The sequence below is a fragment of the Erysipelothrix aquatica genome (assembly GCF_009828825.1).
GTDB classification, from domain to species: domain Bacteria; phylum Bacillota_I; class Bacilli_A; order Erysipelotrichales; family Erysipelotrichaceae; genus Erysipelothrix; species Erysipelothrix aquatica_A.
The window spans coordinates 173015-230685 of record NZ_WTTA01000003.1 but is presented as its reverse complement, the minus strand read 5'-3'; the positions used below and the strand labels follow the sequence as shown (position 1 = coordinate 230685).

The following is a 57671-nucleotide window of genomic DNA, read 5'->3' as shown; positions in this document are numbered from 1 at the left end:
TGCATCGATTGCATCTTTTAAAACCCTAAAAGATGCCCAGTATGATCTTAAATGTCTTCAGAATCGGCAATTTGCTAAGGTTGTTCCCGGTTATCGCTATGAAGGCATTACGTCAATCCTATCCGTTGTGCTTTTGGTAGGTCTTGTGTTCACAGGAATCTATGGTTTCATCAATCAGTGGACACTGGTACTCGGTTTATGGCTATTAATTGGAATGCATACTTTAGACGCAATTTATCGTATTAAATATTCAACCCAACAAACAACCTCAAAACATGCCAAATATATTGGTGTCAGTTGTATTAGTTTAATCCTCACACTAGGAATCCTGGTTGGTATTCAACCCGGTAATAATAAAGACATTCATTCACATCCAAACTACTTCGAAACGGAATCGGTCTATACTACGTTTGATGAATCGGTATTTGTGTCAAAATATACGGTACGGGAAGTACGACCGCAAGCTATGAGTTCAACTGGTTTTGACGCAGCAAAAGTTATAGTTATGCGGTTGTATGCGCCGATGGTACGACCCTTGTTGAATTATGAAATGATGCGCTATGCAACGACGTACGATTTCGAAGTTATTCAAGTATCGTCGGATGTCTATGTGCTGCATAACAACGTAATGCCAAATCAAGAAATGATGAGACTGTTAGCACTAGAGGGAATCGCTATGGAGGAAAGTTATGATTGAATTCAGAAGTATCAAATTGTCCCAGTATAAGCATTATGAAGTCTATCTTAATGAGAAAGTGCAAGAAGGTTACCATTTAAAACGCTTCACGATGTTCTTTCAACAGTTTGAACGTAGTGACGATAAGACCCTTCGCTACGAATTGATTCCGATGCCATCACGAAATTCTAAGGGTTGGGGTAATAATGAATATGCATTTCGTGAATTTATGAAAACGTTTGGTCGAACTATCGTCGGATGGATTGAACCCATTGCGATTCTCAAAACGCATGAACCGGCATTCGAACAGGTAAGTAATCTTCAAGAGTTAGAGCTTGAACCGATTAAAAAGCGCTTAAAACGGAATGCGTTTCTATATTTAGTGCTAATTGGAATGTGGTTGTTTACGATGTATACGTCGACCCAATCTAAGCAAATGACAATTACAAGTCAGGGAAGCCTTGGAACATTTCTACTCTATCCGTATTTGATTTTAACGTATTCGGTCTATACATATTCTTATTTTAAGGAGTATCAAAATTTGAAACAGGGTCGATACTCTGATTTCAAAACAAGTAAAAAATATACAAACATGATTAATTTAATTGCAACACTCATCATCTTATTCCTAATTATTAGTTGGGGTGGCATGTTTGGGAAGATAATCAGCATTAAGGGTGTCTTGTGGGTGAGCATCATTTCTCTGGTAGCTGTAGGGGTTGTGAAGATTATCAAACATACAAAAATTCATAAATACCTGAAATATCTAGCTGTTGCGGTCTCAGTATATTTGATATTCGTAGTTTCGTTTAACTTGTTGATTTTAAGTACATTGACGTCACTTGGAAGTCCACGCGAAACCAATCCAGAGCATTCGGAAAATATAGGAAGCCGTTTCGAAGAATCTGTTGTTGCCTCCGAATATCAGGTTTACGATATTCCAGAAAAACCGAGGCCAGATAGTAGATCGTATAGTGCAGTGGTCCTTCACCTGAAAACACCATGGATGCGTCCGATATTTGACTACCAAGCGCATCGTTATGCGGAATACTTCAACTATAATCTGAAGAAAGTAGATGATACGCACTATCTTCTAGAGAGTGGTGAGAATCCGACACCTGAAATTCAAGCACTTATCGATAAGAAACTTTCAATAAAATAAGCAAAGGATCTCTGAATAATTACTGTCGCGTTTTTCATTCGAATTGATAAGTAATCTTGTTGGAAATACGAACACTGAGGTAGAGGTTCGTATGTAGCGTGTAGGAATAATTGATTCTTAATAAAGGAGTTTGTAATGGTATACAGTAAATTACAAAAAAAAGAGGGCCTTTCACCGGTGCAAAGCCACATTGCTGATTATGTTTTAGAGCATACAGACCGCGTATTAACAATTTCAATGCATGAACTTGCTGAAAGTACAAATACATCAACAGCAACAATAACACGATTTTGTAAAAAACTCGGTGTTGAAGGTTACAAAGAATTTCAAATCAGTTTATTACGATCAGTGAATGTTCACATGATGATGACAGAAGAACAAATAATAATTAATGAAAAGAGTAATGAAGTGGAACTTGTGGATAGTATTGGAACACTTCAAAAAAGAGCGATAACAGCGACCCAAATACTATTGACGAAAGAGTTGGTAAGTGAAACAATCGAGGAAATAAACAAAGCAGAAAATTTATATGGCGTTGGAATTAGTGATAGCTTTATCAGTGTGCATGACTTTCAAAATAAACTTTTAAAAGTGTCGAAGTTTGTGCGGATAGCATTTCTTCAACCGGAGCAGACATTTCTTTGTGCACAGGCAACACCCAGGGATGCAGCAATCATAATATCTTATAGTGGCAAAAGTGCTGAAGTTGTGAATGCATGTCAGATTCTAAAAAAACGAGGTGCTAAAATTATCGCTATGACGTCCGATGAATCAAGTCCAGTGGGACGACTTGCAACACATATTATTCCATTGCCACCGCTACGTGAAGAAGATGAATTGGTTCGAACTGTATTCTCATATGCCGCAATTTCTTATGCCATCAATCTCATATTTGCGAGTATGTATCGTTTTGAGTACAGCAAAAATCAGGATTACATTGTTAAAGTTAAAGATGAATATCTAAACAAATAGTCGAAAATTACCGTAATTTAAGGAATAATACTTAAAAGTGCGGTAATTTTTTTCTCTTTGGGTAGATTGCGTTGTTAAGTAAGTGGTTACTTGGTACGGTTTATGTAGTTCAGAGCGAGGTTGAAATGATTATGATAAAAGATAGATTGATTCAAACATGTTTAGCGGTGATTCCAGATGAACAATCACACCATGCAATTTCTCCTGAGATTGCGATGACATCCTCTTTTTATGCAAAGAGCTACGAGGCATATGTTGCAGCGAGCAAAGATGAATTTAACAACTATGTTTACACACGTGGTTCTAATCCTACAACACATAAACTTGAAGTGCTCCTTGCAGAGCTAGAAGGTGCTAAGCGATGTAAAGTGTTTGCATCAGGAATGGGCGCAATTAGTGCTACATTGCAGTCCCATGTTATGAATGGTAGTCATATTGTTGTTGTTAATTCTATTTACTCTACGGCCATGAAGTTTATCAAAAGTCTCGAAAAATTTGGCGTGTCTCATACTGTTGTGATGTCAGTTGATACCCAAGAGATTGTAAGCGCAATTCAAGACAATACAGACGTAATCTATCTAGAAAGTCCGTCAAGTCAAAAATTTGAGATTGTTGATTTAAAAGCAATCGCTGATATCGCGAAATCAAGACAGATTACTACAATGATAGACAATACGTGGGCAACACCAATGTTCCAAAGACCTCTAGAGAGCGGGATTGATCTGATTCTTCACTCTTGTTCAAAATATATCGGTGGGCATTCTGACATTGTTGCAGGTGCAGTATTAGGAACAACTGAGGCCGTGGGTAAAGTAGAACAAAATGGTTACCTAATGATGGGATCAACATGTAGTCCTATGAATAGTTTTCTAGCAATACGTGGAATCCGGACACTCCCCATTCGTATGGAAAAACATAGCAATAACGTAAAAGAGGTTATTGATGCACTGAAGGATGACCCCCGTATTGAGAAAATATTTCATCCATACATTCAACAAGCTGAACGCAGTGAAAAGTATTTAGATGGTTATGGAAGCTTACTTGCAATTACCTTTACTGATAAAGATACTACCAAACTACAAACATTTGTTAATGCGTTAGAAACGTTTTTAATAGGTGTGAGTTGGGTGGTTATGAAAGTATGGTTCTTCCAGGATATAAATTTGATAATCTTGAGACAATGAGGGCAAGGGGATTGGATATTACCCATACCCGATTGTTTATCGGATTGTTGGAAGCACAAATGACAATTGCAGATCTCAAGCAGGCACTATCAACTGCATATGATTAAAGTATCAGAATACCATTTAAACTTAATATAGAAGGGGTGATTTAAGTGGGAAGTAAGATTAGTAATTTTATGGATAATAAGGTTCTACCGTTGGGAATCAAAATAGGTGGTCAAAGACACCTTCTCGCCATTCGCGATGGTATGGCCGCTTCAATTCCATTGATAATTGTTGGATCAATATTTTTAATTATTGGTAATCTACCAATTCCTGGATATACAGAATTTGTATCTGGAATATTCGGCCCAGATTGGGTTACGAAACTAAATTATGCTGTGGATGCTACTTTTAGTATCATGGCTTTGATTTGTGTGTTTGCAATTTCAAACAGTCTCGCAACCAAATATGCAGTTGATGGTGTTTCGGCAGGGTTCATCTCTCTAGCTGCTTTCTTGGTTGTAACACCTTTAACAGGAGATGGTGGAATTCCTCTTGGCTATTTGGGGAGTAAGGGTCTCTTTGTTGCAATCATAGTTTCATTAATTAGTACGGAAATTTTCCGAATAATGGTTCAGAAAGATATCGTTATTAAAATGCCAGAGAATGTTCCGCCTGCAGTCAGTAAGTCTTTTGTTGCCCTAATTCCGTCGATTCTAACGATTACGTTATTTTGGGTGCTGAGATTGGTAATCGAGGCAGCTGGCTTTGGAAACATGCATGAAATCATAGCGGTAATTCTTGGGAAGCCACTATCTTATCTGGGGGGTGGATATGTTGGTGGTTTAATTGCAATATTGATTACATCACTATTTTGGACAGTAGGTATTCACGGTTGGGACCTTGTCTTGAGTGTGATGCAACCAACCTACATGCTTATGCTCGATCAGAACAGAATTGCATTCCAAGCAGGCCAAGAAATTCCAAACATCATTAACTATTCATTCTTTAATGTCTTTGTTTGGATGGGAGGAAGTGGTGTCTTAATTGCAGTCGCCATCTTGCTGGTACTTCGTAGTCGCAGTAAGCAAATGAAAGAGCTAGCAAAAATTGCTGTACCTCCTACTATTTTTGGAGTAAATGAGCCGGTTATGTTTGGATTTCCTATAGTTATGAATCCAATAATGATCATTCCATATGTACTTGCACCACTTGTTGTATTCACTGTCTCATATGCAGCAATGTATTTTAAAATTGTTCCGATGACAAACGGTGTTATGGTTCCATGGACAATGCCGCCACTTATTGGAGGATACCTTGCCACAGGTAGTATCATGGGATCGATTTTACAATTATTAAATATAATCATTTCAGTCGCTATTTACTATCCGTTCTTCAAGGCTGCAGATGATAATGCTTATCGTGGAGAAAATCCCGAACAAACGATTTCTTAATAGTATTGGGCGGTGTCTAAATCTATAGACATCGCTTTTATGTTGCGTAGGATTATCAGAAACTTCTTTTAAAGCTATGTTCACCACTAAAAATGGCATAAAAAAGAGGGGTCGATGTGATAGGATAAATATACTAGTGAGGTATATTATGACAGAAAAAGAAAAAATGATTCAAGGCATGCTCTATGATGCTGGAGATCCAGAATTACAACGTGAAAATGCCTATGCTCGAGATATTGTTGTCCAAGCATCACAGATTTCAGATAACAAGACTCGAAGCGAACTGTATAAAAAGATAATAAAAACAAAAGGGTACGCAAGTTTTGGTGTGGGACTCAAATTAGACTATGGCTACAATGTAAGTGTGGGTGACAACTTCTACTGTAATTACGATTGCGTGATGTTAGATGTCTGTCCAATTACGTTTGGTGATAATTGTATGCTCGGACCTGCAGTTCAGATTTACACGGCAACCCATCCGCTTAATGCGACCGAACGTAATAGTGGACTTGAATTAGGCAAACCAATTACGTTTGGTGATAATGTTTGGATTGGTGGTGCTGCGGTTATTTATCCTGGGGTTACACTGGGGAATAATGTTGTGGTTGCTGGTGGCAGTGTTGTGACCAAGTCATTTCCGGACAATGTTCTTATTGGTGGAAATCCAGCGAAAGTACTTAAAGAACACATTTAAGCATATAAGTTGAGAAGAAAAATCATAGAATATATAATAACATGGTAAGGAGGTAGGTTATACTATGGAAAGAATTTTAGGACTACATCATGTTTCTTCAGTCGTTAAAAACGCACAAGAAAACGTTGATTTTTATGCAGGAATGCTCGGAATGCGTTTAGTTAAAAAGACACTAAACTATGATGATATTGAAGAGTACCATTTCTATTATGGAAATCATGATGGCAGTACAGGCTTATCCACCTATTTCCCAATTTCAGATTCTAAAGAAGGCGATATTGGAGATGGTCAGGTTGGATACGTTACTTATGCAGTGAATACAGGAGCACTCGACTTCTGGAAAGAAAGACTTGATCACTTCGATATTTTCAATTATACATATGAAAGATTTGGTGAGCGTTACTTAGCATTCTCAGATCGTCATGGATTGGATATTGAGTTGGTAGAAACACCGTTAGGTCCAAACAGTCAATGGGCATTCAATGGTGTACAACCAAAGACAGCGATTAAAGGTTTGTATAATGCGGCACTCTTCTCAGAAAGACCTGCACAAACGCTAGCGTTGTTTACCGATTTATTTGGATATACAATTGTGGCGGAAGATGATGAGTATTACCGCCTCCGAATCCACGAAGGATTAGGTGGATTGATTGATATCCGTAAACATACAACAACAATCGGCACCAAAGGCCACGGAACGGTTCATCATATCGCATTCGCAATTGAACGTGGAACGGAAGAAGCATGGCGTGAAAAATTACTCAGTGCTGGGTACTTCCCAACAGAGGTTAAAAATCGTAAATACTTTAATGCGATTTACTTCCGTGAGCGTGGTGGCATTCTCATTGAATTATCAACCGTTACACCGGGTGTAAGCGTTGATGAGCCTGTCGAAACACTCGGTGAAGCGTTTATCATCCCAGAACACTTTGAGGCACAACGACTCATTATCGAAAGTAAATTTATGCCAGTATTCGTTAAAGAAATTGATACGTTAGAAACATATGGTTATCGAAACCGTTACGAGTACGATATGATTACCAAACGAAATGAAATCCGTGAGTCTATTAATGCGATCAAAGCATTTGAAAAAGAACGACCATTGACAGATGATGAGCAAGAGCAACTAAAAGCACTTCGCAAAGCATTTATCAAAGTACGTTAAGATTTAGAAAGAGGACAATAATGATAGTACATGCAAAACATGATGGTTCTACCGATCGCGTTATCTTTATGCTCCATGGAACTGGTGGTAATGAGAACGATCTGGTAAACCTCGCACGATATATTGATGAAACTGCAACACTGATTGGTATCCGTGGTGCAGTAGAAGAACAAGGAATGCTTCGTTATTTTAAACGCTATGCGGATGGGAGCTTTGATTTAAAAGATCTTGCAAAACAAACGACAGCACTTTATGAAGGAATGCTCCAGCTCTTGGAGTACTATAAACTTCAGGATGCGGTAGTATCCGTTATTGGTTATTCGAATGGGTCAAATATTGCGATCAATCTCTTCAAGGAGTTTGAGACAGATTTTACCAGCGCAATGCTCTTTCACCCCTCATCCGTAAGACCGGGAGTGCCATTCAAACAACAATCGGCTCTAAATGTCTATACAACGGGTGGTAAGATTGATCCATTCATCGCATTTGATAAATTTGAAGAAGCGGTTAAAGAGTTTGAAGATGCAGGAATTCCTGTAACAACAAATGTTCAGCCCGGCGGACATCAACTCGTCGATGCGGAAGTTATTGAAGCCAAAAAATTCTACGAGGGTATCATTCAATAAATCTATCAAAAAATAGAAACAGTTTCTTGTTTCTATTTTTTTTATCTTTCGTATACACTGGAAATTTAAGAACACATTCAGACTTGCAATAGAGAAGCAAGGCCTTTGGAGTCCATAGCTTTTAGATTTTGGAGATGTAGAGCATCAATTTCGAACTATTAATGTCTGTTCATGAAAAATCTTAAAGTAAAGATTCTTAAACCAAATTGTATTGTGTGTGAAATAAAACTATAGTATGTTGATAATGTACTATAGTTTTTACCTTAAAAAATAAATCATATCCTCTATAATGATACTGTAAGCGTTTACCAATTTATTGTTTATTGAGGAGAAAATATGAAGAAAAATGAAAATACACGATTTGTAAAATCGCTTTTTCGTAGTGCCTGCATTGGGCTAACGGCAACAACACTGGCCTTCACAATGTTCGCAAGCAATATGACAATTCATGCTGCAATTACCGGAGATGGTACCGATACTGTGAATGAAAACTATGAAAATGGAAAATCACTACAACCACTCGCACCAGCGTTTCGTTTGGAAACATTATTAAAATGGTCACCCGAAACAGACCCGGATGCAAAACTTAACCGTTCAACAGTACCTTTAGAATCACGTCGATTCCAAGGTCAGCAAATCAATAAATTGGCAAATCCTGAGGCAAAAATTACATCAGCAGCAATATCAAACGCAAATCATGATCAATCACCTTCTACAGGAGGGGAAGATTTTAATATCTATGCATTTGATAACTGGCAATATCTTGATTCCATGATTTATTGGGCAAGTTCCGAAGAAGGGGTCATTGCAGTCCCTTCACCAGATATTGTTGATGCGGCCCACCGAAATGGCGTTCCTGTCTATGCAACGCTTCATTTCCCATGGGGAACTGGCCATTATGATTCACTTAAAGAACTTGAAAATATGTCTGTTCAAGATGAGGAAGGTAATTACCCTGTCGCGGATAAACTCATTGAAATCGCACAATACTTTGGTTTTGATGGCTACTTCTTTAATCAAGAATCATATGGCTCTACCGAAAAAGTAGCCCAAAGTACTCACGACATGCTTGTCTATGCTCGTCAAAAATCCCGCGAAATGGGATATCCAATTAATATTGGGTGGTATGATGCAATGGCAAACAGTGGCTCAGTATCGCACCAAGATGCAGTAAACAAATATAATGACCTTTGGTTAAGAAGAGGATCAGATAATGATTATGCAGTTGACGAGTTCTTCATGAACTTTAACTGGTCATCCTCAAAAATACAAAGCACCCATGATTATATGCGAAATACATTGGACCGTAACCCTTATGACGCATATGCCGGTTTTGAAATTCAACAAAACAGTTATAAAACGAAAATCAATACCGATGCATTGGTTGATGATAATGGTAAAGCACTAAGTTCAATCGCACTTTATGCTCCAAACTCAACTATGGGATTCGCAGCAAGTGCTGAAGAATTTAATAAACATGAACAAATTCTTTATACGGGGCCTCAAGGCGATCCAAGCTTGGCTGATGATTCAGCAGATTGGAAAGGAATGTCTCGCTTTGTGACGGACAAATCAGTCATTGAAGGGACTTCATTTGGAACGAGCTTCAATGCAGGGCATGGTAAAAAATGGTTTGTTGATGGGGCAGAGGTTCGTAACCGTACATGGAACTATCGCTCAGCTCAAGACATTATGCCAACCTGGAGATGGTGGGTTAAGGAGCAAGTTGGAACACGCTTAGCCGTGGAATATGATTTCAACGATGCCTATAACGGTGGAAACTCACTTAAATTATCAGGGAATCTAGCAGCTGGAAGCACCAATAATGTCATGCTCTATAGTACGAAATTAGATATTTCTGAAGATACTGAACTTGCGGTTACCTTAAAAGGTAACACAGCAGCAAAAGTAGAAGTTGGTGTTTCTTTTGATGAAAACTATGTCGATAATGATTTAACATACTTCCCAGTTACAAGTAATGACGCTTGGGGTACTCAGACAGTAGATCTTGGTGCACATGCAGGCAAAACAATCTATGCGGTAAGTATCAGAGTAAGTAATGCAGATACAGAGACCCTTAATTTAAACGTTGGCCAACTAACAATTGATAGTAAAAATTCTGGTAGTCTTGCTAATACTGCAAATGCGCGTGTGGATGAAACGCTTGTAAAAGATGCACGTGAAGCAAGTGCACGATTATCATGGGATGCAGTTGAAGGCACAGATGTATATGAAGTTTACCAAGTGAACAAAGATGGTAAAGAAGTCTTGTTAGGTGCGACACCAAACACAGCCTTCTACGCAGATAAGATTACGCGTACCGATGCAAATGCCAAAGCAGACGATACCACCACAATTCGTATCCGAACTCTCGATGCAAGCAACAATCGCTCCGACGGAAAAGATGTCACATTTGACTGGGGTGTTTCATTGGATGGAAGTGATGAAAATAACGAAGTTGCGCCAGTAAACGTTGCCTTGAATGCACAAGTTACAGCTGTGTCATTTGAAAACGATGCAGAACCAGCATCCAAAGCATTGGATGGAACAGCAACGGGAAATAGTAAATGGGCAGCAACCAATAAAAAATCCGGATACATGGATATTAAATTAAGTGAACCACAACGTGTTTCCAGATGGCGTGTTGAACATGCTGAATATGGTGGTGAAGCAAATAACATGAATACGGTTGATTTCTCATTGCAATATAAAGATGAAAACGGTCAATGGCAAATAGCAAAAGCAATCAAAGGAAATACCAAAGCAGTCACAGATGTGTTGTTGGATACACCAATTACAGCCCAAGAATGGAAGTTAGATGTGACTAATTCGGGAACGTCACCTTGGGGTGCGATTCGTATCTATGAATGGCAAATGTTCGACGGTGGATTCACCAAAACACCAATGGTATCACAATACCAAATTAAAGCCGATTTTGAAGGTAAAAAAGTAACGGTATCCGAAGTAGAACCTAAAGCAACAGTACGTCTATACGATGCAATTGCTGCACCTGATGCGGTCTTAACTGGTGTAGCGAATGATAAAGGTGTCGTGACGTTTGAAGATGTCGACTTTACTAAATTTGGTGAACGCATCTATGTTACAACTCAAAATGAAGGTATTGAAGAAAGTCTGAAAAATAGTATTCAAAACTATGTCAACCGTAAGTCAGAAAACATGTACATCCATGCTTATGTTGGTGAAATGGGCTTAAACACAACCTTTGATGTCATTGATGCAATGGGAAAAGTTAGAAATCTTGGTGGAACATCCGACTCAGGACTTAACACACAATTACCAGTCGGTACATATGATTTAGTCCTAACATCAATCCCAGTGGGTGTTAAATATGATGGTCTTCCTATTCCATTCACAGTCGTGGAAGGCGAAACGAACGAACTCATTATTCGCTTAAATTATTTTGACAATTATGAAGCGTTAGGTCTACGTATCTATCAAGCAGGTTCATTCAAAGAGGCAGATTACTCAGCATCGTCCTTTGCAACTTTAAAAGTAGCAATCGAAACTGCGAAAGTAGTTCATCAAAATCAAGCAATTGAAGATAATACCTATACCGATGCATTGAGTGCATTGAATGAAGCTATTGATGGCCTTGTACCAACTGTCGATAAAGCAAAACGTGACTTGGATGCTGCTATAAAAAACGCGGAAAAACTTAAAGAAAAAGATTATTCAAAAGCAACATACGCAAATCTTGTAGCATCAATTACAGATGCTAAAGCAGTGATTGCTACAGAAAATGCAACACTTGAAATGATTCAAGATGCACATACTGCACTCAATAACGCAATTGATGCATTAGAAGCGAAACCAGAATTGATTGATAAAAAAGAAGTTGTTGCACTCTTGAACACAGTGGAAGCATTGGATCAAGATCAATACAATGAAGCATCACAAGCACTTCTTGAAACATTAATTAATGATGCGAAAGCTATTATTGCGGATGATGAGGCGACACAAGAAACGGTGGACGCAATTATAGTCCGTTTACAAACTATTGAAAAACAACTGGTTAAGAAAGTGGACAAGTCACTCTTAGAATCACTGATTGCTGCAATTGGTGATATCGATGCAACGCAATATACAGAAGCGTCCTACGAAGCATTCAGCACACAACTTGCAAATGCAAGGGCTATATTAGAAAATGAAGCCGCGACTCAAGTGGAGATCAATGAAGCATATGAAGCGCTTCATAATGCCTTTACAGGCTTAGTGGACGTGAAAACACCACAAGCCGACTCGATTGCTCTTTTAAAACAGAAACTTGTCGATGCAAAAGCAATTGAGACTGATAAATATACTCAAGAGACAGTTTTAAACCTTGAAACAGCGATTGAATTTGGCGATAGTGTCGTCAATAACTTGCCAGCTGTTATCGCAGAAGATGCAACAATGTTCCGTTTAGCAGTTCGTTCAACAAGCACACAACAAGATGTCTTAGATGCAATTGAAATGTTGGATAAGGCAGTATCAGAGTTGAAAGAAAAAGATCCAGTCGATCCAGTTGATCCTGTGGATCCTGTGGATCCAACCAATCCAGTTAAACCAACGACACCGGATAAAACAACGGACAAAGATAAACTTCCGGCGACAGGCGTTGCTGATAGTAATACAATGATGGTGTCATCATTAATTGTCGGTGCCGGACTTGTTACGGTACTTGTATCAAAACGTAAACGTAAAGAAATAAAATAATTGTTTGAGACATATTACAAAAAAAGGTTCTAAGCAATTGCTGCTAGAACCTTTTTTTATGTTGATAACAATATCTAAGTAGAACGTATAGAGATGGTGTTAGGCATCATGCGTGTTGTCACGAAGGATCATAAATAAGTAAACAAGTCCTATTGTTAAAATGATGTGACCAAGTCCAGCCATTCCAGAAATTGCAGCATTCATTCCTTTGGATAACTCGGTGCCTAAAACTTGTGTGGTACCGCGTGTCAGCATCATTAAAATTGTCAGATGAAGCCCTCCGTTATAAAATCCCATAAATTTTTTGAAGTTTTTATGACGATGAATTTTGAATGTCTTTGCAAGGACTAAAACCATCAACATCATAAACATACCCAACATTAAAATATGTGTATGTAGAATGGCAAGTTGCGTTGTTCCTGTAAAGGCCATGTACTTTGTAAATTCGCGGTAAAATACACCTGCGATTAACCCTAAAGTAAGGTAAATGGTTGCTTGTCGTAAAATCTTTTTCATTTTTTCTCCTTTATACTTTCGTATATATCATGAACTAATTGATGGGTGACCAATGCGTCATCCAATGTAAAGATGTCAGATTGTTTGCCGGCTTTAACGCATTCAATAAAATGGTCAACGATCTGAACAAATCCCCGTTTATTGAGTGTTGGGACCCAATCCCCGTAACGTTCAGTATATTGATGTTGGTCCGAATGAATCTGTAGCTCATTCATATCAACACAACGGTAAAATCCATTAGGTGACATTACTTCCACAACTTCACTACGGCCACCTGAATACATATTAATGGTTGCCATGCCTGTGACATGGTCGCCATGCAATTCGAGGTGTGCGTGGCTCAGGATGCCTGTCTCAGTTACACCCCGAATGTGGTGAGATGTGATAGGCGTATCCATGAGATAGACCAGCGTATCAACGACGTGAATCATCATATCAAAGAGTGCAAACTTTACGTCTTGCTCGGCATGCTCTCGATGCTTCTGTACAAGAATCATATTCTTTTGGGCGACTGCTTTTTGTTGTTGATAGAGTGGTGCCATTCGACGGTTGAAACCAGTCATAAGAATACATGACTGTGCTTGTGCAAGTGTGACAAGTTCTTTGACTTCGAGTATGTCTTCACTGATTGGTTTGTCGACATAAACATGGATACCGTGGGTAAGAAATTTGCGAATCAGATCTGCGTGAGTTTGTGTCGGAGTGTGAATAAAAACTGCTTGAACTCCACTCGCTATCATCGCATCAATATCTGTATGTGTGTTACTAAAGTTATACTGGCGGGATAAAGCATCGAGCTTTTCTTGGCTCCGTGAATAGAGATGCCATTCGACATCTTGGTTACGTGCAGCATAGACAGGAATATAGGCTTTTTGTGCTATATTTCCAATTCCGAGGACCCCTACTTTTATCATAAAATAATCTCCTTGTGTGGTAATCATAGCATATTCGCAAAAATAGGTTAAATTATGTAATTAAAACTTAAATAAATGTATCAAGCATGGTATGATAATCGTGCATACGCCCGTGGCGCAACGGATAGCGCGTTTGATTCCGGTTCAAAAGGCTGCAGGTTCGATCCCTGTCGGGCGTGCCAAAAGAAAATTTAAAGACCTCAGGTCTTTTTTTTTTTTCTTCGTTGTGTATGTAACGCTCAATTTTCAAAAAGCTGAATTAGCGCTTCATACTATAAAGCTGAGATTAGAAAAAAATAGATAGGATTATGATATGTCTTTGTGATGAACATGATATTATTAAGTTAGATAAGAAAGCAGGGGAAGCTTATGGGGCAAGATGTTCAAAAAATAGAAAATAATGCATTATTGGGGATATTAGTAGGTGTGATCATCATGTCATTGCCGATTACAAACTCTACAATTATATTAGTAGGATCGTTGGGGTTACTTCTTTATTCCTTATACATGCTCAGAAAAACACCGTTGTGGAATCGATACTTCAGAATGGCACTTAATCTTTTGGTTGTCTTAATTGCATATACAACACTGGGAATGCTTGGTCTTATGTATATCGTTGTCATTATTCGTCCGGAAATTATCGCAGTTATTTATGCAATTGTAGGGTTGATCATTTCATTTACGATGTTTTATTACATTTATCTTGCGGGGGATTATGACTTTGTCGTACAGACAAAACAAACGGTTGCGATTATCCTCAGTATCATTATCGCAATTAATTTGCTAAGCACTTTGGGAGTTGGTTTTGGAGGATCATTGCTCGCAATGCTATCACAAATTGCATTTAAAATCTTTGTAATCCTCAGTATTTATAAGTTATATCAGAAAAATCACGGATAGAAACCACACGTTGCGTTACAAAAAACAGAAAATTGACTATGCTTTAGATAGAAAGAGGTGGCACATATGTTACTGAACGAATATCTAAAATACTACCGTGAAGTGAATGGGTATACGCAAGAAACACTCGCTGAGAAATTGATGATTTCACGCCAAGCAATTTCAAAATGGGAACGTGGGGAATCTATGCCAGATATTGAAAACATTATCATGCTCAGTGATTTGTATGATATTTCGATTGATCAACTTTTAAGAGGATCGAAACATTTGAAAAAACCTTATCAAATAGGTGAACGTAATTTGGTCCGGAATACAGTTATTGGATTTATATTTGCACTCTTTTTCGGTGCGACGATGACGATACGTCCTTACATTTGGACATTCTTCATCTTCTTTGGTTTCTTTATGTTTTTGACATTAATCGTGGTGAAGGAAGGTCGGATTATTATAGGTAAACGTGAGATTATTGCCATCCACTATCGATCATGGTGGGGACGTCTCATCGCTATCTTTAAACCTCAGCAATTCAGGAAAACGTATGAATTTGATGATATTGATATATTTAAAATAGACTATACGTCTCGGCCTCGAATCGGAATTGGTGATTGGGGACCGGATAGTTTCAATATTTCGCTATTGGCAAAGGATGGTTCGGTGTATACACACGAAGTTACTGCAGCGCTCGCAAAGGATCTTCCAATCCTATGCGATTACCTTGGAAAAAAAGGCGTAGCGATTGAAGATAATGACGACATTATAACGATGATTGTAACTGGGAAAAGTATCTATGATGAACAACAAAAAAAATACCGCTCATAGAGTGGTATTTTTACGTTTTGACTATAAATTAATAGAGTCACCGGCGTTATGCGCAAGCGCCTTTTCGTAAATACGACGTGCATTCACGACGTCCATGACTGCAGAACCTGTTGATTTAAAGACGGTTATTTGTGATGTGTCCTTACGTCCAGTAACTTTACCATTGACGATATCACCCAATTCACCTGTAATAATCTTGTTGGTGAACAAACCTTCTGAAATTGGTTTGATGAAGTCACCTGCTTCGTTTAAAACGCCATCAAATGTGTCAACATAGACGCCATCGGCATTTAGAATTGCTTCAGCAGGAATCTCTTGCATTTCAGGGGTGTACGATCCAATGCCGTTAACGTGTGCGCCTGCTTTAAGCCATGACGCATCAAAGAGTGGGCGACGTGTTGTTGTGACGCACGTAATAATATCTGATTGACGAACTGCATCTTCTGCTGATGCAGCAGCTTCGGCTTTGACGTGATGTTTTTCAGCAATGTGGGCCGCAAACGCTTCACGACGGGCTTCATCAAGATCACAGACATAAACCTGTTCGATATCACGAACAGCAAGAACTGCATCAACTTGACTTTCAGCCTGCCCACCAGCTCCAAAAATAGTAAAGACTTTACTGTCTTGACGGGCTAATAAATCGGTTGCAGCACCCGCAACGGCACCCGTACGCACTTGTGTTAAATACGTACCATCCAATAGGGCGATCACTTGACCTGTTTCATCATCAATTAAAACCATTGTTGAAGGAACACTTGGGATGCCCTTCGCAATATTATTAGGATAAACAGAGACAATTTTTACACCCAATGCATGCGCATCAGCAGCATAACCAGGCATATACAAGCTTTGACCTTCGAATGCAGCGACATCAATGTTGGTCCGTAATGGAATGATGGACCCATTGCGTGAGTAAATCGCAAGTGCATCTTTATTTGCTTGAATTGCATCAAGCATCGTATAAACCTCATCAATAATTGCTTTGTTAATTACTTTGATTTCCATGTGTTAATCCCCCTTACGAACCGATAAAATCATTTGTGTTGCACTGAATAAAACGACTGCGACTACGACCCATTGGAGTAGGGCTACATCTAAACTTTGAACCACAAAGACAGCAACTAAAACCCCTAGTGAACCAAAGATAGCAGCAAACAGTGTAATTTTACGTGAATAACTGTCAAGTTTAATAAATTGCATTGAACCAATAGGAACTGAGAATGTGCATGCACCCATCATGATTGGGAAAGCAACTAATGGACTCATTCCTAAAGCATAAACAGTTGCAGAGGTAAGGGCATAAGATCCGATACCAATATTATTGACAGCACCATAGACAAATGAAAGAACACCTAATAAAACAAGTTTAAAGCCTGAAAGGCCTGTTGCAGTTCCTCCTGCAGGGTATAGTCCAACTTTACCTGCCACAATCAATCCACCGGCAATAATGAGTCCGGTTGCGACAAATTTTTTGATGGTGTTAACGGGTAATTTAACAACATAACGTGGTGAGATATAAGCACCAAGTACTTGTGCAAAAATAGCAACAAGCAATGTTGTTAAGTCAACATCAATAACAGAAATGTAGGATAAAGCCATGACAGCAACTGGAATAACACATTGTGTATTAAGCGTTCCAGGAAGTTTTTCATCACTGACCCATTTTGATTTCGGATAAATCGCTGCACCAATGGCAAAGTCAGAAATTCCAAATGTAGATAATAAGAACATAAAGAATTCGGTGATTGCCATGACAATTGGATTTCCCGGTTCCTTCATGACCGAATCTTTATTCTTTGCTAAGTCACGTACTAATGTAATCGCAAAAATTCCATTCACGACTGCGATTAATACTAAAATTGTTGTTACGATATTCATAATTTCCTCCTATTGGAGTGTGTAAATATCACGAAGTTTCGCAATCTTAGGACCGTATAGTGTGTGTGCGAGTTCACCCATATCATCAATCAGTCTTAAGCAGAAAACATCATGTTTCACATATTCAGTAGAGAACCAAATCATACTCTTATTGGTGGTATGAATTGCGGTTGCTTGCTGAATATTAGGAATGGTAACATATATCATTTCCGAAGCATCTTTAACACACGTTAACCACCGTGCATTATTCTCATCCAAGAGATTGTCTTCGAAACCGTGTTTGTAGACATTTTTAACATCAGTTTGATACGATTGCGTTTCATCATATAAAATAACCGCAATTTTAATCGTACCTTCAGCTGCAAGAATCGCTTGCTCAATACGAGGCATTAACTCGGGTTGCCAAATTTGAATTAATAACTCGTGCTCAGCTGTGCGAATCATTTCCTCAACACGCAGCAGAATGTTATCGTATCCTGATAAATGCCAAATCTGATCGTCGTCTCCAGTTTCACTTATTTTGCTGGTCTCTTTACGTAACGCTTGAAGGTTGCGTTGGAGGTCCAAGGTTGCCATATCTTCAAGGCGGGATACCGGTTCTGCTTTGTAAATGACATTTTTGCCATTATGAGAACTTGTTAGAATGCCACGTTGTAAAAGACGTTCGAGTAGGACGTAGATTTTACTGCGTGGAACACCGCTTGATTTGCTAATTTCGTAACCATTTTGCGGTCCGGTCTTCAACAATGAGATATAGATCTTTGCTTCATTTTCTGTGAAACCAAGAGAATTCAAGACTGTAATCAAATTTTCCATGTTCGACTCCTTCAATAACAAATCGATATTTGTCATCTCCACTTCTAGAATATCGTGAAATTTGAGAAAAAGAAGCGCAATTTTCACAGATTTAGATGAAAATGGTAGAAAAGATAAGTGATAGTTACTCTGGGTAACCACGCTTGATAAATTAGTGATACATTTCACATTGTTTTGTGAAGTTGCTATTAAAAATGAATCGTACTATGATTATTCCACGAACTGGGAGGGACTATGGATAAATATTTTAAGGCACGCGGTGCATCGATGGGACTGGTAGTTAGACACCACCAAAAAGATATTGAAATTTTGTTGCAAAAAAGAATAAATACAGGATTTATGGATGATCATTGGGATTTTGCGGCAGCAGGCCATATTGAAGCACACGAATCTGCAACGATGTGCATGCGTCGTGAATTCATGGAAGAAATCGGGATTGATGTTTTAGAGCAAGACATGAAATTTGTCCACCTTACGCATCTATACGACCCAGACCATGATAATACGTATTTCAATTGCTACTTTTGGGTCGAAACGTTTTCAAAGATACCACAGATTAAAGAACCCCATAAGATAGCGGAACTCAAATGGTTTAAAATTAACGAATTACCAGAGCGTATGATTCCAGCACGCTATGATGTCCTCCAAGCCATACTCACAAACTCTTGCTATTCGGAGCTAGGCTTTCATAAATGAAATTTTAACGAGGAATTGTTAAGAAAATTGAAAAAAAGTGAAATAAAGGTATACTGTACATAGATATAAACAAGAATGATAAGAATAGGTGAAGATTATGACCCCTCGTATTTTCTTTATTGGTAATACAGAATCCGGTAAGGGGATTCCCACGATCAATGATGCTTCATACGCCCACCTCAACATCGTTTCGAAAGAATCTATACAACAAGATCCCGAAGCCTTGATGGAACGCATCAAAACTACAGACTTTGATGTCCTAGCGGCAATGGGTGGTGATGGAACAATCAGTGCGGCATTTACCATGGCAGCAGCATTAAATTTAAAACAACCAATTCTGATGCTTCCAAGTGGAACGACGAACGATATTGCAAAGAACTATTATGAAACCGTCAATATTGAAGAAATACTAACAACAACTGACTTTACAAAGACAATCACTACAGACTTAGGCGTTGTTAATGATAAAGTATTTTCGTATGCACTAACCTTTGGATATTTATCGAATGTGCCGTATACGACAGACCAGAAACTTAAAAATAAATTTGGCTACTTTGCCTATATGTTGCGAGGTTTTTGGGAAATTTGGAAATTAAAGAAATACCGTCTTGACGTTACTGTGGATGACGAAATTGTAAAAGGGAAATTCAGTTTTGTATCCATTACCAATACAAAAAAGATGGCAAACTTCGTCCGCTTTCCGGATTCAACTGATTTAGCGGATGGCTTGTTTGAAGTGATGCTGGTTCGGACACCCAAAACACCAGTTCAGCTCGTAAAAACACTTCATCAAATCAATACTCAAAGTTTTGAAGATGATAGTATCATTTTTAGACGTGCAAAAAGAGTTACAATCAACAGTGAATCAACGGTCGAATACGGCCTTGATGGCGAATTTGGAGGCAAGACCAAGCAAATTCAGTTCAATGTAGAACCAGAACCCATTATGCTTGTTGGCCCCTTGAAATGAGGAAATTAGATGTTAAAAAATAAAAATTGGAAACGATGGTTGGCTTATAGTCTGATCATCATCATAACAGGAATCATTATTAGTGTGGTCTTTCAACTGGTGACTACAGCAAGTTTGTTTAAGTTTGATTATGATCTCGTTTTTGAATCAATTGCCTATTCAACACCAGCATATGTGTTTAGTACGGTAATTCTGTTTATCGTATTTATACTACTAGTCCTTATTTTTAATAATATTCTCTTTGTAAGCATTGGATATTTAACGGTAACCGCTATTGTTGCAGTCCTAAACTATATAAAGTTGAACGTATTAGTTGAACCTATTTATCCAGCTGATGTGAGTTATCTTCGCAATACCAAAGACCTACTCTCAATGATTACGTCTCGACAACTGAAGATGATTTTCATCAGTGTCGTGGTTCTTGTGCTACTCGTAGCTGTCATGGTAGTTTTGAATCGGAAATTGGGAATTTTCAAGCCCGTCTACAACAGACATATTCGTGTAACGACTTTAATCTCAGGACTTGTGATATTAATGTTGGGTTCATCATATATGATGTCTTACAACAAGCACGACTCTCGGTTTCGAAGTTATGCTGTAAACCATAATTTCTTTCCGGAGTATTCAATTTGGAATCAAATCGATAATTACCAATACTATGGTTTTCTTAATGGATTTGTTGTTAATATTCCAGGTGATAATATGTATCAACCCGATTCGTACTCAAAAGAAACGGTTGATAAAATTATGGCCCATTATTCAAAAGATGCGGATGCAATCAATGCGACCCGCAGTCGTGAAAATTTTGAAGATATCAATGTTATCACCATTCTTAGTGAATCGATGAGTGATCCGAGCAATCTGGATGGCTTTATACTCGCAGAGGAACCACTTGAATACTTAAAAGATTCATCGGACAAAGTAGCAGTGGGATCAATTATTTCACCAACCTATGGTGGTCAAACACCGAATACCGAGTATGAACTCATAACAGGGATGAGCTATGGATCACTAAGTCCAGCTGTTGCGACAGCATTCCAGTCGTTTACATCAACCAATGATCATCTACCTTCAATTTTCAAATCGATTCAATCAGACGGTGAACGCGATACACTTGCAATCCATAGTTATGGATCACAGTTCTTCAAGCGGGTCCCTACCTATCGGAACTTTGGAATTGATACAAGCATCTTCGAAAATGATATGCAGCATAAGGGGTTGCTCGTTATGTATGGATATATCTCAGACGAGTCTGCCTATAATGAAGTTCTTGACCATTATCGAATCAATGAAAATCCAATGTCAATTCACTTAGTCACGATGCAAAATCACGCACCGTACCCTAACGATTTCCCCGATAGTATTTATGAGGTCGAGAGTGAACTATTATCAGATGCTTACAAAACAGTTGTCAAAAATTATAGTGAAGGAATTCATCGAACAGATGGTTATACGAAAGACTTTATAACGGCTTTGAATGAAGAAGAAAAACCATATATTCTCTTTTTCTATGGGGATCATCTCCCAGGAATTTATAACAGTATCTTAAACGTCAATACACCTATCAAAAAATATCAAACCAACTACTTTATGGCGACCAACCTTCCTGATGCAAGTCTGGAAGCTTACAACACAGATCTGATTTCTTTGACAAATGCACAGAATTTAATTTATGCAGTTGGGGATGTCAAAATAAGTCCATACCAAGCTTTGGTTCAAGAAGTGAACGAAACGTTCATCAGTATTCATAGTACTGGTTATTATTTGTATGGTGACACGAGTCCTCGAAGCTATGACCAATTAACGCCATATCAACAAAAACTACTGACAGCGTATGAAGTTATTCAGTATGATTTAATTGATGGTTCAGGTTATGCGTTACCATATCTCAATCAAGAAAAAATGTCTGATTAAAAGTCAGACATTTTTTCTTGGCTTAATTGATAAACACGTTCTGCTAATGGGCGATAATGCGGTGAAATGGCAGTATTATCGATTGGAATATCAAGCGTTTGGTGTTGCTTAACGGCAGCTTTTAATGCATTCACATCATCATGGAAGTGTTGTTGAGTAACGGTTTCAAATTCACGCGCATGGTACTTTGATTCACGGTAAAACTGCTGAAGTGCCGGGTCTGCAATGGCTTCTGGATTATCGTCAAAATATTCGTCATAGATAACATCATAGATTGACTGATCCTGTTTATTGTAGATAACACCCAGGCGGGCATACAGCCCATCTCCGATAGCTTCCGTGACACCAATATAATATAAATTTGATGGTTTCGCGACACGCGGTGCAATTTTATTTACAACCGGTTCAAACCCACCGCGAAGACTGGTTGATGAACCAGCCGGTGCGTTGAACTCACCTACAAGACTGTTTTGTGTCATCATTTGGTACTCAAGAAATGTCATCGCGTTGACTATGGTAACAAGCGTTGTATCAGTGCGACCATTATCCATTTGCCAATTGGCGTAGCCAGAGGTACGTTTGGTGCGGTTAGCCCATTCAGGGGCATAGTAGTTTTGGGGTGAGATTTCATCAAATTCAACAAGTTGCAAAGCATTGTTTTCGGCAACAACCATTACCGTTGCAATATAGCCACCATTGAAGTCGAGAGAATCAAAATAATAATCCCCTGTAACGACACCAATTTCTGGGCGACCTGACCACATCATACGTTGCCATTTTTCATCACCACGATATGCGACCCCTTCATGTTTTCCGTTCGTCGCTCCAGATACAACATCAAATGTATAATCATGATTATTGCGCGTCATCGTATTGGTAGCTGTTTGAGGGTCTTTAGGAGAGTTAACACTACACCCGGTAATAAACAAAAGACAAAGATTTAGTATCATAAATTTTTTGAACATAGGGATTCCTTTCCTTGTTTCGCACGTTCATACCTAAAAAGAAAATGATTAAGCGGTAACTATTTACATTTAGTTTACGGTATTAAATCATTTCAAGACAAGTAATGTAATCGCTACAGGTGGCATTAAATAGCGATTTAGACACTTTGGACAATTTGTCACTTAGACATTAGCTACTTAAATCCGTGGATTTACGCCTTGTTTCACGCAAATGGTTTCTGTAAAATAACTCCATCTACAGGGAAAAAAAGAAATTAAGGAGTATTTATAATGCAAAAGAAACTTGGATTTACAAGCATCGTATTGCTTGGTATTAATTCGATTATTGGTTCTGGTGTCTTTTTCTTTCCACATATAACGAGTAAAGAAATTGGCCTGGGAAGTCTTTGGACGTTATTGTTTATAGCGATTGTGGTGATGTCTTTAGCTGCATGCTTTGCTGAAGCAGCCGGTATTTATTCACAAAATGGCGGACCTTATGTTTATGTTCGTGATGCATTTGGAGAATTTCCGGGTTTTGTTGTCGGCTTTAGTAAGTTAGTGGTTCAAATAATCACATGGGCGTCAACAGCGTGCGCGCTGAAAGTTGCTTTGGGTGCAATTTGGAGCCCAGCCCGAACGGGAACAGGAGGCGCGTTAATTGTAGTTGGTACTCTCGTTGGATTGGGGATCGTCAATTATCTGGGTGTTAATTTTACGAAAGTTCTAAATAATGTTGTTACTGTTTCAAAAATCATTCCGATTCTGATATTTATCGTAGTAGGTGTTTTTTTTGTCAAAGGATCACACTTCGAACTTGTCATGACTGATTCGGCATTCAAGTGGAGTAAATTTGGTGCCATTAGCTTGATGTGGTTCTATGCATTTCAAGGATTTGAATCACTCGCAGTTGCGTCTGAGGATATGGAAAATCCAAAACAAAATTTACCACGCGCCATTATGATTGTTATGACCGTCATTACCATATTCTATATTGGGGTCCATGTTCTATCAATCGGAGTTTTAGGCAACGATTTAAAGACGGAAACGATGCCTATTCAAGCAGCACTATACCGCATGATTGGACCTACTGGTCTCATGATTGCTTGCACTGGAACTTTAATCTCAATTGCGGGTATTAACATTGCAAACTCATTTATTACTCCCCGTTGTATGGTAGCTCTTGCCGAGGATAAACTTTTACCGTCGTGCTTTGCGAAAGAATCACGCTTTGGTACCCCAGGGTTTGCGATTGTTGCATCAACAATTATTGCGATTCCTGTTGCTTTATCGGGAAGTTATCAAATGCTTGTAACGCTCGCTGTAGTTTCAGGCTTTATCCAGTATATTTCGACAGCGATGGCAGTAATTCGACTGCGAAGTACAAAAAAAGATGTAGTACGTCCTTTCCAATTACCCTTTGGAGTCTTGATTCCAGCATGCAGTATTGTGGCGTCAACATGGCTTCTTTTACAAGCGCCACCATTGGAACTTGTTGCTGGTCTCGCAGGACTATTTCTTGCCGTGCCATTCTATCTCGCAATGAAGTATCAACAGTCATAAAAAAAAGCACGATTAACGTGCTGTAGCAAAGAGTTCCGTTTCAATAGAAGTTAATGTATCCAATTTCTCTTGAACCAATTTATGCTTTGATAGGGTGAGGAGTTTGTAAACAAATTTGCCGTTTTTTTCATTGGAAAATTCGAAATTTCCTAGTTCACGGATTAGCGCAAATTCCTCACTGTTCAACTTACGATCAGCCACGATTACAAGACTAATGGCCTTCGCAACATCAATTGAGTTGGTTGATTCTAAAAGTGGTTTGAATACAGTTTTATAGAATGCACGATAACTAACAAAGCGGTGCAATAAAAATAAGAAAATAACCAGGAACAACCAGCCAGTTAAAGCTGCAGGAATAATGCTAAGGAACATTAGCGCATACAGGCCAATCATGACATAGATACTGAGTCGCAACGATACATGACTGTAAAGCGATTTCTGATGTTGATAATAATCAACAAGTAAAATGTCAGAAATAGTATCTTGTTTCTCATCAACACCCAAGCAATAGGTTACAGTAACATTGGGTTGGGTAAATACAGTTTTATCGACAAGATACTTGCGTTCTAAAGCAGTTTCGCGCTCAACAAGGTAGGTAGCAGCTTTGGGAGTTGCTTCCTTCTTAAAAAAGCGAAACCCAAACTTTACTTTATCTAACGTATAACCTTTCGCGAAGGCTTTGTCCAATTTTGTTTGGACTTCTTGGGGTGAATTAAGGTGATTGATTAACTGAATCATAAGGTTGCCTCATTTCTATTAATCCCAACATATCATAATAAAGGATAAGATACTACATTCGCATTTGCATTTTTAGTGTATAAATAATAAAAGTGTGAAAAACAACATAAAGTATTTGTGAAAATAAGAAAAAAATTTGGTATACTAAGCGTGCTAATATAAATATAGAAAGTATGATGCCCATGAAAAAAATTGCAATCGTTTGCGACTCATCCGTGTCGTTCACCCCTGAAGAAATCAAGCATTTTGATGTAAAAATTGCGCCGTTAACTGTCATGAATAATAACCATGCATATATTGATGAAGTGACAATTACGAAAGAAGAGGTTAACAACCTGCTTCGTAATAAAGAACGAGTGACAACATCCCAACCAAGTATTGGATTTATGATTGAATTGTTTGAATCGATGGTTGATCAAAACTATGACCATGTTTTCGTCCTAAGCATTGGTACGGCGCTTTCCGGATCCTATCCATCATTCCAACAAGCAGTTAATGAAAGTGGACTTCAAAATACAACAGTTATAAATACACATACGATTACAGGACCTGTTCAACAAGCTGTCCGTGGTATACGTGAATACAACGAACGCGGCGAATCCATTGAAACAATTCAAAGTATGCTCGACAAAATCTTCTCGGATACAATTTCATATGTCTATCCAGAGACATTAGAACAAGTTGTGTTAAGTGGACGTATGTCCAAGACAGCACAAAAAATTGCGTCATTACTTCGGGTGAAACCGATGCTTTATTTGGAAAATAAAGGGGTATCTATTGAGAAACGGAGTATTGGACGTACCGATCGTAAAGCATTCCAAGCGCTTGTAGACGACATGACGACGCATCATGTAAAACCAGAAACGCATGACCTTTACTTACTTGAGAGTGAGGGGATGGCGGTTCTTGAAGCATGTCGTGATTACCTTTTTGAAAAACTAGGAACCTTCAAATACTATATTATTCCACTTCCTGCAGCTGTGGCAACCCATGCAGGACTGGGAACCATAGCCATCCAATGGGCACCAAAATTTTAATCACCGCAAGGTGATTTTTTTGTATACATAAAAAAAACATACAAAACTTATTAAAAACAACGAGTGAAAGTAATGCATGGTAAAATATCCATAGAGGAGGAATCTATCATGTTCCACAAACACGTACATCAAGCGTTCAAGTCTACCGTTGAAACTGCGTTCTATCATAATCACGTTATTCCGGTTAAAACCCGCGAAGCAGCATACCGCATGTCAGAAACTGCACCTGCTACCATTGTCACAGATCTTGTTGTGAATCATACAGAAGCACTTGGCCTTCCCCAAAATGCAAAAGTCCTCGTTGACAATAATGGTTCAGTAGTCGGAAGAACTGCACGTGCACGCCATATTATCGATAGCCCCAAAGACATGGCTTTTGTTAAACTTGTTCAAGATATCATCGCAAACAATCATAATCGGCCATTTTACAGTTCATGTGTCTATGTTGGATTGGATGATGACTTTCAAATGAATGTGCACATCATGATACCCCAAGGTCACGAAAACAACCTCTATAATACAATGATGAATTTTGAAGCAGGTTGTATCGAAAATCCAAAGGGAGAACAATTTATTTATGTCGATCCTGACTGGCGTCATCCAGACTATCCCCAGGGGCTCGTGCTCTTAGATCCCCACGAAGATGTGGCTGTCATTTTAGGACTAAACTATTTTGGAGAAATTAAGAAAGCGATTCTTTCTTTAGCATGGAATGCAGCGAAACGCTACAACTATATTCCTTGTCATGGTGGATTAAAATACATGAAAGACGGCGAACATGAACAAGTTATGGCTGCATTTGGGCTTTCAGGATCGGGTAAATCTACAATAACTTTTGCTCAACCCAAAGCAACTACAGAGGTTAAAGTCTTACATGATGATGCATTTATCATTCATGAAGAGACGAAGCGGGCGATTGCACTCGAGCCATCGTACTTTGATAAGACTGCCGATTATCCGATGGGTCATGATGCGATTGAAGCATTCATTACGGTTCAAAATAATGGTGTGGTCCGTGATGATTCTGGAAAGCTTGTGTTAAAAACTGAAGATATCCGAAATGGTAATGGCCGTACCATCAAATCAAAATATTGGACCGATAATCGCATCGATGCGATTGACACACCACTAAAAACAGTCTTTTGGATTATGCGTGATGATGCCTTTCCACCTTGTGTGCGTTTGGACGATCCTGTCTTAGCGGCTGTTATGGGCGCAACCATTAGTACAACGCGTAGTAATGCTGAAAATACGGATGAGGTTGGAAAATTGGTCATTGAACCGTATGCAAACCCATTCCGACTCTACCCACTTTTGGAAGATTATACACAGTTTAAGTCACTGTTTGAATCAGAGGATGTTACGGGATATATCTTGAATACGGGATATTTCAATGGTGACAAGATTAAACCTGAAGATACGATGAAAGTAATTCATGATATTTTAACGGATACTGTAGTGTTTCAACCTTTCGGTCCACTTCCAAAAATGTCGTATGCTGTATCCGATGCGTTTACTCCAGACTTTGATAATGTCGACTATTTAGAAAAACTTCGTCGTACATTTACCCTTCGTGAGAAATATTTATTGGATGCGGATGAATGGCATTGGCTTCCTAAAGAAACCTATTCCATCATCAAAAACATCCTACAAGAGATACACTAATAATCTATTTTTTCACAAGTGAATTGTCAAAGCTTGCTTAAGCGGAACCATAAAAAGCCACTCAAACGTGGCTTTTTATGTGAAAATATGGCTTAATAAGTGAGTAATCCCATAGTGTACCTCAAGTGTATAGGGTGTTTATTGAGTGTTTTTTGGACTGGTTAAGTATTGTTGTAATCGCTTTCCAGCATTATGATGAATGTACATTCTGATAAAGAATTATCCACAGGGAGGAGAAATATTATGCCTATAGCACTAACAGTGTTGGCGTGGGGAATGATCGCTGTATTCCTATTCTTGATAATGAAGAAAAAATTATCACCATTTACAGCTTTGATCATCGTACCACTTGTATTTGCATTAGCAGGGTCTTTCATGGGACTCTACACGGATCAAATAGTCGAAATTAAAAAACTGGCTGATCCATCAATGGTCACATTTATGGACCAAATTTGGATTCTAGGGGACTTTGTTCTTGATGGAATTAAGAAAACATCGACAACAGGTATCATGTTACTCTTTGCGATCTTCTACTTTGCATTGATGCTTGATGCAGGGATGTTTGATCCAATTACTCGAGTCATGATTAAATTCGCGAATGGAGATCCATTAAAAGTCTTATTCGCTACCGCAGTTGTTGCAGCAACCGTATCACTGAACGGTGATGGAACGACAACAACGCTGATTACATGTACCGCATTCATACCACTTTATAAAAAGCTGGGCATGAAGATGATGAACTTAGGTGTTCTTGTTATCCTCATGAACACAATTATGAACTTACTACCATGGGGTGGTCCTACAGCCCGCGTTATCTCAGTATTACCTGAGCTAAACGGAATGGACTCAGAGGTTCTTCGTGCAGTAGCACCTGGAATGATCTTAGCAGTTATCTATATGTTAGGTGTCTCAATCTACATGGGATTCCAAGAACGTAAACGTATTGGAATCAAAGTATTATCAGAAAAAGAATTACTTGAACTTACATCAACAGATGATGAAGAAATTCTAAAAATTCGTCGTCCACACTTATTCTGGCCAAACTTAATCCTTACATTAACAATTGTTACATTGCTAATGATGGAAGGAACATTCCCATCAGTATTCTTGTTCCTTGTAGGTACAGTTATTGCATTAATGATGAACTATCCAAACCTTAAAGATCAAAAAACGCGTTTACACGAAAACTCAGGAGACGCAGTTGCTGTTGTTATCTTAGTACTTGGTGCTGGGGTATTTACAGGATTATTTACAGTTTCAGGGATGTCAGATGCATTAGCAATTAGTTTAACAAAAATTATTCCTGCAAGCTTTGGTCGTTTCTGGGGTCTTGTTGTTGCCTTCTTGTCAGCACCAGGTACATTCTTCCTATCAAACGACGCATTCTACTATGGTGTTTTACCAGTGCTTACAGAAGCAGGTGCAACATACGGATGGACACAAATGGAGTTGGGAGTTGCTTCACTCTTAGGACAAGCATTCCACTTACTCAGTCCACTCGTTGCCTTCATCTACTTACTCTTACAAATGACAGAGTTAGATATGGGTGAATGGCAAAAAGAATCAGCAAAATGGGCATTGGGAATCTTCGTGATTTTCATCCTCGTAGCTGGATTCACAGGTGCTGTACCATTCCTTAAATAACAAACTAAAGCTGGTATTTCGCAATACCAGCTTTTTGTAACTATTTACAACGACTCTGATGAAGGAGTCTGCGATTGCGTAAAAGGTAAAATCTTAGATTGTACAACATAGCTCAGTCCCATTGATAAGCAATCTGTTGGTAAGAAGATTAACCAATATGTGACGAGTAACTTTGAAAGTGGCAGTGCCGTTCCAGTATTAATCTTCAAATTGAAGTACAAGATTGGAAGTGCTACAGCATAGAGTGAGAGGCTACCAGCACCGAAGGCAAGCCAACGTTTTCCTTTCGGGAGTTTATGAAATAACGTGTTGATGATGAAGACCATAGGTATAAAGCCAAGAATAAATCCAAATGATGGCGATAAGATAACCTGGAAACCACCACGACCACCAGCAAAAACTGGAAGTCCGATTAAACCGATAAGGGTATATGTCAAAATTGCGAAAAGTGCTTGTTTACGTGTGAGACAAATAGCCGTTAAGCTAACAGCAAATACCTGAAGCGAGAAGGGAACAACAGGGAGTGGAATGACAATATAAGAACTAATCGCAATAAATCCTGCAAAAAGTGCAGCGAGTGTTAAATCTTTAGTTTTCATTTTTGAAACTTCCTCCAATGCTGACTTCGCCAGCGTTTAAAATATGACGGTTGAGTTCAATGTCTTCTACAATAAGATAGCCATGCTCGTCAATATCGACAGCAGTGTAAGACTGATCTGGATTGTGGTTGACGTGAACGACTTCACCTAAAACAATGCTAGATGCTTTATACTCGTTCAACAATGCCGCCCGATTCTGTGGGATTCCTCGGTAAATATCATAGAAATTATTAATGATAGCACCGACTAACTGATTTCGATCAATGGGTTGGGATACTACGGCATCTAAAGCAGTGTAGATACTTTGGATGGATTCTGGTAATTGGGAATCTGTATAAACATTAATTCCAAGCCCTAAAATTAAATAGCGATAACTGCTGGATTCGAGGACAATTTCACCTTCGGTTAAAATCCCGCATAATTTGCGTTTATGACTATAAATATCGTTGAGCCATTTAATATGAACATCTACATCGTAAAGGTGTTTAATGCTTTGGACTACTGCTACTGCGGCAGCAATCGTGAGTAGCTGCGTATCTTGCAGCGCAAGGTTGGGGCGCAGAATAAAACTCATGTAAACCCCGTTTTTGGAAGGGGAGTAAAACGAGCGTCCCATGCGGCCGCGACCTTCGGTTTGAAGGTCAGAAACAACAACATAGTCCTTAATGTCACTATCTTGTGCTAGTAGTTTGGCATAAGTGTTCGTTGAATCAACGGATTCCAAATACTCAACATCTTTAATCAAACCGTCGTGAACATATGTTAGAATTTGTGACTTCGATAAATTACCGTTTAAATCAACCAGGCGGTATCCCTGATTGCGAACTGACTCAATTCGGTAGCCTTGAGCCTTGAGTTTTTGGATTTCTTTCCATACATTAGCGCGTGTCATCCCAAATTGGGTGGCAATCGTTTCGCCGCTGATAAAAGATCCCATATTGTTTTCCAGTATTTCTAAAACTGATGGCGTCATAAAAGCCTCCTTATGCATGCTAGAATATCATGCAAATCGGCTATTGTAAACTCAAATTATACAAATAGTTTACAATAGGTGTTTTTTGGATGTTCAGACACGTAAAAAACACCATAAAATCATATATCCAGAAGTGTATACATTATAATAAGAGAGTAGAAAGAGCAGGTACTGGCATGTTTTGGAGAAAACGTAATAAAGTAGAACCCGTTGAAGATAAAACTGTAGCACCAACGCCAGTTGCCGCCCCTCAAATTCCATTGGTTGACTTCACTGAAGCAATCACAGATCAAGAGGAGCACGATACGGTAGCTGTCATTGCTTCTGCAATTTTATCTACAAGCTTTGATGATGCGACAGTTAAGATCAAATCAATCCGTCGTATTGATCAAGACAAAGAAGCTGCAGCGCTGATTGCAGCAAGTGTTCTGGCACACGATAAGCCAGAATCAACCTTTAGGTTGGTAAGTATTACTGAGGAAGGGAGCAATTAGAATATGCTTAGAAAATTTAGAGTAAAATTAAACGACAAAGAATACGTTGTTGAAATGGAAGAAATTGGAAATCCAGAAGGTTTATCCTTTGCACCTGCTGCACCAGTAGCAGCACCTGCACCGGTCGCAGCCGCAGCGCCAGTAGCTGAAGCAGCACCAGCACCAGCACCTGCTGCAGCACCAGTCAGTGTTGAAGGCGGAACAGAAGTTATTTCACCAATGCCAGGAAATATCTTATCAATCGCTGTTAAAGTTGGTGACGTAGTTACTGAAAATCAAGTATTACTTGTTCTTGAAGCAATGAAAATGGAAAACAATATTGTCGCACCACAAGCAGGGACTGTTGCTGCAATTTATGCAGAAAAAGGATCAGCTATTGACGTCGGACAAGTCATGGTCGTCATTAAATAGTAAAGGAAGGAAAGACATATGGATATTTTAATTCAGGGGATAATGCAAATTACATACCAACAGATTATTATGATGGTAATTGGATTAGCACTCATTTATTTAGGAATTGTTAAAGAATACGAGCCAACGCTTTTAGTACCAATGGGCTTGGGAGCTATTCTTGTTAACTTCCCGAACTCGGGACTTATTACACAACCAGGAGGGCCAGAAGGTGTTCTCAACATTCTTTTTGCCGCAGGGATTGAAACAGAACTCTTCCCACTCCTCATCTTTATTGGAATTGGAGCAATGATCGACTTTGGACCATTACTTCAAAACCCATCTATGTTACTTTATGGAGCAGCAGCACAATTCGGAATCTTCTTTACGATTGTGGTTGCAGTAATCGCAAACTTTACGTTACCACAAGCCGCTACAATCGGAATTATCGGAGCTGCTGATGGACCTACATCAATTTTTGTTGCCAACAAACTTGCACCAGAGCTCTTAGGACCAATCACTGTTGCCGCATACTCATACATGGCTTTAGTTCCAATCATCCAACCTGCCGCAATCAAATTAGTCACAACTAAAAAAGAACGCGCAATCAAGATGAGCTATAAAGCATCCGGTGTATCAAAACGTACGAAGATTTTCTTCCCAATCATCATCTCAGTAGTTGCTGGATTTATTTCACCAGTTTCATTACCACTTGTTGGATTCTTAATGTTTGGAAACTTACTTCGTGAATGTGGAGTGCTTGATCGTTTGAGTCTTACAGCACAAAATGAATTGGTTAACCTTGTTTCAATCCTTCTTGGATTCACCATTGCGATGAAAATGACAGCGGGAGAATTCCTCAATGTTCAAACATTATTAATCATTGCGTTTGGTCTTGTTGCCTTTATTATGGACACAATCGGTGGTGTACTCTTTGCAAAATTCATTAACTTATTCCGTAAAGAAAAAATTAATCCTATGATTGGTGGTGCTGGTATCTCAGCCTTCCCAATGTCAGCACGTGTTGTTCAAAAGCTTGCGACAGAAGAAGATCCACAAAACTTCGTACTCAACTACGCTATTGGAGCGAACGTGTCGGGTCAAATTGCATCAGTTGTTGCTGGTGGAATGATCCTCATGTTCTTCGCTTAATAAAGGAGTATCATTATGACATTAAACTTAAACATGGCAGATATTATGCCAGCATTGGAAATTATGGTAATTGGAATGGGTGGAATTTTTGCCGCATTATTAATTATTTATGCAGCAAGTACCATCTTACTTAAAGTCTTCCCAGAAGACAAAAAATAATCGAAAGGGGTGCGCAAGATGTCAGAAATTCGTCGAATGCACATCAAACGCTATCGTGATGAATATAAACAATGGGTTTCGTTTCTAAACGATGCCAACATTCGTCATGAGGACAATGTCGATTATACTTATGGAGTTTTTGAAGGGGATACGTTAATTGCGACGGGATCCATCTATCAAAATATTCTAAAATGCATCGCCGTGTGTAAAAAATACACTGGAGGGGGAACCTTGAACCAACTTATCTCATTCTTAATGAATGAGGTGTTGGACAACGGTTACACAAATGTGTACGTTTATACAAAACCCAGCGCTGTTGAATCCTTTAAATACTTAGGATTTAAGCAAATTGCCGCTGTTGGTGAAGACCTTGTATTCTTAGAAAAAGCAATGAATGGTTTCGATCGTTATCTTGAACGCATCGAACCCTATCGAGAAGAAACAGGCGTAAGTGCAGCCATTGTTATGAATGCAAATCCGTTTACTAAGGGACATCAGTACCTTGTTGAATATGCGACGATGCATGCTGATCATGTCTTTGTGTTTGTTCTTTCTGAAGATGCGTCCACATTCCCTGCGAGAGTGCGTCGTGAGCTTGTAGAAAAAGGAACAGCACACTTTGCAAATGTGACGGTCCTTGATACTGGAAACTATATGGTATCCAATCAAACCTTTCCGTCATATTTCCTCAAAGAAGATGTGAGTGTGACCGCGGTTCAAGCGACTTTAGACGCAACCATCTTCAAAAATATCGCAAACGTTATGAATATAACGAAACGCTTTGTTGGTGAAGAGCCATATTCTGAAGCAACCGCAATCTATAACCAAGCCTTACAATCTGTTTTAGAACCTGAGATTCATCTAAATATTATCCCTCGTAAAGAGATTACTGGAGATGTAATTAGTGCTTCAAGGGTCCGTAAAGCGCTTTTCGAAAATGATTTAGAGCTAGTTCAAAAGCTCGTGCCAACGACCACCTATGACTACTTAATGTCAGAGGATGGTCAAACACTCATCAGTGAGATTCGAAATGGAGGAACATCAATTGGCAAAATTTGAAATTAAAAATCAAGCGGTAGCCGGTACGCTGGAATCATCAGATTTACAGATTATGATTGACCAAAACGCTGGTAAAGGAATTGAAATCGACCTACAAAGTAGCGTTGAATTCCAATTTGGAAAACAAATTCGTAAAGTTGTCGAGGAAACACTTGCGAATCTTGGAATTACGGATGCTAAAGTATCAATTGTTGATCAAGGAGCATTGGACTGTACCATAAAAGCACGTACCATAGCAGTTGTTCATCGTGCATCCGGTATTACACAAAATATCGATTGGGAGGCATTAGAATCATGGAACGTTTAAGAAGAACAATGATGTTCATTCCTGCAAGTAATCCAGGAATGTTACGCGATGCAAACTTATACGGGGCTGATTCCATTATGTTCGACCTCGAAGACTCAATTTCACTAAAAGAAAAAGATACATCACGATTCTTAGTCTACCAAGCGGTAAAAACACTCGATTTTGGAACAACTGAAACCGTTGTACGTATCAACGACTTATCCCAAGGTGGTCGTGACGACATCCATGCGATGGTTCGTGCAGGAATCGATGTTATTCGTCTTCCAAAAACAGAAACAGCGCAAGATGTTATTGATGTTGAAGCAATTATGCTTGAAGCAGAAAAACAATCCGGTCGTGAAGAAGGATCTACTAAGATTTTTGCAGCGATTGAAGGTCCGATGGGTGTCCTCAATGCGTACGCAATTGCAACTTCAAGTCCACGTATCGTGGGAATCGCTATCGGGGCGGAAGACTATGTTACTTCAATGAAAACACGTCGTTACCCAGAACGTAACAGTGAAGAACTATTCTTTGCACGTTCAATGATTGTACATGCTGCCCGTGCAGCAGGTGTTGCTGCAGTTGATACCGTCTTCTCAGACGTTAATGATCCAGAAACACTTCGCCGTGAGACAGAATTAATTCGTCAACTTGGATTTGATGGGAAATCTGTAATCAACCCACGTCAAATTCCTATCGTTAATAGCGTTTACCGTCCTACAGACAAAGAAATCAAAAACGCGAAAGACGTTATTGCAGCAATCGCTGAAGCAGAAGCAAAAGGTTCAGGTGTTATTGCATTAAATGGAAAAATGATTGATAAACCAATCGTAGAACGTGCTGAGCGTGTCATCATGCTTGCACGTGCTGCTGGAATCGATGTAGACGGGGAGGTACGTTAATATGCCAAAAAATAAAGTCGGACGCGAAATTCCTACAGAATACGCAGAAAAATTTGGAATGTTTGTTGATCAATTTGATCGCAAACCAACATACCAACGTAATGCCGCAACTGTAACTGCAGTATTACCTGGGGAATCAAAACTACGTGAATCCATTAAAGATGTCATTATTGAAACAGGTTTAAAAGATGGTATGACCGTATCATTCCACCACCATTTCCGTGAAGGGGATAAAGTCCTCAACATGGTTATGGAAGAAATTGCAAAACTTGGAATTAAAAACTTAACACTCGCATCAAGTTCTATCGCAAACGTTCACGAACCAATTATTGACCATGTCAAAAATGGTGTGATTACAAATATTACATCAAGTGGACTTCGTGATAAAGTTGGAGCAGCTGTTTCTAATGGACTCATGGAAAACCCAGTTGTGATCCGTTCACACGGGGGTCGTGCACGCGCAATCGAAATGGGCGATATTAAAATTGATGTTGCCTTCCTTGGAGCATCTAGTTCGGATGAATATGGAAACTCAAATGGATCACATGGTAAAGCAGCATGTGGATCATTGGGATATGCACGCGTTGATGCAGAGTTTGCAGAAAAAGTCGTCATTATCACAGATACACTTGTACCATACCCAAATACGCCAATTAGTATTCCACAAAATCACGTAGATTACGTTGTTGTCGTTGATTCAATTGGTGATCCAAACGGGATTGCTAAAGGTGCAACACGCTATACAACAGATCCTAAAGAACTTCTTATTGCTGAATATGCAAGCAAAGTTATTCAAGCATCTCCATACTTCAAAGAAGGATTCTCATTCCAATCAGGAACAGGTGGATCATCACTTGCAGTTGCACGTTACCTAAAAGATGCAATGATTGAGAAGAACATTAAAGCAGGATTTGCTTTAGGTGGACTTACAGGTCATTTAGCAGAAATGCATGAAGAAGGCTTAATCGACACACTCATTGATACACAATCATTTGATCGTGGTGCGATTGATTCCATCAAAAATAATGAAAAACACTACGAAATTAGTGCTTCAATGTATGCGAACCCAGGAAATAAAGGTGCAGCCGTCAACATGCTTGATGTGGTTGTACTATCCGCTCTAGAAGTTGATACTAAATTCAATGTTAACGTTATGACTGGTTCTGATGGTTTAATCCGTGGTGCTTCAGGTGGACATAGTGATACCGCTGCAGGTTCAAAACTCAGCATTATCCTTTCACCAGTTGTTCGTGGACGTATCCCAACAATCGTTGATGACGTTAATACCGTTATTACACCAGGACAATCGATTGATGTCGTTGTTACTGAAGTAGGGATTGCAATTAACCCATTACGTCAAGATTTAATCGAACGTTTCAAAAATGTTGATATTCCGCAATTCACCATTGAAGAACTTCGTGATCGTGCTTATGGAATCGTTGGAACACCTGAGCCTATCCAATACGGAGATAAAGTGGTTGCATTAATTGAATACCGTGATGGTAGCTTAATCGATGCAGTGCGCCAAGTTAAACGTGACTAAATATCACATTGATCAAAGTGTCGAGGATGCATTTGAAGTAGGACCTGTTCCTTCACTTGAGGCAGTCCTTGCACATCGTGATCATCGCATTCAGTTCCAACAACAACTTGTGTCGCTTTATCCGAATGCAGTTCTCATTGCATTAAAGGTCAATATGCCAGGTCCTGTTAAAAACAATGAACTGATTCAAACACTCTTAGAACTTGGAATTGAACACTTGCATGCAGCCCTGAATGCTGCAGCACTTGAAACGATCTATACGAAAACTGTGAATGCCATCACAGGTATCGAATATTTCATTGTCGTCAATACATCACAAATTGACCTCATAAAAAAACTCACAATTCAACTCGAAGATCAAAATGCACTTGGAAGACTCTATGACTTTGATGTTTATAATTCAAAAGGATCACTTTCTCGTGAAGATCTAGGATACGATGGCCGCCGTTGCTTGATTTGTAATGAATCAAGTAAGGCGTGTGGTCGTAATCGAACACATACAGTTAAAGCTTTGCACAAAGCAATGCAAAATATATTAATTAAAGAAGGGAGTGTGACGTTTAATGACGAAACACGTTAAAATCACCGATACAATCTTACGTGACGCACACCAAAGTCAAATTGCAACGCGCATGACAATAGAACAAATGATTCCAGTATTGGAAACACTTGACCATGCTGGATTCGAAAGTCTTGAAGTATGGGGTGGTGCAACTTTTGATGCATGTATCCGTTTTTTAGGAGAAGATCCATGGGAGCGACTCCGTACAATCCGCAAACACGTAAAAAATACCAAGCTCCAAATGCTATTGCGTGGTCAAAACCTTCTTGGATACAAACACTATCCAGATGATGTTGTGGATGCGTTCATCCAAAAATCCATTGAAAATGGTATTGATGTCATCCGCGTTTTCGATGCTTTAAATGACTTACGAAACTTAGAGCAATCTGTTAAATCAATTATTCAACACGGTGGTCATGCACAAATGACAATTTGCTATACAATTAGTGAAGTTCATACAGATGCATACTATGTTCAATTGGTTAAAGATATGGAAGCAATGGGTGCGCATTCAATCTGTATTAAAGATATGGCTGGAATCCTGACTCCAGCACGTGCTGAAACTTTAGTCCGTCTCATTAAAGAAGTGACAGCATTACCAATTCATGTTCATACACACTCAACAAGTGGTATTGCCGAAATGACATACCTTAAAGCGGTTGAGGCAGGAGCAGATGTAATTGATACAGCAAACTCATCATTTGCTGGAGGGACAAGCCAACCCTCAACAGAATCCATGGTTATTGCATTACGCGAACTTGGATACGACATTGATGTGAACCTCGAAGACTGCCAAATTGTCGCGGATCACTTCAAAGCTGTAAAAGAAACATTCAAAGAGAGTGGTGTCTTTAATCCAAAAGTTCTCGAAACAGATCCAAACACGCTTATTTACCAAGTTCCAGGGGGTATGTTGTCAAACCTTCTCTCACAACTAAAAGAAGCGAAACAATTGGATAAATATGAAGAAGTACTTGCGGAAGTTCCAAGAGTGCGTGCTGATATGGGATATCCTCCTTTAGTTACCCCATTATCGCAAATGGTTGGTACACAAGCCGTCATGAACGTCTTGAGTGGTGAGCGCTACAAACTGATACCAAACGAAATTAAAGAATACGTCAAAGGTTACTATGGTAAATCTCCAGCTCCGATTGCTGCTGAGATAGTTGAAAAAATCGTAGGTAAAGATGCAGAAATCGTAACTGTCCGCCCAGCTGACCTCCTACAGCCAGCTATGGCAACATTTGCGAAAGAAGCGGAAGCATTTGCAACGACAACAGAAGATGTCTTGTCTTATGCATTATTCCCACAAATTGCTACTCCTTTCCTTAAGAAAAAACAAGATCCTTTCTACGATGTACCAGAACAAATCGTAACGATCGTAATCTAAACACACGCCCATAATGTGTGTATTATTCATCAAGGCCAATGACCTTGATGATACCTTGAACACTGCACTTTCCATGCAGTGTTCTTTTTTTTACGGCAAATAAAAAGCACCACATCGTGGTGCTTTCATTACGCTGTAATCGTGATGTCGAGAAGTGGTGCATACTGTTGGGAGCCATGCATATCACTTTCACCAATGCTTCCTTGTGCCCAAGGACGTGGTATGGTAATTTTCAAACCACGGGCAGGGTCGAAGTATTCAAATGTAATGACATCAGCAGGGGTTAGATGATACAACGTTGCAAAAGACTCTTTAGTGAGTGCTTGACTGTTTTTAAAGTGATTGTAGTCAGCCTCGCTTTTGAATATTATATCAAAAGTAATTTCAAAAGGACCCGAGTTTTTACTGCGTATAACTTGTGCAAAATCTTTAAGTTTCATTATAAAGTAACCTCCGTAATTCGAGTTGGAAATTGAGCGATGGGATCAGTAATATCCATTAAATGATAAACATTAAAGGCACATACAGGACCTAATGGAATTTCTAGAGGAGTAAATGGCATTCCAATATTTCCAGAAGTCGCGATACGCCCAGGATAATGATAATGTAGTAATGTTGTTCGTACACGGTTGGTTACGAGTTGTGCTATTTCTTGTGTTGGGCCGGTCACTTCAGCAATGACACACACTTCATGAGCACTTGGTCCGTCATACGATTCGAGTGACTGCATGATACCATTGCGTCCATATTCGTGCATGATAATGGTGCATTGTGAACTCTCATCAGGTAATGCTTTCGCAACTTCGGTGCGTACATAGTTTAAAACGTCATCGAGTTGACTTAAAAGAATTGGGTCGCGAAGTCCCATCACAGTAATTGAACGGTAACCAACAATTTTTGCACCTTCAAGTTTGATACGATACTGTGAGTCTGGTGCAAATTTACTGCCTGATACCCGTGCGACAGAATCTGTTTCGGCACTAAAGTCGCAGTCATTGAGTAGAAGTTGTCCACCTGGTCCTGGAAGGATGCTTGGGCTACTTTTTTCATACATTGTATGGGCCGCAACGGTGTGTGGTTTTGCTTGAGAATTTTCATTCATAGGTTCAATCGTAAAGTGGTCATGGTAAAGGGTTCCGATAACACTCTTTCCTGAAGGAACTGCACATAATGCCCCACATTCAATAATTTTACCCATATGCCATGCAAGTGCAGGATCGAATCCATTCATGATCCCAATCGCTGCAGTTGGTGCTGGATCATACGTACGACCACCGATAATAACATGCGGTGGATTATCAGATTGAAGAAGATTGATGTAAGGCTCTGCACCCATTTGAGCGGTAATAACCGTAACTTCATCAATGTCTTCGAACGTTAAATCTGGAACATTTGTCATTGCGCTGACCTTTTTATTTTTGAGTGCTTCGCGGACGGTGTCTTTTGGAATATCGCTATAAACTGCAGCAATCCGGATTTCAAGTTGATGTGCTTTCGCAACCGATTCAGCAAGTTCCATAAATAAATCAACATGTTCATTCGTTCCATCGCCGCCAGCAGATGTAATAATCAGTGGCACATTTGCCTTAACTGCAGCAGGGATAAGAATTTCCATTTCTTTTTTATATGCAGATGCAGGGCATGTCATTTCACCAAGTGCTAACTTTTGGGGACCACTATCGGTTGATCCTGCATCTAATACAATTGCATGTGGCTTATAGCTTAAACCACGTTCAAATTCCTTAATCGGAAAACCATACCCCATCATGGGTGTAGGTACTAAAATACGTAAAGAATCCATGTAATGCCTCCTTATTTATAAATATAGTGTACAATGATAATGAAGAATCGTCTAAGACTATTAAACGATAAAATGTATCGTAATATACGATAGGAGAAAGTATGCGAACAAAACAATACGAATACGTTATTGCGCTAGCGGAAACACAATCGTTTTCGCAAGCGGCAAAGAATTTATATATTGCGCAATCATCACTCAGTCAATATATTCTCAATTTGGAAAAATCGTTGGATGTGACGTTATTTGATCGATCTCAAACGCCCATACAGTTGACGCAACACGGTAAGCTATATCTAGAGACGGCCTATGTAATCATGCATCTTGAAGATAAATTAAGGACGCAATTACAGACTGTTGATGCAAAAAAAATCTCAGTTCTACGAATTGGTACCACGCGCTATTGGAGTGGTTTGTTGTTGCCGCGAATTTTGGGACGGTTTCAAGATAGTTATCCACATATCAAACTTGAAATTAGTGAAACGCGGACGTTTGAACTTTCGGATAAATTAGAACACAAGGACGTGGATGTTGCTTTCTTTTCACCTCCAGTTGACTTATCGGGAACCTATGCACAATACAGTTGCGAGCGCTTGTTGAAAGAGAAGATTGTGCTTGCGATAAATCGTGACTTAAAACGATACTATGGGATTATGTCCAATGTTGTGGATCGTGAGACTATGAAGCAATTGCCTTATATAAGTTTGAAGCGTGGGCAAAAGATGCGACACTTTTCAGATCAACAATTTATGGAACTGGGTTTTGCGCCAAATATCGTTCTTGAAACAGAGAACATAGCGACAGCGTACAAACTTGCAGAATCGGGTATTGGTGCGGCTTTTGTTCCGGCACACATTTATGAGTTTGCACCTGAATTGGATAATATTGTTCATTTTGATTTGGAAACACCGCGATATTGGTCATTGTATGGATATATTTCAGAATCGCTTGAAAATCAGGAAGCCGCAAACTATTTAATCACACTTATCAAAATGGAAGTGTTGAAATTGGATAAATAAAAAAGCATCGACGTTAATGTGTCGATGCTTTTGCTGTTAGAGCCGTTCCTTATCGTAGAGATATAAGAAGATAGTAATGGCAAGTAAATCAGCACTCCCCCCCGGACTCAAATTCCTTTGAACAAACATGCGATTCATGTAGCTCAAATGGTAGTCGAGATCGTGATAATCCATAGATGCCAGTGATTTTCCATAATCAAGTCCTAGGATGCCTCCTCGTTTGACCATATTTGCATCATCGTTAGTTGCGATAAGTTGGAGTAAGGCACGTTTGAGGCGTTGATCATAGGGAACAGCCTCATTTTTAAGAATTGGAAGTGCTAGATTAAATGCATGTGGCATACCGGCTTCGACCTCGCCTCGAATGCCTGTAAAACCGTATTGTTCATACATTTTTTCACCATGTGTCTGGAACTGGGTCAGCGAACCGAGTTCTGCTTGGACCAATCCAGCCGTCATAGTTTGAACGCTAGTCTGTAAAGTTTCTAAATCTGGGTAGTTAAGATGCGCAATTGCAGCAATTAAGATACCAAACATGAAATTGGCACCTTTATGCGTGTTAACGTTTGATGTCGCTGTGAACATTTGGTCTTCATTATCGATGCCTGCTTGGCGAATATTTGCGAAGAGTTCTGGTAATGTACCATGATGTTGTGCCCCAATCTCATAATAAACATGAAAACCAGGCACTAATGCAAAACAGCTATCAATAAAGGTAAAGGCATCCATGTCAGTATGTGCCCCTGGATGGTAAGGATCAACAAGTCCAGGCTTTGGCGTTAAGGTGACTTCTTGAATGAGTGCTTTGAGTGCGAGGGTAACGAGTTGATCTTGACTCATGCGTGTTGTTCTGATTCCATTGCTAAGATAATAAACTCTTCTGATAACGCAAGATGTTCGGTTATCACAAGTTTCATTTGCTCGACATCACCATTTTTTAGGCAACGATAGATGAGTCGATGCTCTGCCAAAGCCCGCTCACGACGAGGTGCAGCCGTAAGCGAAATGTCACGGAAGCGGGTTAGATAGTCCCGAAGCCGATTCTGAATGGTTTCAAGACGTGGCATCTCGGAGAATTCATAGATCATAGTATTAAACTCTTTAGACATTTGAATGACACTGTTGACATCGTTAGCAGCTTGAGCAGCATCAGTACGATCAAGCAGCGCTTCCATACGAGCAAAACGCTCGTCATTCATTAACTGCATGGCATTTGTAGCTGCGAGAATATCCAATGCTGTACGAATTTGATATATTTCGCGAACATCGTCTAAATTAAATGTTGTGACTACAATTCCGTAGTTTGGAATATATTGGACAATGTCTTCATCTTGAATCCGTCGTAATGCTTCTCGAACAGGTGTTCGGCTTACGTTAAGTGATTCAGCATAGAATTTTTCATTGATACGTTCCCCCATAGGAATAACACCACTAATGATTGCGGTACGAAGTCCTTCGTAAATGATTTGATTGAGCGGCAAATTTTGGCTCAAATCAACCAAGTCAATAACTCTATCCATGTAATCTTTCATATATTTATCTCCTTGCTTGCTTAGTAAGCTCATGGTTATTCTTATTATATGCTATTTTTCAGGTATAGGTCAAAATGGTGTATACACTGTATACACCTCCATATTGTTCATATATTCGCTAATGAGTGCGTTTACATTGGGAAATTGAGTTGGTTTTTCTAATGTTTTTTTTTTCGGAACTTAGAAAAAAATATATCCAAAATAGGAAAAAGATATCCACATTCGTACTTGATAACAGGAGATGATATACATGAATTTAGAATTACCAATGCATTACGATTTGATTGATCAACACGAACGAATCAATGGAGCTGATGGTCAACGCTTTTTCAACAACCTTCGTGGACTTATTTTGGGGGTTCCGTCGGCAAATCGCGCACTCAAGGCGATAGGGATTAACACAAATAGATTGTGGGGTGTGGTTCGAATGGGCTATGGTGCAGCCTATATGAAATTTGGTACTGCTGCGGTAATCGTAGGTGGCGTTGTTGGTGGAGCGCTAGCAGTGGGGGCATTTGCTGCACTCTGGAATATTCGGATGTTCTATTAAAAAAGCAAGCGTAAGCTTGCTTTTTGAGGGGGTTATTGCGAATTTGTGTTAACGAATTTTAGAGCAGCATTTAAGACAAGTTCTGCCGACTCACGGTGGAGGCGACGATAGTCTTCATCGTTTGTCCATTTTTCATTCGTACGGCTAACATGAACTACGAGGCAGTTAGCAACTGGAATGTTATAAAGTGATCCAAGTAGATACAGAACCGCAGTTTCCATTTCACAGTTAATGATGCCACGAGGCTCCCAATATTCGATAAGATTCGGTGTTTCAATTCGTGTCTTCAAAGCTGGCGTGCGCCCTTGTCCTAAATAATATGTTTCCGAAGTAAGCCCAATGCCAACATGTACTGTCTTGTGATTTGAAGTTAATTCATTGTGTATTTGTGATAGCAGCAATGGGTTTGGAACTGCAGGATAGACTGCCGGTACATAAGCTGATAATAAACCTTCAGAACGTGCCATCCCACTATTTAAAATAATATCACCGGGATTGATTCCTTCTCGCCATGCACCACAACCACCACAGCGAATTATCATTTGTGCATCATTCTCCAGGAGTTCTGTAATTGCGATTTCTGTAGAACCAACTCCAATACCTGTTGAACAAACAGAAACGCGACGTCCTTGATATTCGCCAACATACAAGACAAATTCACGACTGGTATCAACAACTGACTCCACGTTCGTAAATAATGATGATATTAACTCAACCCGACCTGGATCGCCAACGATGAGTGTTACTTCTCCTAAATCGCCAGGCTTTAACCCTTTTAAATGTATGCTCATAATGTTACTCCTTTGTATTTATTTTCAATGATAGTACAGTAATTAAAGAAACACAATACAGTCCTGATAAGAAAAGCATTGCAATTGTTAGCGAGTAGTTATCTAAGAAGAATCCAATTGCTACCGATGAGAATCCTCCAACGGCACGGCCAATGTTAAAGATAATGTTATTGGCAGTTGCACGAATTCTTGAAGGATAGAGGTTTCCAACGATTGCGCCATAACCCGCATTCATCCCATTCGCAAAGAATCCGACAGCAGCACCACCAATTAAGATACCAAGGTTAGAGGATGCGAATGAGTAAAGATAAACAGCGAGGGCGGATGCAATTAAGAATGAAGCATACGCTTTTTTAGCACCAAGTTTATCCATAATTTGACCAAAGACGAGCATTCCTAAGGACATCCCGACAATTGTTGCGATCATCCAAATTGAAGAACCCGAAATACTGATACCAGCTTTTTTCTGTAGAATTGAAGGTAACCAGTTCATTAAACCAAAGTAACCAGCAACTTGAGCTATCGCCATAATCGTTAATTTGATTGTAGTAGCTGCTCGGCCTTCTTTGAATAATTCAGAGATTCCGATTTTTTCAGCTTTTTCATTAGACTGTTGACGTTGTTCCTTCCATGATGCAGATTCGTCCATGGTAAGATAAACATAAATTGCTAAGAAGATTGGCAATGCGCCAAAAATGAAGAGCCCTTTCCAACCGAAGCTTGGCATGATGATTGCTGCCGCGATGGCTGCAATAATACTACCAACTTGACCTGCGATGGTAACAAAAGAATTCATGCGTCCGCGTTTCTCTGCGGGGAAAGCATCGGCGACAAGTGACATTACGACACCATATTCACCACCACCGCCGACACCGACGAGGAATCGTAAGAAGTAGACCATTGTAATGTTTGTTGCGAATGCCATCATTCCTGTAGCGATAGAGAAAATTGCAACGGTGATTGCAAAAATCTTGATTCGACCGTATTTATCAGCGAGTGTCCCGAATATGATACCTCCTACAAGCATCCCGATATTCGTGATTGTGGAAATAAATCCTCCAGCGGCACCATTGATTCCAAAATCAATAATCATGGAACTGAGTGCAAATGATAACATCATAGTGCTCATACTTTGTAATCCGAGCCCGGCCATCGAGCTGAATAAAGCTTGACGACGATATGACTTGTTATCGTGTGTTTCTGTTACTGTATTCATATTTGTCTCCCTTCGACTTTGAACGCCTTAACTATAACAAACACCCATTGAATAAAATATTGTGGAATCACACATAAATATCGAAAATTATTGTGTTATAATACAATTGTTTGTAAGCGGATACCGCTATATAATGAATGCGGAACGGTAGCGCTCTCAGGAGATTGCAATGATTAGTTTAAAAGAAATATATGATGCACTGAATCGACGATTCGATATTGTATCGCTTAATAAGCGTGCAGAATATGCGGAACATGCATCAGTTTCTTCAATAACCGTAATGGAAACGGTAAATGTTGACCAGTGGGTAAAAGGCGGAGAACTCATACTTACGAGTAGTTCAACATTTCCAAAGTCAAACGAGGACCTAACATCATTAATTGAGACACTCAAACAAAAGCATGCAACATGTCTTGCGATAAAAGTCATTGAGGAAGATCGCCCATCTAAGGACGAGCTCGAAGCTTTTACCGAAAATCTAGAATTCCCAATCTTATGGATACCCCACAGTGTTACATATCTTGAGATTATGAATTATGTCAATTCCATGCTCTTTAATATCAAAGAATACAATGATTTTAGAGAACGTGCAGCCTACAATATTATTTTTAACAACGGAACGATAGACAGTTTAATTGTTGACTCATTTAAGTCGTATGATGTCGATATTACGAATTTAGACTGCTTGGTTGCTAATTTTAATTTTAAGGCGGACTCAGAAGACAATCGCATTAATGTTCATTTTGATGCATTTTTTAAAACTGTCCAACTTATGTGTTCAGATTTAATAAATACATCGAAGATTGCAGAATACTTGTTTGTACGCCAGTTGAATAGTTTTATTATCATTTTTCTTGGGAATCGAGAACAACTCCAAGAACTGAAATTAAAGCACTATTCAATCGAAGCATTGGATCAATACAAGGAGAATTTAAATGTGTTGAGTGTAGGACTGAGTAACATAGAGCATATTAAATTTATGCCGCAACTTCTTGATCAAGCCCAATTTACGTTGAGTTTTACAAATCATGATGTTGAAGGTGGTTATATTGAAGCCTATGAAAATGTCGAGTTTTACCACATGATTTACAAGGGCATTGGTTCGGACATGGACACATTCCTAATGTCCACATTACACACTGTGCGCAAAGGGTCGATTCTTTATGACACATTACTGATGTATTTCCGTTGCAATGAAAACCTCCAAGAGACGAGCAAACAACTGTACATCCATATCAACACCTTGAATTATCGTTTAAAGCGAGTTCAAAATGTGACAGGATTAAATTTAAATGTGACACAAAACAAAGTGAAGTTATACTTAGCGGTCATTGCTGAGTACAACCAATAAGGGAGATAGATTATGTCAAGTAAACGTATTGTCAGTGTACAAAATCTAAATAAAACATTCGTAAACCAAGCGAATGAAACGATCACGGCACTCAAAGATATAAATTTTGAAATCAATAGTCAAGAGTTTGTTTCAATTATCGGTCCATCAGGATGTGGAAAATCTACATTGCTTCGGATTGTATCCCAACTTGAAACATACAATAGTGGTAACATTGAATACTTCACTGATGGTCCAATAGCTGATAACATCGGATTTGTTTTTCAGGAATCTGTGCTATTTCCATGGAAGTCCGTGTATAAAAATGCAATCTTTCCACTCAAAGTAAAAAATATGATGACGGATGCTCATCTCCAATATGTTGATCATCTTTTGAAGACAACTGGGTTAGAAAAATTCAAAAACGCACTACCAAAAGAACTATCCGGAGGAATGAAGCAACGAGTTTCAATCGTTCGTTCTTTATCTTATAGTCCTCAGTTATTATTAATGGATGAGCCGTTTGGAGCTCTAGATGCAATTACCCGTGATACGCTCAACTTAGAATTGGCACGAATCTCTCGTGAAGAAAAAATGACTGTCGTATTCGTAACCCATGACATTGATGAAGCAGTATTCCTTTCATCAAAAGTCATTGTTATGTCAGCTCGCCCAGGCGAAATTAAAGAAATTGTTGATATAGATCTTCCGGCAGATCGTGATTTATCCATCCGTGCTGATGAACGCTTCACTACCTATGCGAAACACCTCAGAGGGCTGCTCAATGAAGACAATTAGAAATACTTTTGATAAGCACCCGTTACTAAATACCGTAGCGTCGATCACGGTTTTTATTCTGATTTGGCACCTTTATGTGACACTCGTCCAGGTGCCACACTTCATGCTTCCAGCACCGCTTAGTGTGCTGAAAGAGTTGGTCCATCAGTTTAGTGGAAGTAGTATTTGGCTTCATATTGGCATCACGTTGTATGAAGTTTTGGTCGGATTTATTTTGGGAGTTATTGTTGGGGCGATTATTGCCTATGCAATTTACAAATCAGAAACTCTGAGTGATTATATAAAACCAATTTTGATTTTTCTCCAAGTTGCACCTAAAATCGCGTTAGTACCGCTTTTTGTTGTCTGGTTTGGACTTGGCCTGACGTCTAAAATTATAGTTGTATTTTCGATGGTCGTATTCCCAATTATAATTGGGATTGAATCTGCATTGCGTCAGATTCCGTCGTCATATTATGATTTGTTACACGTCGTTCAGTCACCAAAGTCAAAAACAATCGTTGATTTAGAGATTCCGTACATTCTACCCGAAGTTTTTGCATCGCTTAAAATTGCGATTGTTCAGGCAATAATCGGTGCAACAGTTGCTGAATGGATGGCAGGACAATATGGTCTTGGTTATATTCAATCCTTTGCGTCATCCACATTCAATACACCACTGTTAATCGCTGGAATTGTAGTGACGATTATCCTGGGTGTGATTCTCTATCAGATTATCGAAATACTTGAGCGCAAGTATATCTTTTGGAAGTAGGTCGATTATGAAACGAATTATTACAATACTTTTACTAACCGTAATGCTCGCAGGATGTGGGCAAAAAAGTCACACATACACACCAAATCAAGATGGTTTGATAGATGTAAGTGTTCAAATTGATGGTGCAGCAGTTCCGTACTATGCACCAATGTATGTTGCTCAAGAGCGTGGTTTCTTCGCGGAACAAGGCCTTAATGTTTCGTTCTATTATGCTTCAGCAGCTGAAATTGTAAAAAATGTCGGATCTAACAACATAGAATTTGGATTTCCGAATGCAGACCCAGTTATTATCGGACGTGCAAACGGCGTTCCTGTAAAAATTGTCCATACAACGTTACAAAATGGATTAGGCTCAGTCATTTTCAAAGATGCCTCTGGCATTAAGACACCACGTGATTTAAAAGGGAAAACAATCGGTATTACCTCATACGGCAGCCCTAACTACAGCCAACTAAAAATGCTACTCGAAACAGAGGGACTTACCATCGACGATGTCACAATTAAGATTATTGGTACAGGTGCCATTGTGAATGCCTTGATCACAGATCAAGTTGATGCCATTAGTTTCTCAATGTTGCGTACTTATGAGCTCCGAGCAAATGGAGAAGCCGTGTCAGAATTTAGATCTAACGAGTTTACAACTACCTATGGAAACGTTGTAATTGTTAGTGACACCTTCTTAGAAACAAATCCTGAGCTAGTTGAAGGCTTTACGAAAGCACTCAACAAATCGCTCGAATATATTACGGATGGAAATCTTGAAGATGCCGTCGACTTATCCATTGATAACTATGCTCAATCAGCCAAAAACTCTCGAGACAAATTCGTGACAATAATGGATGATGCCTATGTTAACGGATTATGGCAAAGTGAGGATACGAAAATCCATGGATTTGGCTACAATAATCGTGCTCGATATCAATTGTTCATTGATGACCTTGCAAAATTTGGTATTATCTCTAAATCATACGATGCTTCGGAATTAATCGTTGAAGGAGGTGCAAACCATGAATAAAAAAATTATCAGACCGATGATTCTCACAGTTATCATTCTTGTGATATGGCAAATTGCAGTTCAAGTTACGAAGGTACCGAACTATATTATGCCAAGCCCATTTGAATTGGTTCAGTATATGGGTAATCAGTTTGCAACAGGTTCAATTACGAAACATATTTTAACAACACTTCATGAAGTTATCGTCGGGACATTCTATGGAATTCTTGTTGGGATTGCGTTGGGATATGCAATTGCGAAGTCGAAATTAGTGGATCGATTATTGACACCCATTATCTTGATTCTACAAATTGCACCAAAAATCTCACTCGCACCTCTCTTCCTTTTATGGTTTGGCTTAGGGGCAACGTCTAAAATTGCTTTAGTTATCTTAGTTGTTTCTTTCCCTGTCATGATTGCGCAAAGTACAGTCATCAAAAATATTGATAAAAATTATATCGATTATATGACGGTCTTAAACGGAAATGCTTTACAAAGATTCATTCATGTAGAACTACCGTATTCATTGACAGCAGTTCTGAGTGGGATCAAAGTTTCTGTGACTCAAGGGATGACTGGAGCAGTCATTGGTGAAATGATGGGGGCTCAAGCTGGTCTTGGGTACCTGTTGGTCTATGGAAGTGAAATGTACGATATTAAAATAATTCTCAGCTCAGTCGTCATTCTGTCTGTGCTTGGTCTTATCTTATATTATCTTGCAGAGTATGCTGAAAAGAAAATCATTTATTGGAATTAAAACTAAAAAAAGCTAGCATAATCGCTAGCTTTTTTTAGTTTGCATTTAGAATGCAGGTGCAAGTGTTTTTGAGTTTTCTTCGTTCGTTAAGAAATCTTTAACTTCTTTACTTGTCATTGCTTCTTTCAATTTATTGATTTTTTCTGAATCTTTATTATCTTCACGTGCTACAAGTGAAATAGCGTAGTGTGTTGATCCGGATGTTTCAAGAATTAAAGCATCTTGTTTTGGTGTTAATCCAAGTGCTTTGATGTATGTCGGGTAGTTATATACTAAATCTACTTCATCGTATGCTTGTGTCAATGTAAGTAAGTCAACTTCGACGAATTGGTAACTTGTTGCTGCAACATCTTTTAAAGTTGCATCATGTGTTTTTCCATTTAAGCTGATAAGTCCAGCAGCTTCGAGCATCATTAATGCACGTGCTTGATTGACTTGATCATTAGGAATGGCAATTTTAGCATCTGTTGGTAAATCTTTGATGTCAGATACTGTTTTTGAATAGAACCCTACGATTGCATCATAAATGGGTTGAACGCCAACAAGTGTGCCATTGTTAGCAGTATTAAACATTGTCATGAACGGAACATGTTGGAAGAAGTTCGCGTCAATTTCTTTATTGTTTAATGCGATGTTAGCTGCAGCGTTATCGGATACAGGAACAAGTTCGACAGTATATCCATCTTTTGCGAGCACTTCGCCAGCAATGGTAACGACGGTTGTCATCGGTTCCATGTGTGATGCAACTTTGATAACTTTGTCTTCTTTAGAATCCTTAGCAGTGGTGCCACATGCTGTCAGAACTAATAATGCAAGTGATGAAACTAGTAATTTTTTAAACATATTCTCAATCTCCTCATCGTTTATCTATTTTTCGTGCAATGGTTGTTCCAACAAACTGAATTGCTTGAACAATCACAATCATAACTGCAACTATCGAATAAAGTAAAAGATAATCAAAGCGTTGGTAGCCATAACGCATTGCAAAGTCTCCGATACCACCGCCACCCACTGCACCCATAACGGTAGAGTAGGAAACGAAACTAATAATTGAAGAAGTAAGTCCAAGAACAATTCCGGACCGTGCTTCTACATAGAGAAACTTCATAATGAGTTGCGGGACGCTTGCGCCCATAGAAAGTGCCGTATCGACAATTTCTTGAGGGACATCTAGTAATGATTGCTCGACGAAACGGGCAAAAATTGCTACGGCAACAAAGGAAAGGGGAATGGATGCAGGAATGGTTCCAAGCGATTTACCTAAAAGAAATCGTGTTACTGGAATCATTGCTACGATGAAAATTAAAAATGGGAAGGAACGGACAACGTTAACATAAAGATTTCCTAACGTATAGGCAATGCGATTCTCAAGGACACCATCTTTCCGTGTTAGGTAAATAAGTGTTCCTAAGGGTAATCCAACGAGAATCGCGAAACATGTGGAAATTCCAATTAGAATTCCAGTCTCGCCTAATGCTTTAAGAATCTCAGCTTGATATTGAAGGATATGTGCCATCATCGTTGAAGCACCGCCTTAGCATGTGCGACATAGGATGTATCTGTTTCCATTGGTAGATTGTTTACAGAGACTATATCTTTTAAGACACCACGTTCCATGACTGCGACGCGATTGCAGATTGCTTTCGCAACCTCCAATTGATGCGTAACGATGACAATGGTCGTTCCAAAAATTTCATTAATTGATTTCAAAACGGCTAGCAAGTCTGCGGTTGATTTCGGATCAAGTGCAGAAGTGGGTTCATCGCAAATCAAGATATTTGGATTTGTTGCCAATGCGCGCGCAATTGCAACGCGTTGTCGCTCGCCTCCAGATAATTGACTTGGATAGTGATCCTTTTTATCAAGCAAATTTACAAACGTTAAAACCTCATCGACCCGTGCAGTGTCGTGCATGTTGCTAAGTGTTAATGGTAGGGCAACATTTTCAGCGACTGAACGGTTTTTGAGAAGGTTGAAGTTTTGAAAAACAACCGAGATTTCTTTCCGTATATTACGAAGGGCTTTTGCAGTGAGGCTACTCATATCGGTACCGTTCACAAATACCGTGCCTGCATCGTGTGTTTCGAGTTGATTCATCAATCGTAACAACGTCGACTTGCCAGCGCCGCTTTCGCCAATTATTCCAAAGATTTCTCCACGGTGCACTTCAAAGCTCACGGAATCGAGAACTGTGAATGCATCATAGGCTTTGGAGACATTTTCAAATCGTATCATTTCTTCACCAACCTTTGACCCGCGTTCATTATAAGCCTTAATGAGAGCGATTGCACGCATTGTGCGGGCATCTGGTTCAAGTTTTAAGATTTAATTTGTGATGCGGTTCGCATGCAATAAAAACCTATCAAAAGCTACTGTTTTAAGGCAAACAAGATAAATATTTCTTATTTATGTGCTAGAATAGGGTAAAGAAAGAGGTGCTTTAAATGAGCGAATTGTATAAAACATTAGCAGTCAATGATTCCAAAATGGAAGACGAAACACGTATTGAAGGAGAATGGAAGATTAAGGTTGCGTCTCCCACCTCAAATCAAGAAGGTGCAAACCCTGAACAATTTATGGGAATGGCATGGGCGACATGTCTCAATAAAACCGTGCAAGCATTGATGAAAGCACGAAGCTGGGATAATGAGAGTCGCGTGCGTGTTGAAGTAACACTTCATCCACAACCAGAAACCAAAGGTCTTTACTTTGCAATGCGTGCATTTGTAGCAGTTGAAGGATTAGAAATGGATAAAGTCGAACAACTTGCAGAGCAAGCACACCGCCGTTGCCCTGTTTCCAAATTAATCCAAGCAAATGAACATGTCTTTGTTGAAGTTGAAACATACTAGTTCATAATAATTTAAGAAAAGCGTACCTCGGTACGCTTTTTATTTGGTGTTATTTGGTTAATACACGATTTTGTCGATGTGTCATGTCCATTGAAGTTTGAAATGCGTCCTCTGTTGTATCGTATCCTGTAATTTCGTAAGTAGAATCGGTACGGCGTTTCAGTTCGTCAATCATCAGCTGGGCGACTTGAGGAACTGTAAGCGTAAGACCTGTGAGTGATGATAGTGTACCCATGAAATCTTGATGTACCACTACGTCCTCATAATCCATGGCTTCATAAAAGCCTTGAACTAAAGAACTGCGCTTATCTTGATTCCCATTAACACCGATGTAACATACCAATGCCACACTATCCAAACGTTTGCGCTGGGCAGTTCCGCAGAATTTGCGTCCGTTGATACTCATATCAGAATTTCCAGGGCAATATGCGCCAAATATTTCTCCAGTTTCAATTGCTTGGGTAATGGGGGCTAGAGCATCGCGGATAAATTGATCCAAATAGCGGTAATTATCATACATATTTGCATTTGACTTCAAGACAAGTGACATATTGAGGACACCTGAGTCCGAGACAATGGAGCGCCCTCCCGAATTACGAACAATTACGGATGTATCATGGTTATGATAGTAAGCGAGCCCTTTTTCAAATGCTGGAATTTTCGTATCGTCCAAACCCATATTGACACCTTCATGCTGGAAGAGGTGCAAAATTAGCGTATCTTGATCAACGGTGCGAACCGAATAATCGTCCATTGCCGTTGAATGCATGGCATTTTCGGGTTTCCCCAATTCATTAATGATTAAGCCTTTCATTGTATACCTCCATGTAAATAATCATAGTCCTTAAGATGTGATTGGTAAAGATATTTGTTCATACAGAATTCAAAGAAATTAATACGAATTATGCTATAATGCTCCTATGACAGAGGTGAATGATGATACTACTAGAAAATGATATTTTAAAAGTAACGATTAACCCAATGGGAGCTGAGTTACGATCCGTCTACCATAAAGTTAAAGAACGTGAATACATGTGGCGGGGTGATGCCAAGTACTGGGGACGCGTTTCTCCGGTTTTGTTTCCGATCGTTGGACGCGTAAAAGATGGCTTTTATGTCTATGATGGTCAAAAATATGAGCTTTCCCAGCATGGATTCTTGCGTGACCAACAGTTTGAGGTTCTTAGCAATGACGCATCCTCAGTAAGTTTCCAATACGAAAGCAAGGGTTCGAAGTTGGCGGTGTATCCGTTTGAACACGCTGTTGTGATTACGTACAGTTTAATTGCAGACGTTGTAAGCATTACATGGCAAGTCTTTAATAAAGATACTAAAACAATGTATTACGGTATTGGAGGCCATCCTGCCTTTGCATTGGATGCTGATGGTGATTATGAATTCCGATTCGATGCCCAAAAAGATGTGAGTGAACTGACCTTAACAAAAGGACATGTTGATCAAGCAATTCCGATGGAAATACTGAATCCAGTCGCAGTAACCTTTGATGCCTTTAAGAATGACGCAATCATCTATACGAATGTTGATGCGGTGGAGCTTGTCAATAAACGAAATGGTGATACGGTTCGTGCCGATTTCCCAGGCTTCAATTTTGTGGGACTTTGGACATCTGTTGTTGACGACGCACTCTCACCATTCATCTGCATCGAACCATGGATCGGTATTACCGATAGAATTGATGCAAGTGGCAAACTTGAGGAAAAATACGCAATTGAAGAATTGGAGGCAAATACGGATAAATCGTATAGCTATTCGTTAAGATTTATATGAGACAAAAATTTATGCAATTTATGCGCGGTCGATACGGAACGGATAAGTTAAATACACACTTATTGTACTTTTCGTTGGTACTTGCGCTACTAAGTATGATTTTCAACATTAATTGGCTTATCTTTGTATGGGTAGGGATTATGGTTTTTGTTTACTACCGAATGTTTTCTAAGCAAACGACCAAACGATTCCAAGAGAATCAGGCGTATCTCTATTTATGGCATAAGTGGCGTGCGATGGTTCGTAAAGTAAAACAACGTATCAAAGACTTGCCAAAATACAAATATTTAAAGTGTCCTGAATGTAAAACCGAAATGCGCGTACCCCGAGGTCGTGGAAAAATCGAAGTAAAATGTCCAAAATGTGCAACGAAATTCGATGCGAAATCCTAAACTTACCAAAGTTAGTTAATTATTTCACAATGTAAACGCTTTACACAAAGCGTTTATTTTTTTATGTCAAATTATTAATCAAATAAGCTTGCAAACATTCGCAAGGAACCTGAAACAACGATATACTAACAATGTGAAAGAAATAACAAGGAGAACTTTATGACAGACAAAAAGACAGTCATTGACAATGAGGTAAACGAACTCGTTGCAAAAGGACAAAAGGCATTAGAAGAATTCTTAAAGCTCGATCAAGAACAAATCGACTACATCGTTGCGAAAGCAAGTGTTGCAGGTGTTGACCAACACGGTTACCTTGCACAAGTGGCTATTGAGGAAACAGGCCGTGGTGTATTTGAAGATAAAGCAACTAAAAATATGTTTGCATGTGAACACGTTATTAACCACATGCGCCATCTAAAAACCGTTGGCATTATCAGCGACGATGATGTAACAGGTATTACAGAAATTGCCGATCCAGTTGGTGTTATCTGTGGTATTACACCGGTAACAAACCCTACTTCAACAGCAATGTTTAAATCCTTAATTTCATTAAAAACCCGTAATCCAATTATCTTTTCATTCCACCCATCAGCACAAAGATGTAGTGTTGAAGCAGCGAGAGTTATTCGTGACGCAGCTGTAGCCGCTGGAGCTCCTAAAGATTGCATTCAATGGATCGAACGTGGATCGAAAGAAAAAACAGACGAATTGATGAACCACGAAGGTGTCGCAACAATCTTAGCAACTGGTGGTAACGCAATGGTTCGTGCAGCATACTCATGTGGTAAACCGGCGTTAGGTGTTGGAGCAGGTAACGTTCCAGCATATATTGAAAAAACAGCGGATATTCCACAAGCTGTTAACGATATTGCACTTTCAAAAGCTTTCGATAATGGTATGATCTGTGCATCAGAACAAGCTGTTATCATCGATACGGAAGTTTATGATGAAGCTGTAGAACGTTTCAAAAAATACGGTGTCTACTTCATTAACAAAGAAGAAAAGAAAAAAATTGAAAAATTCATGTTTGGCGTCGCATCAACTGATAAGAACTATGCTGATGCAGTCTTAAATCCAAATGTTGTTGGTAAAGATGCAACATGGATTGCGGAGCAAGCAGGCATTAAAGTCCCTTCAAATACAGTTATTATTGCCGCTGAATGTACTCAAGTTGGACCTAAAGAAGTCTTGACTCGTGAAAAATTGTCACCAGTTCTTGCAGTTCTTAAATCAAAGAGTACAGACGAAGGAATCACATTAGCACGTCAAATGGTTGAATTTAATGGAATGGGTCACTCTGCAGCGATTCATACGAAATCAAAAGAAATTTCAGAACAATTTGGAGAAGCGATTCCAGCAATCCGTATTATCTGGAATGCACCATCAACATTTGGTGGTATCGGAAATGTTTATAACGACTTTATCCCTTCATTAACACTTGGATGTGGATCATATGGTCATAACTCTGTTGGTGATAACGTGGGTGCCGTACACCTCTTAAACATCAAAAAAGTAGGGAGACGAAATAATAATATGCAATGGTTCAAAGTTCCTCAAAAAATTTATTTCGAACGTAACTCAATTCGTTACCTTCAAGAGATGCGTGATGTGCAACGTGTCTTCATCGTCACAGACAAATCCATGGTCGATCTTGGATTTGCAAACTTAATTACAGAACAATTAAACCTGCGTGCAAACCGTGTTGATATTCAACTCTTTGCCGATGTTGAACCAGATCCTTCAATCGAAACAGTCCGTAAGGGTGTTGAGATGATGAAATCATTCCAACCTGATACGATTATTGCTTTGGGTGGTGGGTCACCAATGGATGCTGCGAAAGGTATGTGGATCTTCTACGAACACCCAGATACAGACTTCAATGACCTTAAACAAAAATTCATCGACATCCGTAAACGTGCCTTTAAATATCCAGACTT

At 39.2% G+C, this 57671-nt stretch carries 58 protein-coding genes and 1 tRNA gene (2 of these 59 running past the window's edge); 40 read left to right on the top strand and 19 right to left on the bottom strand.

What is annotated here, in order from left to right; all coding sequences use genetic code 11:
* The 9 genes from GVV22_RS07035 to GVV22_RS06995 form a co-directional block, all read left to right on the top strand.
* Window positions 1-697, top strand: the 3' portion of a protein-coding gene (locus GVV22_RS07035; RefSeq protein ID WP_159649421.1) for a DUF2812 domain-containing protein. It extends 476 nt beyond the left edge of the window; 697 of the gene's 1173 nt are visible here — the last part of the coding sequence; the start codon falls outside the window, past its left edge; it ends in the stop codon at window positions 695-697.
* Entirely contained in the window at window positions 690-1838 is a 1149-nt protein-coding gene (locus GVV22_RS07030; RefSeq protein WP_159649420.1) for a DUF2812 domain-containing protein, read from the top strand. The genes GVV22_RS07035 and GVV22_RS07030 overlap by 8 nt, the downstream gene beginning before the upstream one ends.
* A gap of 135 nt (window positions 1839-1973) precedes the next feature.
* Window positions 1974-2810 carry a MurR/RpiR family transcriptional regulator gene (locus GVV22_RS07025; RefSeq protein WP_159649419.1) on the top strand — a complete coding sequence of 279 codons (837 nt, stop codon included), beginning with the start codon at window positions 1974-1976 and terminating at the stop codon, window positions 2808-2810.
* Window positions 2811-2935: 125 nt separating this feature from the next.
* Window positions 2936-3994, top strand: coding sequence for a trans-sulfuration enzyme family protein (locus GVV22_RS07020; protein WP_236261935.1), 1059 nt, complete (start codon window positions 2936-2938; stop codon window positions 3992-3994).
* A gap of 152 nt (window positions 3995-4146) precedes the next feature.
* A complete protein-coding gene (gene celB / locus GVV22_RS07015) occupies window positions 4147-5430 on the top strand; it encodes a PTS cellobiose transporter subunit IIC (RefSeq protein WP_201290695.1) in 1284 nt (427 codons plus the stop codon).
* A 148-nt stretch (window positions 5431-5578) separates the two neighbouring features.
* Window positions 5579-6124, top strand: a complete 546-nt coding sequence (locus tag GVV22_RS07010) for a DapH/DapD/GlmU-related protein (RefSeq protein ID WP_159649418.1) — start codon at window positions 5579-5581, stop codon at window positions 6122-6124.
* Window positions 6125-6188: 64 nt separating this feature from the next.
* A complete protein-coding gene (locus GVV22_RS07005) occupies window positions 6189-7289 on the top strand; it encodes a VOC family protein (protein ID WP_159649417.1) in 1101 nt (366 codons plus the stop codon).
* Between the two features lie 20 nt (window positions 7290-7309).
* Window positions 7310-7915, top strand: a complete 606-nt coding sequence (locus GVV22_RS07000) for an alpha/beta hydrolase (protein ID WP_159649416.1) — start codon at window positions 7310-7312, stop codon at window positions 7913-7915.
* A gap of 336 nt (window positions 7916-8251) precedes the next feature.
* Window positions 8252-12631, top strand: coding sequence for an endo-beta-N-acetylglucosaminidase (locus tag GVV22_RS06995; protein ID WP_159649415.1), 4380 nt, complete (start codon window positions 8252-8254; stop codon window positions 12629-12631).
* 99 nt (window positions 12632-12730) lie between these two features.
* On the opposite strand, the gene GVV22_RS06990 is transcribed toward GVV22_RS06995, so the two are convergent.
* On the bottom strand, window positions 12731-13147 hold the full coding sequence (locus GVV22_RS06990) for a DUF2871 domain-containing protein (RefSeq protein WP_159649414.1): 417 nt from the start codon (window positions 13145-13147) through the stop codon (window positions 12731-12733).
* Window positions 13144-14061 carry a Gfo/Idh/MocA family protein gene (locus GVV22_RS06985; RefSeq protein ID WP_159649413.1) on the bottom strand — a complete coding sequence of 306 codons (918 nt, stop codon included), beginning with the start codon at window positions 14059-14061 and terminating at the stop codon, window positions 13144-13146. The genes GVV22_RS06990 and GVV22_RS06985 overlap by 4 nt, the downstream gene beginning before the upstream one ends.
* Before the next feature lie 106 nt (window positions 14062-14167).
* Here GVV22_RS06985 and GVV22_RS06980 point away from each other — a divergent pair.
* From GVV22_RS06980 to GVV22_RS06970, 3 genes are all read left to right on the top strand, one after another.
* Window positions 14168-14243 (top strand) — tRNA-Arg (locus tag GVV22_RS06980).
* Window positions 14244-14430: 187 nt separating this feature from the next.
* Window positions 14431-14961: a hypothetical protein gene (locus GVV22_RS06975; protein WP_159649412.1), complete on the top strand. Its 531-nt coding sequence runs from the start codon at window positions 14431-14433 to the stop codon at window positions 14959-14961.
* 66 nt (window positions 14962-15027) lie between these two features.
* Window positions 15028-15780: a helix-turn-helix domain-containing protein gene (locus tag GVV22_RS06970; protein ID WP_159649411.1), complete on the top strand. Its 753-nt coding sequence runs from the start codon at window positions 15028-15030 to the stop codon at window positions 15778-15780.
* A 21-nt stretch (window positions 15781-15801) separates the two neighbouring features.
* Here GVV22_RS06970 and GVV22_RS06965 read toward each other — a convergent pair whose 3' ends face one another.
* The 3 genes from GVV22_RS06965 to GVV22_RS06955 are packed head-to-tail and all read right to left on the bottom strand — an operon-like array spanning window position 15802 to window position 18477.
* Entirely contained in the window at window positions 15802-16788 is a 987-nt protein-coding gene (locus GVV22_RS06965) for an ornithine cyclodeaminase family protein (protein ID WP_159649410.1), read from the bottom strand.
* Window positions 16789-16791: 3 nt separating this feature from the next.
* Window positions 16792-17661 (bottom strand): sulfite exporter TauE/SafE family protein, encoded by an 870-nt coding sequence (locus GVV22_RS06960; protein WP_159649409.1) that lies wholly within the window; start codon window positions 17659-17661, stop codon window positions 16792-16794.
* 9 nt (window positions 17662-17670) lie between these two features.
* Window positions 17671-18477, bottom strand: a complete 807-nt coding sequence (locus GVV22_RS06955; protein WP_159649408.1) for a TrmB family transcriptional regulator — start codon at window positions 18475-18477, stop codon at window positions 17671-17673.
* A 234-nt stretch (window positions 18478-18711) separates the two neighbouring features.
* Here GVV22_RS06955 and GVV22_RS06950 point away from each other — a divergent pair, with 234 nt between their 5' ends.
* From GVV22_RS06950 to GVV22_RS06940, 3 genes are all read left to right on the top strand, one after another.
* Complete coding sequence (locus GVV22_RS06950) at window positions 18712-19173, top strand: NUDIX domain-containing protein (RefSeq protein WP_159649407.1); 462 nt, start codon at window positions 18712-18714, stop codon at window positions 19171-19173.
* Window positions 19174-19270: 97 nt separating this feature from the next.
* The gene (locus GVV22_RS06945; RefSeq protein ID WP_159649406.1) at window positions 19271-20143 is read left to right on the top strand and encodes a diacylglycerol/lipid kinase family protein; all 873 of its coding nucleotides are present in this window, start codon (window positions 19271-19273) and stop codon (window positions 20141-20143) included.
* A gap of 9 nt (window positions 20144-20152) precedes the next feature.
* Entirely contained in the window at window positions 20153-22057 is a 1905-nt protein-coding gene (locus GVV22_RS06940; protein ID WP_159649405.1) for an LTA synthase family protein, read from the top strand.
* Here GVV22_RS06940 and GVV22_RS06935 read toward each other — a convergent pair.
* A complete protein-coding gene (locus GVV22_RS06935; RefSeq protein WP_159649404.1) occupies window positions 22054-23022 on the bottom strand; it encodes a hypothetical protein in 969 nt (322 codons plus the stop codon). The genes GVV22_RS06940 and GVV22_RS06935 overlap by 4 nt on opposite strands.
* A gap of 270 nt (window positions 23023-23292) precedes the next feature.
* Here GVV22_RS06935 and GVV22_RS06930 point away from each other — a divergent pair, with 270 nt between their 5' ends.
* A complete protein-coding gene (locus tag GVV22_RS06930) occupies window positions 23293-24564 on the top strand; it encodes an APC family permease (RefSeq protein WP_159649403.1) in 1272 nt (423 codons plus the stop codon).
* A gap of 12 nt (window positions 24565-24576) precedes the next feature.
* Here GVV22_RS06930 and GVV22_RS06925 read toward each other — a convergent pair whose 3' ends face one another.
* Window positions 24577-25302 (bottom strand): hypothetical protein, encoded by a 726-nt coding sequence (locus GVV22_RS06925; protein WP_159649402.1) that lies wholly within the window; start codon window positions 25300-25302, stop codon window positions 24577-24579.
* A 182-nt stretch (window positions 25303-25484) separates the two neighbouring features.
* Here GVV22_RS06925 and GVV22_RS06920 point away from each other — a divergent pair, with 182 nt between their 5' ends.
* From GVV22_RS06920 to GVV22_RS06910, 3 genes are all read left to right on the top strand, one after another.
* Window positions 25485-26339: a DegV family protein gene (locus GVV22_RS06920; protein WP_159649401.1), complete on the top strand. Its 855-nt coding sequence runs from the start codon at window positions 25485-25487 to the stop codon at window positions 26337-26339.
* Window positions 26340-26447: 108 nt separating this feature from the next.
* Window positions 26448-28004, top strand: coding sequence for a phosphoenolpyruvate carboxykinase (ATP) (locus tag GVV22_RS06915; protein WP_159649400.1), 1557 nt, complete (start codon window positions 26448-26450; stop codon window positions 28002-28004).
* 243 nt (window positions 28005-28247) lie between these two features.
* Window positions 28248-29648, top strand: coding sequence for a CitMHS family transporter (locus tag GVV22_RS06910; protein WP_201287529.1), 1401 nt, complete (start codon window positions 28248-28250; stop codon window positions 29646-29648).
* Between the two features lie 44 nt (window positions 29649-29692).
* On the opposite strand, the gene GVV22_RS06905 is transcribed toward GVV22_RS06910, so the two are convergent.
* Window positions 29693-30247 carry a biotin transporter BioY gene (locus tag GVV22_RS06905; RefSeq protein ID WP_159649399.1) on the bottom strand — a complete coding sequence of 185 codons (555 nt, stop codon included), beginning with the start codon at window positions 30245-30247 and terminating at the stop codon, window positions 29693-29695.
* A complete protein-coding gene (locus GVV22_RS06900) occupies window positions 30237-31220 on the bottom strand; it encodes a biotin--[acetyl-CoA-carboxylase] ligase (RefSeq protein WP_159649398.1) in 984 nt (327 codons plus the stop codon). Before GVV22_RS06900 ends, GVV22_RS06905 begins: the two co-directional genes overlap by 11 nt.
* A 176-nt stretch (window positions 31221-31396) precedes the next feature.
* Here GVV22_RS06900 and GVV22_RS06895 point away from each other — a divergent pair, with 176 nt between their 5' ends.
* The 10 genes from GVV22_RS06895 to GVV22_RS06850 are packed head-to-tail and all read left to right on the top strand — an operon-like array spanning window position 31397 to window position 39160.
* Complete coding sequence (locus tag GVV22_RS06895) at window positions 31397-31714, top strand: hypothetical protein (protein ID WP_159633619.1); 318 nt, start codon at window positions 31397-31399, stop codon at window positions 31712-31714.
* A gap of 3 nt (window positions 31715-31717) precedes the next feature.
* Window positions 31718-32125 (top strand): biotin/lipoyl-containing protein, encoded by a 408-nt coding sequence (locus tag GVV22_RS06890; RefSeq protein ID WP_159649397.1) that lies wholly within the window; start codon window positions 31718-31720, stop codon window positions 32123-32125.
* 18 nt (window positions 32126-32143) lie between these two features.
* On the top strand, window positions 32144-33256 hold the full coding sequence (locus GVV22_RS06885) for a sodium ion-translocating decarboxylase subunit beta (protein ID WP_159649396.1): 1113 nt from the start codon (window positions 32144-32146) through the stop codon (window positions 33254-33256).
* A 15-nt stretch (window positions 33257-33271) separates the two neighbouring features.
* A complete protein-coding gene (locus tag GVV22_RS06880) occupies window positions 33272-33415 on the top strand; it encodes an OadG-related small transporter subunit (RefSeq protein ID WP_159649395.1) in 144 nt (47 codons plus the stop codon).
* Window positions 33416-33433: 18 nt separating this feature from the next.
* Window positions 33434-34474 carry a [citrate (pro-3S)-lyase] ligase gene (gene citC / locus GVV22_RS06875; RefSeq protein WP_159649394.1) on the top strand — a complete coding sequence of 347 codons (1041 nt, stop codon included), beginning with the start codon at window positions 33434-33436 and terminating at the stop codon, window positions 34472-34474.
* Window positions 34461-34781: a citrate lyase acyl carrier protein gene (gene citD / locus GVV22_RS06870; RefSeq protein WP_236261672.1), complete on the top strand. Its 321-nt coding sequence runs from the start codon at window positions 34461-34463 to the stop codon at window positions 34779-34781. Before citC ends, citD begins: the two co-directional genes overlap by 14 nt.
* Window positions 34769-35665 carry an aldolase/citrate lyase family protein gene (locus tag GVV22_RS06865; protein ID WP_159649393.1) on the top strand — a complete coding sequence of 299 codons (897 nt, stop codon included), beginning with the start codon at window positions 34769-34771 and terminating at the stop codon, window positions 35663-35665. Before citD ends, GVV22_RS06865 begins: the two co-directional genes overlap by 13 nt.
* 1 nt (window position 35666) lies before the next feature.
* Window positions 35667-37208, top strand: coding sequence for a citrate lyase subunit alpha (citF, locus tag GVV22_RS06860; RefSeq protein WP_159633598.1), 1542 nt, complete (start codon window positions 35667-35669; stop codon window positions 37206-37208).
* Window positions 37201-37788: a citrate lyase holo-[acyl-carrier protein] synthase gene (gene citX, locus GVV22_RS06855; RefSeq protein ID WP_159649392.1), complete on the top strand. Its 588-nt coding sequence runs from the start codon at window positions 37201-37203 to the stop codon at window positions 37786-37788. The genes citF and citX overlap by 8 nt, the downstream gene beginning before the upstream one ends.
* Window positions 37772-39160 carry an oxaloacetate decarboxylase subunit alpha gene (locus GVV22_RS06850; protein ID WP_159649391.1) on the top strand — a complete coding sequence of 463 codons (1389 nt, stop codon included), beginning with the start codon at window positions 37772-37774 and terminating at the stop codon, window positions 39158-39160. The genes citX and GVV22_RS06850 overlap by 17 nt, the downstream gene beginning before the upstream one ends.
* A gap of 128 nt (window positions 39161-39288) precedes the next feature.
* On the opposite strand, the gene GVV22_RS06845 is transcribed toward GVV22_RS06850, so the two are convergent.
* Together GVV22_RS06845 and GVV22_RS06840 are read right to left on the bottom strand one after the other, a co-directional pair.
* Entirely contained in the window at window positions 39289-39600 is a 312-nt protein-coding gene (locus GVV22_RS06845) for a DUF4387 domain-containing protein (RefSeq protein ID WP_159649390.1), read from the bottom strand.
* Entirely contained in the window at window positions 39600-40961 is a 1362-nt protein-coding gene (locus tag GVV22_RS06840) for an acyclic terpene utilization AtuA family protein (RefSeq protein ID WP_159649389.1), read from the bottom strand. Before GVV22_RS06840 ends, GVV22_RS06845 begins: the two co-directional genes overlap by 1 nt.
* A gap of 101 nt (window positions 40962-41062) precedes the next feature.
* Between GVV22_RS06840 and GVV22_RS06835 the strand changes: the two genes are divergently transcribed.
* Complete coding sequence (locus GVV22_RS06835) at window positions 41063-41977, top strand: LysR family transcriptional regulator (RefSeq protein WP_159649388.1); 915 nt, start codon at window positions 41063-41065, stop codon at window positions 41975-41977.
* Between the two features lie 36 nt (window positions 41978-42013).
* Here the strand turns inward: GVV22_RS06835 and GVV22_RS06830 are convergent, their stop codons facing one another.
* Entirely contained in the window at window positions 42014-42817 is an 804-nt protein-coding gene (locus tag GVV22_RS06830) for a triphosphoribosyl-dephospho-CoA synthase (protein WP_159649387.1), read from the bottom strand.
* A complete protein-coding gene (locus GVV22_RS06825; protein WP_159633577.1) occupies window positions 42814-43509 on the bottom strand; it encodes a GntR family transcriptional regulator in 696 nt (231 codons plus the stop codon). Before GVV22_RS06825 ends, GVV22_RS06830 begins: the two co-directional genes overlap by 4 nt.
* Window positions 43510-43759: 250 nt before the next feature.
* Here GVV22_RS06825 and GVV22_RS06820 point away from each other — a divergent pair, with 250 nt between their 5' ends.
* On the top strand, window positions 43760-44059 hold the full coding sequence (locus GVV22_RS06820) for a hypothetical protein (RefSeq protein ID WP_159649386.1): 300 nt from the start codon (window positions 43760-43762) through the stop codon (window positions 44057-44059).
* A gap of 32 nt (window positions 44060-44091) precedes the next feature.
* On the opposite strand, the gene GVV22_RS06815 is transcribed toward GVV22_RS06820, so the two are convergent.
* Both GVV22_RS06815 and GVV22_RS06810 read right to left on the bottom strand, forming a co-directional pair.
* Window positions 44092-44850, bottom strand: a complete 759-nt coding sequence (locus GVV22_RS06815; RefSeq protein ID WP_159649385.1) for a nucleoside phosphorylase — start codon at window positions 44848-44850, stop codon at window positions 44092-44094.
* Between the two features lie 4 nt (window positions 44851-44854).
* Window positions 44855-46066 (bottom strand): MFS transporter, encoded by a 1212-nt coding sequence (locus tag GVV22_RS06810; RefSeq protein ID WP_159649384.1) that lies wholly within the window; start codon window positions 46064-46066, stop codon window positions 44855-44857.
* A 169-nt stretch (window positions 46067-46235) separates the two neighbouring features.
* Here GVV22_RS06810 and GVV22_RS06805 point away from each other — a divergent pair, with 169 nt between their 5' ends.
* From GVV22_RS06805 to GVV22_RS06785, 5 genes are read left to right on the top strand one after another with little or no spacing between them, the layout of a single operon-like run.
* Window positions 46236-47417, top strand: coding sequence for a PucR family transcriptional regulator (locus GVV22_RS06805; protein ID WP_159649383.1), 1182 nt, complete (start codon window positions 46236-46238; stop codon window positions 47415-47417).
* Between the two features lie 12 nt (window positions 47418-47429).
* Complete coding sequence (locus tag GVV22_RS06800; protein ID WP_159649382.1) at window positions 47430-48194, top strand: ABC transporter ATP-binding protein; 765 nt, start codon at window positions 47430-47432, stop codon at window positions 48192-48194.
* Window positions 48181-48948, top strand: a complete 768-nt coding sequence (locus GVV22_RS06795) for an ABC transporter permease (protein WP_159649381.1) — start codon at window positions 48181-48183, stop codon at window positions 48946-48948. The genes GVV22_RS06800 and GVV22_RS06795 overlap by 14 nt, the downstream gene beginning before the upstream one ends.
* A gap of 7 nt (window positions 48949-48955) precedes the next feature.
* The gene (locus tag GVV22_RS06790; protein ID WP_159649380.1) at window positions 48956-49966 is read left to right on the top strand and encodes an ABC transporter substrate-binding protein; all 1011 of its coding nucleotides are present in this window, start codon (window positions 48956-48958) and stop codon (window positions 49964-49966) included.
* Complete coding sequence (locus GVV22_RS06785) at window positions 49959-50702, top strand: ABC transporter permease (protein WP_159649379.1); 744 nt, start codon at window positions 49959-49961, stop codon at window positions 50700-50702. Before GVV22_RS06790 ends, GVV22_RS06785 begins: the two co-directional genes overlap by 8 nt.
* Window positions 50703-50747: 45 nt before the next feature.
* Here the strand turns inward: GVV22_RS06785 and GVV22_RS06780 are convergent, their stop codons facing one another.
* The 3 genes from GVV22_RS06780 to GVV22_RS06770 are packed head-to-tail and all read right to left on the bottom strand — an operon-like array spanning window position 50748 to window position 52937.
* Window positions 50748-51545, bottom strand: a complete 798-nt coding sequence (locus GVV22_RS06780) for a MetQ/NlpA family ABC transporter substrate-binding protein (RefSeq protein ID WP_159649378.1) — start codon at window positions 51543-51545, stop codon at window positions 50748-50750.
* Window positions 51546-51558: 13 nt separating this feature from the next.
* Window positions 51559-52221, bottom strand: coding sequence for a methionine ABC transporter permease (locus GVV22_RS06775; protein WP_159649377.1), 663 nt, complete (start codon window positions 52219-52221; stop codon window positions 51559-51561).
* On the bottom strand, window positions 52218-52937 hold the full coding sequence (locus tag GVV22_RS06770) for a methionine ABC transporter ATP-binding protein (protein ID WP_159649376.1): 720 nt from the start codon (window positions 52935-52937) through the stop codon (window positions 52218-52220). The genes GVV22_RS06775 and GVV22_RS06770 overlap by 4 nt, the downstream gene beginning before the upstream one ends.
* Window positions 52938-53146: 209 nt before the next feature.
* Between GVV22_RS06770 and GVV22_RS06765 the strand changes: the two genes are divergently transcribed.
* The gene (locus GVV22_RS06765; RefSeq protein ID WP_159633541.1) at window positions 53147-53554 is read left to right on the top strand and encodes an OsmC family protein; all 408 of its coding nucleotides are present in this window, start codon (window positions 53147-53149) and stop codon (window positions 53552-53554) included.
* 49 nt (window positions 53555-53603) lie between these two features.
* On the opposite strand, the gene GVV22_RS06760 is transcribed toward GVV22_RS06765, so the two are convergent.
* Entirely contained in the window at window positions 53604-54368 is a 765-nt protein-coding gene (locus GVV22_RS06760) for a lipoyl protein ligase domain-containing protein (protein ID WP_159649375.1), read from the bottom strand.
* Window positions 54369-54490: 122 nt separating this feature from the next.
* On the opposite strand from GVV22_RS06760, the gene GVV22_RS06755 reads away from it, so the two are divergent.
* The 3 genes from GVV22_RS06755 to adhE form a co-directional block, all read left to right on the top strand.
* Window positions 54491-55342, top strand: a complete 852-nt coding sequence (locus tag GVV22_RS06755) for an aldose 1-epimerase family protein (protein ID WP_159649374.1) — start codon at window positions 54491-54493, stop codon at window positions 55340-55342.
* 11 nt (window positions 55343-55353) lie between these two features.
* Entirely contained in the window at window positions 55354-55734 is a 381-nt protein-coding gene (locus tag GVV22_RS06750; RefSeq protein WP_236261934.1) for an MJ0042-type zinc finger domain-containing protein, read from the top strand.
* Between the two features lie 159 nt (window positions 55735-55893).
* A protein-coding gene (gene adhE / locus GVV22_RS06745; RefSeq protein WP_159649372.1) for a bifunctional acetaldehyde-CoA/alcohol dehydrogenase crosses the window boundary here: on the top strand, window positions 55894-57671 show its 5' portion. Its footprint extends 832 nt past the window's final position; 1778 of the gene's 2610 nt are visible here — the first part of the coding sequence; its start codon is at window positions 55894-55896; the stop codon falls past the right edge of the window.

Bases quoted from the DNA above. Each gene is read 5' to 3' on its own strand.
- GVV22_RS07030 (WP_159649420.1), top strand. From the start codon at position 690: ATGATTGAATTCAGAAGTATCAAATTGTCCCAGTATAAGCATTATGAA.
- GVV22_RS07025 (WP_159649419.1), top strand. From the start codon at position 1,974: ATGGTATACAGTAAATTACAAAAAAAAGAGGGCCTTTCACCGGTGCAA.
- GVV22_RS07020 (WP_236261935.1), top strand. From the start codon at position 2,936: ATGATTATGATAAAAGATAGATTGATTCAAACATGTTTAGCGGTGATT.
- GVV22_RS07010 (WP_159649418.1), top strand. From the start codon at position 5,579: ATGACAGAAAAAGAAAAAATGATTCAAGGCATGCTCTATGATGCTGGA.
- GVV22_RS07005 (WP_159649417.1), top strand. From the start codon at position 6,189: ATGGAAAGAATTTTAGGACTACATCATGTTTCTTCAGTCGTTAAAAAC.
- GVV22_RS07000 (WP_159649416.1), top strand. From the start codon at position 7,310: ATGATAGTACATGCAAAACATGATGGTTCTACCGATCGCGTTATCTTT.
- GVV22_RS06995 (WP_159649415.1), top strand. From the start codon at position 8,252: ATGAAGAAAAATGAAAATACACGATTTGTAAAATCGCTTTTTCGTAGT.
- GVV22_RS06990 (WP_159649414.1), bottom strand. From the start codon at position 13,147: ATGAAAAAGATTTTACGACAAGCAACCATTTACCTTACTTTAGGGTTA.
- GVV22_RS06985 (WP_159649413.1), bottom strand. From the start codon at position 14,061: ATGATAAAAGTAGGGGTCCTCGGAATTGGAAATATAGCACAAAAAGCC.
- GVV22_RS06975 (WP_159649412.1), top strand. From the start codon at position 14,431: ATGGGGCAAGATGTTCAAAAAATAGAAAATAATGCATTATTGGGGATA.
- GVV22_RS06970 (WP_159649411.1), top strand. From the start codon at position 15,028: ATGTTACTGAACGAATATCTAAAATACTACCGTGAAGTGAATGGGTAT.
- GVV22_RS06965 (WP_159649410.1), bottom strand. From the start codon at position 16,788: ATGGAAATCAAAGTAATTAACAAAGCAATTATTGATGAGGTTTATACG.
- GVV22_RS06960 (WP_159649409.1), bottom strand. From the start codon at position 17,661: ATGAATATCGTAACAACAATTTTAGTATTAATCGCAGTCGTGAATGGA.
- GVV22_RS06955 (WP_159649408.1), bottom strand. From the start codon at position 18,477: ATGGAAAATTTGATTACAGTCTTGAATTCTCTTGGTTTCACAGAAAAT.
- GVV22_RS06950 (WP_159649407.1), top strand. From the start codon at position 18,712: ATGGATAAATATTTTAAGGCACGCGGTGCATCGATGGGACTGGTAGTT.
- GVV22_RS06945 (WP_159649406.1), top strand. From the start codon at position 19,271: ATGACCCCTCGTATTTTCTTTATTGGTAATACAGAATCCGGTAAGGGG.
- GVV22_RS06940 (WP_159649405.1), top strand. From the start codon at position 20,153: ATGTTAAAAAATAAAAATTGGAAACGATGGTTGGCTTATAGTCTGATC.
- GVV22_RS06935 (WP_159649404.1), bottom strand. From the start codon at position 23,022: ATGTTCAAAAAATTTATGATACTAAATCTTTGTCTTTTGTTTATTACC.
- GVV22_RS06930 (WP_159649403.1), top strand. From the start codon at position 23,293: ATGCAAAAGAAACTTGGATTTACAAGCATCGTATTGCTTGGTATTAAT.
- GVV22_RS06925 (WP_159649402.1), bottom strand. From the start codon at position 25,302: ATGATTCAGTTAATCAATCACCTTAATTCACCCCAAGAAGTCCAAACA.
- GVV22_RS06920 (WP_159649401.1), top strand. From the start codon at position 25,485: ATGAAAAAAATTGCAATCGTTTGCGACTCATCCGTGTCGTTCACCCCT.
- GVV22_RS06915 (WP_159649400.1), top strand. From the start codon at position 26,448: ATGTTCCACAAACACGTACATCAAGCGTTCAAGTCTACCGTTGAAACT.
- GVV22_RS06910 (WP_201287529.1), top strand. From the start codon at position 28,248: ATGCCTATAGCACTAACAGTGTTGGCGTGGGGAATGATCGCTGTATTC.
- GVV22_RS06905 (WP_159649399.1), bottom strand. From the start codon at position 30,247: ATGAAAACTAAAGATTTAACACTCGCTGCACTTTTTGCAGGATTTATT.
- GVV22_RS06900 (WP_159649398.1), bottom strand. From the start codon at position 31,220: ATGACGCCATCAGTTTTAGAAATACTGGAAAACAATATGGGATCTTTT.
- GVV22_RS06895 (WP_159633619.1), top strand. From the start codon at position 31,397: ATGTTTTGGAGAAAACGTAATAAAGTAGAACCCGTTGAAGATAAAACT.
- GVV22_RS06890 (WP_159649397.1), top strand. From the start codon at position 31,718: ATGCTTAGAAAATTTAGAGTAAAATTAAACGACAAAGAATACGTTGTT.
- GVV22_RS06885 (WP_159649396.1), top strand. From the start codon at position 32,144: ATGGATATTTTAATTCAGGGGATAATGCAAATTACATACCAACAGATT.
- GVV22_RS06880 (WP_159649395.1), top strand. From the start codon at position 33,272: ATGACATTAAACTTAAACATGGCAGATATTATGCCAGCATTGGAAATT.
- citC (WP_159649394.1), top strand. From the start codon at position 33,434: ATGTCAGAAATTCGTCGAATGCACATCAAACGCTATCGTGATGAATAT.
- GVV22_RS06865 (WP_159649393.1), top strand. From the start codon at position 34,769: ATGGAACGTTTAAGAAGAACAATGATGTTCATTCCTGCAAGTAATCCA.
- citF (WP_159633598.1), top strand. From the start codon at position 35,667: ATGCCAAAAAATAAAGTCGGACGCGAAATTCCTACAGAATACGCAGAA.
- GVV22_RS06850 (WP_159649391.1), top strand. From the start codon at position 37,772: ATGACGAAACACGTTAAAATCACCGATACAATCTTACGTGACGCACAC.
- GVV22_RS06845 (WP_159649390.1), bottom strand. From the start codon at position 39,600: ATGAAACTTAAAGATTTTGCACAAGTTATACGCAGTAAAAACTCGGGT.
- GVV22_RS06840 (WP_159649389.1), bottom strand. From the start codon at position 40,961: ATGGATTCTTTACGTATTTTAGTACCTACACCCATGATGGGGTATGGT.
- GVV22_RS06835 (WP_159649388.1), top strand. From the start codon at position 41,063: ATGCGAACAAAACAATACGAATACGTTATTGCGCTAGCGGAAACACAA.
- GVV22_RS06830 (WP_159649387.1), bottom strand. From the start codon at position 42,817: ATGAGTCAAGATCAACTCGTTACCCTCGCACTCAAAGCACTCATTCAA.
- GVV22_RS06825 (WP_159633577.1), bottom strand. From the start codon at position 43,509: ATGAAAGATTACATGGATAGAGTTATTGACTTGGTTGATTTGAGCCAA.
- GVV22_RS06820 (WP_159649386.1), top strand. From the start codon at position 43,760: ATGAATTTAGAATTACCAATGCATTACGATTTGATTGATCAACACGAA.
- GVV22_RS06815 (WP_159649385.1), bottom strand. From the start codon at position 44,850: ATGAGCATACATTTAAAAGGGTTAAAGCCTGGCGATTTAGGAGAAGTA.
- GVV22_RS06810 (WP_159649384.1), bottom strand. From the start codon at position 46,066: ATGAATACAGTAACAGAAACACACGATAACAAGTCATATCGTCGTCAA.
- GVV22_RS06805 (WP_159649383.1), top strand. From the start codon at position 46,236: ATGATTAGTTTAAAAGAAATATATGATGCACTGAATCGACGATTCGAT.
- GVV22_RS06800 (WP_159649382.1), top strand. From the start codon at position 47,430: ATGTCAAGTAAACGTATTGTCAGTGTACAAAATCTAAATAAAACATTC.
- GVV22_RS06795 (WP_159649381.1), top strand. From the start codon at position 48,181: ATGAAGACAATTAGAAATACTTTTGATAAGCACCCGTTACTAAATACC.
- GVV22_RS06790 (WP_159649380.1), top strand. From the start codon at position 48,956: ATGAAACGAATTATTACAATACTTTTACTAACCGTAATGCTCGCAGGA.
- GVV22_RS06785 (WP_159649379.1), top strand. From the start codon at position 49,959: ATGAATAAAAAAATTATCAGACCGATGATTCTCACAGTTATCATTCTT.
- GVV22_RS06780 (WP_159649378.1), bottom strand. From the start codon at position 51,545: ATGTTTAAAAAATTACTAGTTTCATCACTTGCATTATTAGTTCTGACA.
- GVV22_RS06775 (WP_159649377.1), bottom strand. From the start codon at position 52,221: ATGATGGCACATATCCTTCAATATCAAGCTGAGATTCTTAAAGCATTA.
- GVV22_RS06770 (WP_159649376.1), bottom strand. From the start codon at position 52,937: ATGATACGATTTGAAAATGTCTCCAAAGCCTATGATGCATTCACAGTT.
- GVV22_RS06765 (WP_159633541.1), top strand. From the start codon at position 53,147: ATGAGCGAATTGTATAAAACATTAGCAGTCAATGATTCCAAAATGGAA.
- GVV22_RS06760 (WP_159649375.1), bottom strand. From the start codon at position 54,368: ATGAAAGGCTTAATCATTAATGAATTGGGGAAACCCGAAAATGCCATG.
- GVV22_RS06755 (WP_159649374.1), top strand. From the start codon at position 54,491: ATGATACTACTAGAAAATGATATTTTAAAAGTAACGATTAACCCAATG.
- GVV22_RS06750 (WP_236261934.1), top strand. From the start codon at position 55,354: ATGCAATTTATGCGCGGTCGATACGGAACGGATAAGTTAAATACACAC.